This is a genomic window from Bradyrhizobium sp. HKCCYLR20261 (assembly GCF_051168435.1).
In the GTDB taxonomy this organism is placed as follows: domain Bacteria; phylum Pseudomonadota; class Alphaproteobacteria; order Rhizobiales; family Xanthobacteraceae; genus Bradyrhizobium.
Map to the genome: position 1 here is coordinate 566,705 of NZ_JBNPUZ010000002.1, position 56,549 is coordinate 623,253.

General features: G+C 66.7%; 51 protein-coding genes (1 of these 51 cut by a window edge). 28 read left to right on the forward strand and 23 right to left on the reverse strand.

The genetic code is table 11. The features are described 5' to 3' along the window. Positions 1-217: 217 nt before the first annotated feature. Together ACQR1L_RS06255 and ACQR1L_RS06260 are read right to left on the reverse strand one after the other, a co-directional pair. Complete coding sequence (locus ACQR1L_RS06255) at positions 218-1,756, reverse strand: pyrroloquinoline quinone-dependent dehydrogenase (RefSeq protein ID WP_434857055.1); 1,539 nt, start codon at positions 1,754-1,756, stop codon at positions 218-220. Positions 1,757-1,912: 156 nt separating this feature from the next. Then, positions 1,913-2,908, reverse strand: a complete 996-nt coding sequence (locus ACQR1L_RS06260; protein ID WP_434857056.1) for an MBL fold metallo-hydrolase — start codon at positions 2,906-2,908, stop codon at positions 1,913-1,915. 1,158 nt (positions 2,909-4,066) lie between these two features. Here ACQR1L_RS06260 and ACQR1L_RS06265 point away from each other — a divergent pair. Continuing rightward, positions 4,067-4,336, forward strand: a complete 270-nt coding sequence (locus ACQR1L_RS06265) for a DUF2798 domain-containing protein (protein WP_434857057.1) — start codon at positions 4,067-4,069, stop codon at positions 4,334-4,336. A gap of 447 nt (positions 4,337-4,783) precedes the next feature. On the opposite strand, the gene mutY is transcribed toward ACQR1L_RS06265, so the two are convergent. Further along, complete coding sequence (gene mutY, locus ACQR1L_RS06270) at positions 4,784-5,887, reverse strand: A/G-specific adenine glycosylase (protein WP_434857058.1); 1,104 nt, start codon at positions 5,885-5,887, stop codon at positions 4,784-4,786. Positions 5,888-5,996: 109 nt separating this feature from the next. Between mutY and ACQR1L_RS06275 the strand changes: the two genes are divergently transcribed. The 9 genes from ACQR1L_RS06275 to ACQR1L_RS06315 all read left to right on the forward strand — a co-directional run bounded on the left by ACQR1L_RS06275 (position 5,997) and on the right by ACQR1L_RS06315 (position 16,324). Beyond that, positions 5,997-6,476, forward strand: coding sequence for a DUF721 domain-containing protein (locus ACQR1L_RS06275; protein ID WP_008963313.1), 480 nt, complete (start codon positions 5,997-5,999; stop codon positions 6,474-6,476). 118 nt (positions 6,477-6,594) lie between these two features. Beyond that, positions 6,595-7,266, forward strand: coding sequence for a DsbA family protein (locus tag ACQR1L_RS06280; protein WP_434857059.1), 672 nt, complete (start codon positions 6,595-6,597; stop codon positions 7,264-7,266). A gap of 243 nt (positions 7,267-7,509) precedes the next feature. Further along, positions 7,510-10,974, forward strand: coding sequence for a chromosome segregation protein SMC (gene smc / locus ACQR1L_RS06285; protein ID WP_434857060.1), 3,465 nt, complete (start codon positions 7,510-7,512; stop codon positions 10,972-10,974). A gap of 62 nt (positions 10,975-11,036) precedes the next feature. Next, the gene (locus tag ACQR1L_RS06290; protein ID WP_434857061.1) at positions 11,037-12,026 is read left to right on the forward strand and encodes a small ribosomal subunit Rsm22 family protein; all 990 of its coding nucleotides are present in this window, start codon (positions 11,037-11,039) and stop codon (positions 12,024-12,026) included. 144 nt (positions 12,027-12,170) lie between these two features. After that, complete coding sequence (locus ACQR1L_RS06295; protein WP_434857062.1) at positions 12,171-12,611, forward strand: COG4315 family predicted lipoprotein; 441 nt, start codon at positions 12,171-12,173, stop codon at positions 12,609-12,611. Positions 12,612-12,791: 180 nt separating this feature from the next. Then, positions 12,792-13,349: a LemA family protein gene (locus ACQR1L_RS06300; RefSeq protein WP_009028732.1), complete on the forward strand. Its 558-nt coding sequence runs from the start codon at positions 12,792-12,794 to the stop codon at positions 13,347-13,349. Between the two features lie 33 nt (positions 13,350-13,382). After that, on the forward strand, positions 13,383-14,573 hold the full coding sequence (locus ACQR1L_RS06305; protein ID WP_434857063.1) for a M48 family metalloprotease: 1,191 nt from the start codon (positions 13,383-13,385) through the stop codon (positions 14,571-14,573). Between the two features lie 264 nt (positions 14,574-14,837). Continuing rightward, the gene (locus tag ACQR1L_RS06310) at positions 14,838-15,599 is read left to right on the forward strand and encodes a hypothetical protein (RefSeq protein WP_035646707.1); all 762 of its coding nucleotides are present in this window, start codon (positions 14,838-14,840) and stop codon (positions 15,597-15,599) included. A 56-nt stretch (positions 15,600-15,655) separates the two neighbouring features. Beyond that, entirely contained in the window at positions 15,656-16,324 is a 669-nt protein-coding gene (locus ACQR1L_RS06315; RefSeq protein WP_434857064.1) for a hypothetical protein, read from the forward strand. A 10-nt stretch (positions 16,325-16,334) separates the two neighbouring features. Here ACQR1L_RS06315 and ACQR1L_RS06320 read toward each other — a convergent pair whose 3' ends face one another. The 4 genes from ACQR1L_RS06320 to ACQR1L_RS06335 all read right to left on the reverse strand — a co-directional run bounded on the left by ACQR1L_RS06320 (position 16,335) and on the right by ACQR1L_RS06335 (position 21,918). Continuing rightward, the gene (locus ACQR1L_RS06320; protein WP_434857065.1) at positions 16,335-16,874 is read right to left on the reverse strand and encodes an adenine phosphoribosyltransferase; all 540 of its coding nucleotides are present in this window, start codon (positions 16,872-16,874) and stop codon (positions 16,335-16,337) included. A gap of 151 nt (positions 16,875-17,025) precedes the next feature. Beyond that, on the reverse strand, positions 17,026-19,191 hold the full coding sequence (locus tag ACQR1L_RS06325; protein WP_434857066.1) for an anthranilate synthase component I: 2,166 nt from the start codon (positions 19,189-19,191) through the stop codon (positions 17,026-17,028). A 1,279-nt stretch (positions 19,192-20,470) separates the two neighbouring features. Beyond that, the gene (locus ACQR1L_RS06330; protein ID WP_434857067.1) at positions 20,471-20,671 is read right to left on the reverse strand and encodes a hypothetical protein; all 201 of its coding nucleotides are present in this window, start codon (positions 20,669-20,671) and stop codon (positions 20,471-20,473) included. A 197-nt stretch (positions 20,672-20,868) separates the two neighbouring features. After that, positions 20,869-21,918 (reverse strand): hypothetical protein, encoded by a 1,050-nt coding sequence (locus ACQR1L_RS06335; RefSeq protein WP_434857068.1) that lies wholly within the window; start codon positions 21,916-21,918, stop codon positions 20,869-20,871. A 403-nt stretch (positions 21,919-22,321) separates the two neighbouring features. Here ACQR1L_RS06335 and ACQR1L_RS06340 point away from each other — a divergent pair, with 403 nt between their 5' ends. Beyond that, positions 22,322-22,516 (forward strand): hypothetical protein, encoded by a 195-nt coding sequence (locus tag ACQR1L_RS06340; RefSeq protein ID WP_434857069.1) that lies wholly within the window; start codon positions 22,322-22,324, stop codon positions 22,514-22,516. A 37-nt stretch (positions 22,517-22,553) separates the two neighbouring features. Here ACQR1L_RS06340 and ACQR1L_RS06345 read toward each other — a convergent pair whose 3' ends face one another. The 4 genes from ACQR1L_RS06345 to petA form a co-directional block, all read right to left on the reverse strand. Continuing rightward, on the reverse strand, positions 22,554-23,228 hold the full coding sequence (locus ACQR1L_RS06345) for a dienelactone hydrolase family protein (RefSeq protein ID WP_434857070.1): 675 nt from the start codon (positions 23,226-23,228) through the stop codon (positions 22,554-22,556). A gap of 316 nt (positions 23,229-23,544) precedes the next feature. Continuing rightward, positions 23,545-23,877, reverse strand: a complete 333-nt coding sequence (locus ACQR1L_RS06350) for a YnfA family protein (protein WP_434857071.1) — start codon at positions 23,875-23,877, stop codon at positions 23,545-23,547. Positions 23,878-24,280: 403 nt separating this feature from the next. Then, the gene (locus ACQR1L_RS06355) at positions 24,281-26,347 is read right to left on the reverse strand and encodes a cytochrome c1 (protein WP_434857072.1); all 2,067 of its coding nucleotides are present in this window, start codon (positions 26,345-26,347) and stop codon (positions 24,281-24,283) included. Positions 26,348-26,409: 62 nt separating this feature from the next. Continuing rightward, positions 26,410-26,940: a ubiquinol-cytochrome c reductase iron-sulfur subunit gene (gene petA, locus ACQR1L_RS06360; protein WP_434857252.1), complete on the reverse strand. Its 531-nt coding sequence runs from the start codon at positions 26,938-26,940 to the stop codon at positions 26,410-26,412. Between the two features lie 281 nt (positions 26,941-27,221). Here petA and ACQR1L_RS06365 point away from each other — a divergent pair, with 281 nt between their 5' ends. The 6 genes from ACQR1L_RS06365 to ACQR1L_RS06390 all read left to right on the forward strand — a co-directional run bounded on the left by ACQR1L_RS06365 (position 27,222) and on the right by ACQR1L_RS06390 (position 32,630). Next, complete coding sequence (locus ACQR1L_RS06365; RefSeq protein ID WP_434857073.1) at positions 27,222-27,707, forward strand: tRNA (cytidine(34)-2'-O)-methyltransferase; 486 nt, start codon at positions 27,222-27,224, stop codon at positions 27,705-27,707. Next, the gene (gene queE, locus ACQR1L_RS06370; RefSeq protein WP_434857074.1) at positions 27,704-28,336 is read left to right on the forward strand and encodes a 7-carboxy-7-deazaguanine synthase; all 633 of its coding nucleotides are present in this window, start codon (positions 27,704-27,706) and stop codon (positions 28,334-28,336) included. Before ACQR1L_RS06365 ends, queE begins: the two co-directional genes overlap by 4 nt. 17 nt (positions 28,337-28,353) lie before the next feature. Continuing rightward, the gene (locus ACQR1L_RS06375; protein WP_434857075.1) at positions 28,354-28,719 is read left to right on the forward strand and encodes a 6-pyruvoyl trahydropterin synthase family protein; all 366 of its coding nucleotides are present in this window, start codon (positions 28,354-28,356) and stop codon (positions 28,717-28,719) included. A gap of 104 nt (positions 28,720-28,823) precedes the next feature. Beyond that, positions 28,824-29,711, forward strand: coding sequence for an oxygen-dependent coproporphyrinogen oxidase (hemF, locus tag ACQR1L_RS06380; protein ID WP_434857076.1), 888 nt, complete (start codon positions 28,824-28,826; stop codon positions 29,709-29,711). Between the two features lie 31 nt (positions 29,712-29,742). After that, positions 29,743-30,468 (forward strand): HAD family hydrolase, encoded by a 726-nt coding sequence (locus ACQR1L_RS06385; protein ID WP_434857077.1) that lies wholly within the window; start codon positions 29,743-29,745, stop codon positions 30,466-30,468. Positions 30,469-30,689: 221 nt separating this feature from the next. Further along, positions 30,690-32,630: a diguanylate cyclase gene (locus ACQR1L_RS06390; protein ID WP_434857078.1), complete on the forward strand. Its 1,941-nt coding sequence runs from the start codon at positions 30,690-30,692 to the stop codon at positions 32,628-32,630. Between the two features lie 16 nt (positions 32,631-32,646). Here the strand turns inward: ACQR1L_RS06390 and ACQR1L_RS06395 are convergent, their stop codons facing one another. The 4 genes from ACQR1L_RS06395 to ACQR1L_RS06410 all read right to left on the reverse strand — a co-directional run bounded on the left by ACQR1L_RS06395 (position 32,647) and on the right by ACQR1L_RS06410 (position 37,435). Further along, positions 32,647-33,540, reverse strand: a complete 894-nt coding sequence (locus tag ACQR1L_RS06395) for a LysR family transcriptional regulator (protein WP_434857079.1) — start codon at positions 33,538-33,540, stop codon at positions 32,647-32,649. A gap of 127 nt (positions 33,541-33,667) precedes the next feature. Further along, entirely contained in the window at positions 33,668-35,908 is a 2,241-nt protein-coding gene (locus ACQR1L_RS06400) for a molybdopterin cofactor-binding domain-containing protein (RefSeq protein WP_434857080.1), read from the reverse strand. Positions 35,909-35,921: 13 nt separating this feature from the next. Next, positions 35,922-36,368 (reverse strand): (2Fe-2S)-binding protein, encoded by a 447-nt coding sequence (locus ACQR1L_RS06405; protein ID WP_434857081.1) that lies wholly within the window; start codon positions 36,366-36,368, stop codon positions 35,922-35,924. A gap of 173 nt (positions 36,369-36,541) precedes the next feature. Then, entirely contained in the window at positions 36,542-37,435 is an 894-nt protein-coding gene (locus ACQR1L_RS06410) for a LysR family transcriptional regulator (RefSeq protein ID WP_434857082.1), read from the reverse strand. 102 nt (positions 37,436-37,537) lie between these two features. Between ACQR1L_RS06410 and ACQR1L_RS06415 the strand changes: the two genes are divergently transcribed. From ACQR1L_RS06415 to ACQR1L_RS06430, 4 genes are all read left to right on the forward strand, one after another. Beyond that, positions 37,538-38,554: a zinc-dependent alcohol dehydrogenase family protein gene (locus ACQR1L_RS06415; protein WP_434857083.1), complete on the forward strand. Its 1,017-nt coding sequence runs from the start codon at positions 37,538-37,540 to the stop codon at positions 38,552-38,554. Between the two features lie 23 nt (positions 38,555-38,577). Continuing rightward, complete coding sequence (locus ACQR1L_RS06420) at positions 38,578-39,345, forward strand: glucose 1-dehydrogenase (RefSeq protein ID WP_434857084.1); 768 nt, start codon at positions 38,578-38,580, stop codon at positions 39,343-39,345. Then, positions 39,342-39,791, forward strand: a complete 450-nt coding sequence (locus ACQR1L_RS06425; protein ID WP_434857085.1) for a cyclophilin-like fold protein — start codon at positions 39,342-39,344, stop codon at positions 39,789-39,791. The genes ACQR1L_RS06420 and ACQR1L_RS06425 overlap by 4 nt, the downstream gene beginning before the upstream one ends. Positions 39,792-39,907: 116 nt before the next feature. Next, on the forward strand, positions 39,908-40,303 hold the full coding sequence (locus ACQR1L_RS06430) for a (R)-mandelonitrile lyase (protein WP_434857253.1): 396 nt from the start codon (positions 39,908-39,910) through the stop codon (positions 40,301-40,303). A 31-nt stretch (positions 40,304-40,334) separates the two neighbouring features. Here the strand turns inward: ACQR1L_RS06430 and ACQR1L_RS06435 are convergent, their stop codons facing one another. Then, a complete protein-coding gene (locus ACQR1L_RS06435; protein ID WP_434857086.1) occupies positions 40,335-41,111 on the reverse strand; it encodes a TSUP family transporter in 777 nt (258 codons plus the stop codon). A gap of 251 nt (positions 41,112-41,362) precedes the next feature. Further along, positions 41,363-41,554: a hypothetical protein gene (locus ACQR1L_RS06440; protein ID WP_434857087.1), complete on the reverse strand. Its 192-nt coding sequence runs from the start codon at positions 41,552-41,554 to the stop codon at positions 41,363-41,365. Between the two features lie 157 nt (positions 41,555-41,711). Here ACQR1L_RS06440 and ACQR1L_RS06445 point away from each other — a divergent pair, with 157 nt between their 5' ends. Beyond that, positions 41,712-42,698 carry a CobW family GTP-binding protein gene (locus ACQR1L_RS06445; protein ID WP_434857088.1) on the forward strand — a complete coding sequence of 329 codons (987 nt, stop codon included), beginning with the start codon at positions 41,712-41,714 and terminating at the stop codon, positions 42,696-42,698. Positions 42,699-42,720: 22 nt separating this feature from the next. On the opposite strand, the gene ACQR1L_RS06450 is transcribed toward ACQR1L_RS06445, so the two are convergent. Genes ACQR1L_RS06450 through ACQR1L_RS06465 form a run of 4 tightly spaced genes read right to left on the reverse strand, consistent with a single transcriptional unit; the run spans position 42,721 to position 45,498 of the window. Next, complete coding sequence (locus tag ACQR1L_RS06450) at positions 42,721-43,974, reverse strand: CCA tRNA nucleotidyltransferase (protein ID WP_434857089.1); 1,254 nt, start codon at positions 43,972-43,974, stop codon at positions 42,721-42,723. Continuing rightward, positions 43,971-44,234 (reverse strand): DUF6111 family protein, encoded by a 264-nt coding sequence (locus ACQR1L_RS06455; RefSeq protein WP_434857090.1) that lies wholly within the window; start codon positions 44,232-44,234, stop codon positions 43,971-43,973. Before ACQR1L_RS06455 ends, ACQR1L_RS06450 begins: the two co-directional genes overlap by 4 nt. Beyond that, positions 44,231-44,899 (reverse strand): CoA pyrophosphatase, encoded by a 669-nt coding sequence (locus ACQR1L_RS06460; protein WP_434857091.1) that lies wholly within the window; start codon positions 44,897-44,899, stop codon positions 44,231-44,233. Before ACQR1L_RS06460 ends, ACQR1L_RS06455 begins: the two co-directional genes overlap by 4 nt. Beyond that, positions 44,896-45,498, reverse strand: coding sequence for a DUF1285 domain-containing protein (locus tag ACQR1L_RS06465; protein ID WP_434857254.1), 603 nt, complete (start codon positions 45,496-45,498; stop codon positions 44,896-44,898). Before ACQR1L_RS06465 ends, ACQR1L_RS06460 begins: the two co-directional genes overlap by 4 nt. Positions 45,499-45,773: 275 nt before the next feature. Here ACQR1L_RS06465 and ACQR1L_RS06470 point away from each other — a divergent pair, with 275 nt between their 5' ends. The 6 genes from ACQR1L_RS06470 to ACQR1L_RS06495 all read left to right on the forward strand — a co-directional run bounded on the left by ACQR1L_RS06470 (position 45,774) and on the right by ACQR1L_RS06495 (position 55,775). Further along, complete coding sequence (locus tag ACQR1L_RS06470; RefSeq protein ID WP_434857092.1) at positions 45,774-46,772, forward strand: AAA family ATPase; 999 nt, start codon at positions 45,774-45,776, stop codon at positions 46,770-46,772. Next, the gene (locus ACQR1L_RS06475; protein ID WP_434857093.1) at positions 46,772-47,695 is read left to right on the forward strand and encodes a DUF58 domain-containing protein; all 924 of its coding nucleotides are present in this window, start codon (positions 46,772-46,774) and stop codon (positions 47,693-47,695) included. The genes ACQR1L_RS06470 and ACQR1L_RS06475 overlap by 1 nt, the downstream gene beginning before the upstream one ends. After that, a complete protein-coding gene (locus ACQR1L_RS06480; protein WP_434857094.1) occupies positions 47,692-50,514 on the forward strand; it encodes a DUF4159 domain-containing protein in 2,823 nt (940 codons plus the stop codon). Before ACQR1L_RS06475 ends, ACQR1L_RS06480 begins: the two co-directional genes overlap by 4 nt. Before the next feature lie 142 nt (positions 50,515-50,656). After that, the gene (locus tag ACQR1L_RS06485; protein WP_434857095.1) at positions 50,657-52,720 is read left to right on the forward strand and encodes a hypothetical protein; all 2,064 of its coding nucleotides are present in this window, start codon (positions 50,657-50,659) and stop codon (positions 52,718-52,720) included. 196 nt (positions 52,721-52,916) lie between these two features. Beyond that, complete coding sequence (locus tag ACQR1L_RS06490) at positions 52,917-53,285, forward strand: DUF2946 family protein (RefSeq protein ID WP_434857096.1); 369 nt, start codon at positions 52,917-52,919, stop codon at positions 53,283-53,285. 162 nt (positions 53,286-53,447) lie between these two features. Further along, positions 53,448-55,775: a TonB-dependent receptor gene (locus tag ACQR1L_RS06495; RefSeq protein ID WP_434857097.1), complete on the forward strand. Its 2,328-nt coding sequence runs from the start codon at positions 53,448-53,450 to the stop codon at positions 55,773-55,775. Positions 55,776-55,899: 124 nt separating this feature from the next. Here ACQR1L_RS06495 and ACQR1L_RS06500 read toward each other — a convergent pair whose 3' ends face one another. Both ACQR1L_RS06500 and ACQR1L_RS06505 read right to left on the reverse strand, forming a co-directional pair. Next, positions 55,900-56,412 carry a GNAT family N-acetyltransferase gene (locus ACQR1L_RS06500; RefSeq protein ID WP_434857098.1) on the reverse strand — a complete coding sequence of 171 codons (513 nt, stop codon included), beginning with the start codon at positions 56,410-56,412 and terminating at the stop codon, positions 55,900-55,902. Between the two features lie 94 nt (positions 56,413-56,506). Beyond that, positions 56,507-56,549, reverse strand: partial view of a M20 aminoacylase family protein gene (locus ACQR1L_RS06505; RefSeq protein ID WP_434857099.1) — the 3' portion only. The gene runs 1,130 nt beyond the window's last position; the window shows 43 of its 1,173 coding nt (coding positions 1,131-1,173); the start codon falls outside the window, past its right edge — the gene reads right to left on this strand; it ends in the stop codon at positions 56,507-56,509.

The following is a 56,549-nucleotide window of genomic DNA, read 5'->3' on the forward strand; positions in this document are numbered from 1 at the left end:
GATGGTCCAAGTTGTTTCGTCATTCCAGGGCATTCGCGCGCAAAATGGCGAAGCCATTTTGAAACAGCGCGAATGAGCCCGGAATCCATAGCCACGACATCAGCTGTGAGGCGAGATGCCCACCGCGCGCGTGCCCCACACGACATCCTGTGGGTATGGGTTCCGGGCTCGCGCTGCGCGCGCCCCGGAACGACGACAGAGGCGAGAGTGCGCTCACTCAATTCGGCAATCCCAGGATGATCAGCGTCGGGTTGCCGAGTTCGCCGAAGGTGACCCGCGAGACGTTGCCGGAGGTCAGCGCGACGTATTGCCTGCCGCCGGTCTGATAGGTGACGACGCCGCCGGCGATCATGCCCTGCGTCGCCAGTTGATACAGCGGCTTGCCGGTCTGGCTGTCGAGCGCGAAGAAATTGCCGCCGGTGTCGCCGCCGAAGACGAGACCGCCCGATGTCGCCGTGATGCCGCTGACCACCGGCTTGGCCGCCTTGTATTTCCATTTCACCTCGCCGCTGACCGCGTTCAGGCTGGTGACCCAGCCGGCGGCCTGGTCCGGCGGATCGAGCGTCGGCTCGCCGCCGAAGAAGAACTCGCCCGCGACATATTTCGCGTCGCCCTTCTTGAAGGTGCCGCACCAGTCGACCGCGCCAAAATAGATCGAGCCGTTGACCGGGTCATAGCTGCCGCCGTTCCATTCGACGCCGCCGAGCAGGCCCGGACAGACATGGACGCCGGCTTCCGTCGGCCGCGCCGTCACGTTGTCGATGGTCGTGACGGCCGTGCGATAGATCGGCTTGCGCGTGGCGCGGTCGATGGCCGTGACGAAGCCGTCCTTGCCGCCGAACACGACGATGTCCTGGATATCGGGCGAGCGGAACAAGGTCGGCGCGGCGCCGAGATCGTGGTCGATGCCGTCATTGGCCTTGACCTGATGATACCATTTCAACGCGCCGGTGCGGGCATCGAGCACCACGAGCGAGTCCGTATAGAGATTGTCGCCCGGCCGATATTCCGGGAACATGTCCGGCGCGGGATTGCCGACCGGCACGAACAATTCGCCGGTGGTGATGTCGAGCGACAAGGTCGACCACGAGCCGCCGCCACCGGTCAGCGCCGACTTCTTGTTCTGCCAGGTCTCCGCGCCCGGCTGGTCGCCGGTCGGAATGGTGTCGAAGCGCCAGACCTCGCGCCCGGTCAACACGTCGAATGCCATCACGCGGCCGCGCACGCCCCAGTCGGAACCTGCGGTGGCGGTGAAGACGAGGCCGTTCCAGCCGACCGGCGCGCCCGACAGGAACTCGCCGAGCAGGGACTCGCCGACCATGTTCTGCCAGATCAGCGCGCCGCTCTGCGCATCCAGCGCGAGCAGATGGCCGTCGGGCGTGCCGCGAATGACGCGGCCATTGATGACGGCGACGCCCCGATTGACCGGCCAGACATCCTCGCGCGCGGACTCATGTGCGTGCCGCCATTTCTCCTTGCAGGTCGCGGCATCCAGCGCGAAGGTCAGCCGCGCCGTCGTCAGATACATCACGCCGTCGATCACGACCGGGCCGGTCTGGAACGGGCAGCCCTCCTGCAACTGGACGCGGCAGATTTCTTTCAGCTCGGCCACGTTCTTGGTGTTGATTTGCTTGAGCCGCTGATAGCGCTGGCCCATGTAGTCGTTGTTGTAAGCCGGCCAATCGACGCCCGGCCCGGCATGGACCAGCGTAGCTTGCGTGAGCAGGCCTAATCCGGCAAGAGCACCGGCACACAACGGACCCCAGTTCCAAGACCTCCGCCCCACGCGCACTGGCACCTCCTGCTTTGCATCGTTGTTGCCGGCGACCGGCCGCACGCTTGCGCAAGCGCCCGCAAGGCGCGGGCGCACCCCGTCGCGTCAGTAGTGTCCAGAGACCGCCAGGAGCGCCGCTCAGAGCGGCGCCACATCCATTGTATGCACGGCCGTCGGGAAGTAACGGAAGCCGTCGCCGGCCTTGCCGATGTGCCCGATCCCCGGCCATGGGAAGTGATAGCCGAGCGTCCGGATGCGGTTGGTGGCGAGCATGTCGAGCACGCGGACGCGGGTCTTGGCCGCCTGCTTCGGATCGGTATCGTAAGCGAATTCGATCAGCGGCTTTTCGATCAAGAGCACCGGGTGATGCGAGATGTCGCCGATGTAGCAGAGCTGCTCCTTGCCGGACTGGATCAGGAAGATGGTGTGCCCGACCGTGTGCCCCGGCGTGAACATCGCCTGCACGCCCGGCAGGAACTCCTGGCCGTCCTTGACGAAGGTGATGCGGTCCTTGACCGGCACGAGATTTCGCACCGCCTGCTCGTAGAACGCCTTGTAATTCGGGCCGACCTTGGCCTCATCGGTCCAGTAGGTGAAGTCGGCCTCTGAGATGAACAGCTCGGCGTTCGGGAAGCTCGGCTTGCCGTCGGGGCCGATCACGCCGCCGCAATGATCGATATGGGCATGCGTCATCACGAGCGCATCGACATCCTTGGCGTCGATGCCGGCCTGCTTCAAGGTCAGCAGCATCTTGCCGGTGGTGTCGCCGAAAAGTTTCGAGACGCCCATACCGTTGTCGAAGATGATGATCTTGTCGCCGGTGTTGAGCACCAGGATGTTCTGCTCCAGCGTCGCCGCGCCGGTCGGCAGGAAGTTGTTGGTCAGCATCGAATCGAGTTCGCCGGGCGAGATGCCGAGGAACGCGGCATGGGGATCGCCGAGCGGCAGGATGCCGTCCGAGATGATCGTCGCCTCGGCCGTGCCGAGCTTGAAGCGGAAGAACGTCGGCACCTGCGTGTTCAGGAACGGCCCCTTGGCGAGAACGGGAGAGCTGGTCATTCCCGTCAATCCATAGAATCCTGCGGCCGCGCCGGCACCCAGCAGCGAACGACGTGAGACAACAGCATTCGTCATGCGTCCCTCCCCTCATATGATCTTGTTCTGGCGAAGCTCGTGTTGGTCCGAGCCATTGATCGATGACTCTTCCTTGTCCTTGCCCCGCAGCGCTTGTTCGCGCCGCACACAAAAGATGCAAAGCGAAGCAGTACAATCTCAGATTATCTACATCTGCTTTCGCTGGGCAATGAAAAAGATTCAGTGCCGTGGTCACGAAACAGATACGCAGCCATTTGCCTCGCGGGATCGCCCCGACGCCGCGGCTTCATTCTGCTAAAAATAATCTTCTTGCTATTTATCGGAAATCATGATTATCTCCCGTTCGTCCCGCCTCAACGAGAGGGGCGTAGCGCGCGATCGTCACGACACGCGAGGCCGGGATGCGGTGGCCGCGAGAGATCGCAGCGTCTTCGGCAACGAGGGCGCCGACGAACGATGTCTTGCGGACGTGAAGTCGCAGCGTCCTGACACCCCGAAGCTGGTGTCCCCCGCCCGATGCGCAAGCATCGTCGCGGCATGGTGGCCAACAAGCCGGCGCACCAGGGAGACTGCGTATAAGCGTGAGACCATCGCGCGGGGAATGCCGGGTGTTCTCGGCTGAACCTGTGGTGACTGCCGCCTGCTTTTTTGTCTGCAGGCGGGCCATGGGTGCGGCCAGCATCCGGCATTCCCTGCGCCCTCTGCCTGTTTGCGAGGGATGGACTGAGGCCAGCCTCGGGCATGATGTGCCGCGAGAACGCGCAGCCATGTCGCTCCTGATGATTGTCTGCCATGCCCGCTGTTTGAAACGTGAATCGATCTCTCCTTCGTCTGCAAGGATCGTAGGATAGGCAACGCGGCCGCTGGAGGCAGTGGCGTGCCCACCGTCTTGCGGCAGGGTCCCAATCGCGATGGGGGGCACGGCGCGGGAGACAGCCCGGCTGACTCACAGCAGCGTCACACGCCTTTGCCCACCCTGCTCCAGCCAGTCGGCGATTGAGCGCCGCCACAATCTCCAGCAGGGTCGCGCGGATTTTGGACTGGCGCTCGGCTTCTTGTCGCGCTATCAAGTTGCCGCTGCGCTGATGCGCACCGTAAGCGTCTCACGTCAGGCAACGCATTCAACGGATCGGTTCGATCCGGAGGAATGCAGGACGCGTTGCCCGTGATCGACCGACGAATTCTAGAACCGCAATCATGACATCATCTGATCGACCGCGTTCGCGCGGAAAACTGCCGGCGCGCTATGCGGCCGTCGTCATGCCTTTCACTCTTTCGGTGCTGATGACGTTCGTCGTCTCCGCGATCGCGACGCTGAAGAGCCTAGGGCCGACGCCGGCGTTCATCGCGACCTGGCCCGCGGCATGGGCCATCTCCTGGGTCGTCGCGTTCCCCACCCTGCTCGCGGTGCTGCCGCTGGTGCGGCGGATCGTGGCGCTCGTGGTGGAGGCGCCCAGGCCGAACTAAGCAAAGGCAGCGAGGCCGCTGACGTGCGGCCCGCTGTCGGCCTCACGCTCCGATGTAGTTTGACGGGACGACAAGGGTGGCTGCAGCTGCAGCGGCGCCTCATCCTCCGCCGTCGTCCCGGACAAGCCGCGGCGCGCAACAGCGCGTCGTGGCGCTGATCCGGGATCCATACGCCGCAGCCGTCGTGATGGGCAAAAGGCCAATGACCAGCGTGCCTCAAACCGCTCCCTGGGGGTATGGGTCCCGGCTCAAGGCCGGGACGACGGTGGAGGTTGTAGCGCCGTAGGGTGGGCAAAGCGGCCGCCGGAGGCGGCGGCGTGCCCACCATGTTGCGGCGGACTCGCTGATACAATGGTGGGCACGGCACGAGAGGCATCTCGGCCAGCTTAGAAGCTTTCGGGGCGCGCCTTTGCCCACCCGACTACAAACTACACGCGAAGCGCTGCCTCACTCCCCGAGCCCATGCGCGACGACCTTGCGCATCACGTTGGGCAGCGCCTCGCCGTCGAGCGTGGCAATCTTCACCCAGCGCATGCCGTCGGGGGCGCGCGTCCGGGCCGGCACGGTCGCGGTGTAGACCACGAGCTCCAACGGAAAGTGCGTGAAGACGTGGGTGACGACACCGAGCTTGCGATGCCAGCGCTTGACGCTCGCAAGCTGAGGCGCTTGCGCGAGGGCCTCATCGTCCTCCTGGCCGGCCAGCCACTCCGAGCACGGAACCTCGGTCATGCCGCCGAGCAGGCCCTTGGCGGGGCGCGAGCGCACCAGCAGCTCGTCGCCTCTGACAACGACGAAGGCTGCTCCGCGCCGGAGCGTCCCGGTCTTCTTCGCCGCCTTGCGCGGGAACGTCTCCTGGTCGCCGCGCTGGCGCGCCGCGCAGTCCTCGTTCAGCGGGCACAGCACGCAGGCCGGCTTCTTCGGCGTGCAGATGGTGGCGCCGAGGTCCATCAGCGCCTGGGCGCTGTCGCCGGCGCGGGACGGGCCGAGCAGGGTCGCGGCGAGCGCCTGGATCTGCGGCTTGGCCTGCGGCAGCGCCTCCTCGATTCTGAACAGCCGCGTCGTCACGCGCTCGATGTTGCCGTCCACCGGCATCGTCTGGCGGTCGAACGCGATCGCCGCGATCGCGGCCGCCGTGTACGGGCCGATGCCGGGCAGCTTGCGCAGGCCCTCTTCCGTGTTCGGGAACACGCCGCCATGCTCGCGCAGCACTGTCACGGCGCAGGCGTGCAGGTTGCGCGCCCGCGAGTAATAGCCGAGCCCGGCCCACATCCGCAGCACGTCCTCGAGATCGGCGCTGCCGAGCGCCGAGACATCCGGCCAGCGCGCCAGGAATTTCTCGAAATACGGCCCGACCGCCTTCACCGTGGTCTGCTGCAGCATGATCTCCGACAGCCAGACCCGGTACGGGTCGGAGCGCTGCCCGGCCGGCGCGCGCCACGGCAGCCGCCGACGGTGGCGGTCGTACCACGCGAGCAGCTGCGCCGGGCGTTCGGCGTGCCCGTGATTGTCTTGCTGGCTCTTGCGCTTGGCAGGAAGGGCTGATGACACCATTGGCTTAATCTAGTACGTCATGAGCCATCGTCGCCTGCGGAACAGCTGGCTCGTCCACGGCTTTCTTCGCGCCGGGATTGACGACAAGCACCACGAGACCCCGTTCATCATGGCAAAGCCCGGCCGCCTCACCGCAAAGCCTCTCGCGCTAATGATGGGCGACGTGCTGACCGCCGCCTATGCCAAACAGGGTTTTGCCGCGCGTGAACTGGTGACCCGCTGGCCGGAGATTGCCGGCCGCGAGATCGCCGAGCATGCCCAGCCGTTGAAGATGCAATGGCCGCGGCCGGTGGAGGGCCAGCCGCAGGAGCCGGCGACCCTCATCCTGCGCGTCGAGGGGCCGATGGCGCTGGAGATCCAGCATTCGTCTGATGTCATCCTGGAGCGGGTGAACCGCTTCTTCGGCTGGCATGCGGTCGGCAAGCTGGCGCTGCGCCAGGGACCGCTGACCCGGCCGCCGGTGAAGCGCCGCCCGGCGCCGCCCGATCCGAAGAAGGTGGCCAAGGTGGCCTCGACCCTGACCGCGATCGAGGACGACGCGTTGCGCGACGCGCTGGCCCGGCTGGGCGCCGCCATCAAGCGAAATTGACGCTTTCGCGTCGATCCCGCTTTGAGGCCCGGCATTGCCTCAGACTGGGTTTCAAGCTAGCGAAAAGCCACGTTATGAGCGTTTCAGGCGCCTCAGGCGCCCATTTTGGAGCAGAGCCTTGATCATCACCCGCCGCGCCTTCACCGCCGCCCTGTCGTTGACCGGCCTCGCCGCGCTGGCCGGCTTCTCGCCGCTGCGGTTGATCTCGGAGGCCTTGATCCCGGAGGCCTTCGCGCAGACCGCGGCCGACGTCGCCAAGCCGCAGTCGCTGCCGGACATGGGCCTCGGCCCTGCGGACGCCGCCGTGACCATCGTCGAATACGCCTCGATGACCTGCCCGCATTGCGCGGCGTTCAACGCGACCGTGTTCCCGAAGCTGAAGGCCGAATACATCGATACCGGCAAGATCCGCTACATCTTCCGCGAGTTCCCGCTCGACATCAAAGCCGCCGCCGGCTCGATGCTGACGCGCTGCATCGCCAAGGACGACGCGCAGAAGTATTTTGCGGTCACCGACATGCTGTTCCGTTCGCAGAACGACTGGGTGGTCAAGAACACCACGGAGACCCTGACCCGGATCGGCAAGCAGGCCGGGCTCAGCCAGCAGCAGGTCGAAGCCTGCCTCAAGGACCAGGCGCTGCTCGACAAGATCGCCGCCGACCAGAAATACGCCAGCGACATTCTTAAAGTTGATTCGACGCCGACCTTCTTCATCAACGGCGAGAAGATCAAAGGCGAATCCTCGATCGAGGAGTTTCAGAAGCGCATCAACCCGCTTCTGAAGAGCTGATCCGAATCACTGAGTCAAACGAGACACAGTGCGGCCCCTTCGTGGGGCCGCTTCTGTTTGGTGGGCTGATTCGGTCGAGAAAGCCTTGGAAAAGCGGGGCGAGCGGGTTGCCCTCACGGACCGGCGTCGCCATTGTCCCGCCCTCAGAATGGGGCGCAACGGCGACTCAAGTCACTTTGACTCTGCCATTCATGGTATTGTCGGGGCTGTGAGATTCGTTTCCCGCCAACAGAGAATCTGTGCATGAAACTCACGCGTCTTCGTCTTCACGGTTTCAAGACGTTCGTCGAACCGACTGACTTCGTGATCGAACCCGGCCTCACCGGCGTCGTCGGTCCGAACGGCTGCGGCAAGTCGAATCTGGTCGAGGCGCTGCGCTGGGCGATGGGTGAGACCTCGCACAAATCGCTGCGCGCCGCCGACATGGACGCGGTGATCTTCTCCGGCTCGAACACGCGTCCGTCGCGCAACCACGCCGAAGTGGTGATGACGATCGACAACAGCGATCGCACCGCGCCGGCCGCCGTGAACGACCGCGACATTCTCGAAATCTCGCGCCGCATCGAGCGCGAGGCCGGCTCGGTCTATCGCATCAACGGCCGCGACGTGCGCGCCCGCGACGTGCAGATCCTGTTCGCCGACGCCGCCACCGGCGCGCGTTCGCCGGCCCTCGTCCACCAGGGCAAGATCGGCGAGATCATCCAAGCCAAGCCCGAGCAGCGCCGCCGCGTGCTGGAAGACGCCGCCGGCGTCGCCGGCCTGCATGCCCGCCGCCACGAGGCGGAGCTGCGGCTGAAGGCGGCCGAAACGAATCTGCTGCGCGTCGAGGACGTCATCGGCCAGCTCTCCGGCCAGATGGAAGGCCTGCGCAAGCAGGCGCGCCAGGCGATCCGCTACCGCGAGGTCGCCGCCAAGGTGCGCAAGGCGGAAGCCACGCTTTATCATCTGCGCTGGATGGGCGCGCATGCCGATCTCAACGACGCCGCGCATACGCACGACGTCGCCGTGCGCGAGATGGCCGAGCGGACGCGCGAGCAGGCCGAATCGGCCCGCATCCAGGCGATCCGCTCGTCGCATCTGCCGGCGCTGCGCGAGGCCGAGGCCCGTGCGGCCGCGACGATGCAGCGGCTGAAGAATGCCCGCGACCTGCTCGACCGCGAGGAGGTGCGCGCCAAGGAGCGCGCCGGCGAGCTCGACCGCCGCCTGATGCAGCTCACCGCCGACGTCGCGCGCGAGCAGCAGCAGAACCAGGATGCCCAGGTTGCCCTGCAGCGTCTCGAGACCGAAGACGCGGAGCTGAAGGAAGAGATCAAGGCGCGCGTCGAGATGCGCAGCGGCGTCGACGAGCGCGTCGCCGAGGCCGAGGCGCTGCTGACCGAGACCGAGCGCCAGTTCACCGAGCTGACGACGCAGCTCGCCGATCTCACCGCGCGTCGCAACCAGCTCGAGGCCAACGTCCGCAGCCATCGCGACCGCCTCGCCCGCCTCGACCAGGACATCGCCAATGTCCGCGCCGACGAGGAGCGTCTGGCGCAGGAGACCGCCCATCTCGGCGATCTCGATACGCTCGCGGCCGCGCTCGAAGCGGCTGAAGAGGCCGAAGCGCAAGCTGAAGCCGCCGTGCAGACCAACGAGGCCGCGCAGGCCGCCGCGCGCCAGAAGCTCGAAGCCTCGCGGGCGCCGCTGGCGGAAGCCGAGAAGCGCGCGCAGCGGCTGGAAACTGAGGCGCGCACCATCTCCAAGATGGTGAACAGCGAGACCAAGAATCTGTGGCCGCCGATCATCGACGGCGTCACGGTCGCCAAGGGCTATGAGAAGGCGCTCGGCGCCGTGCTCGGAGACGATCTCGACGCGCCCGTCGATGCGTCAGCGCCGATGCATTGGACCGTCGCCGGCGCCGAGGTCACCGATCCCGCGCTGCCGGACGGCGTCGAGCCGTTGGCCGCGTATGTGCAGGCACCGCCGGAGCTGTCGCGCCGTCTGGCGCAAATCGGCGTGGTGTCGCGCGATCGTGGCGCACAACTGGTGTCGCAGCTGCGCACTGGTCAGCGGCTGGTGTCGCCGGAAGGCGACGTCTGGCGCTGGGATGGCTTCATCGCCGCCGCGCATGCGCCGACCGGCGCCGCCCGCCGTCTCGCCGAGCGCGCCCGCCTGATCGACATCGAGGCCGAGCTGGAGCAGGCGCGCATCGATGCTGCCAGCAAGCGCCAGGCGCTGGAAAGCGCCGAGGCCGAGGTGAAGGCCGCGACCGCAGCCGAGAGCGCCGCGCGCGAAGCTTGGCGCGCCGCCCAGCGCGAGGTCAATTCGGCGCGCGAGCGCCACGCCAATGCCGAGCGCGAGATCAACCGCCATTCGGCGCGCAAGTCCGCGCTGGTCGAGGCCTCCACGCGTCTGGCCCATGACCGCGCCGAGATCGCCGAGCTGCATGAGAATGCGCTGGAGGCGATCGAGGGGCTGCCGGCGACCACCGAGGCCGACGGCCGGCTCGCCGCCGTGCGCGCCGAGATCGAGACCAAGCGCCGTGCCGCGGCGCAGGTGCGTGCGGAAGCTCAGGCACTGGCCCGCGAGGCCGAGTTGGCCGACCGCCGCGTGCAGGCGATCATCAACGAGCGCAACGACTGGTTCAACCGCATCCGCGGCGCCGGCTCGCAGATCGCCACCATCGAGGCGCGCATCGCCGAGGTCCGGGACGAGCGCGCCGAGCTCGACAACGCGCCGGAGATCTTTGCCGAGAAGCGCAGCGCGCTGATCGACGAACTCGCGATCGCCGAGGAGGAGCGCCAGGTCGCCGCCGACGCGCTGGCCGAGGCCGAGACCGCGATGGGCGACACCGACCGCGCCGCCAAGGCGTCGCTGGAAGCGCTGTCGAAGTCGCGCGAGGCCGCCGCCCGCGCCGAGGAGCGGCTGGAGAGCGCCAAGCGCCGCGTCGCCGACGTCGAGCGCGAGATCCACGACATGCTCGAATGCGAGCCGAATGCGGTTGCCGCGATGGCCGAGATCGGCCCGGACACGCAGCTGCCGCCGCTGCACGAGATCGAGGACAGCCTGGAGAAGCTGCGTAGGGATCGCGAGCGTCTCGGCGCGGTCAACCTGCGCGCCGAGGAAGAGCTCACCGAAGTCGAGGGCTCGCACACCGCGCTGACAACCGAGCGCGACGACCTGGTCGAGGCCATCAAGCGGCTGCGCCAGGGCATCCAGAGCCTCAACAAGGAGGCGCGCGAGCGCCTGCAGTCCTCGTTCGAGACCGTCAACGACCACTTCAAGCGGCTGTTCACCGAGCTGTTCGGCGGCGGCGAGGCCGCATTGCACCTGATCGAGAGCGACGATCCGCTCGAGGCCGGCCTCGAGATCATCGCCAAGCCGCCGGGCAAGAAGCCGCAGACGTTGTCGCTGCTGTCGGGCGGCGAGCAGGCACTGACGGCGATGGCGCTGATCTTCGCTGTGTTCTTGACCAACCCCTCGCCGATCTGCGTGCTGGACGAGGTCGACGCGCCGCTCGACGACCACAACGTCGAACGCTTCTGCAATCTGCTGCATGAGATGAAGGGCTCGACCGAGACCCGCTTCATCATCATCACCCACAACCCGATCACCATGGCGCGCATGAACCGGCTGTTCGGCGTCACCATGGCCGAGCGCGGCGTGTCGCAGCTGGTCTCGGTCGCGCTCGACGAGGCCGTGAAGATCCTCGACCAGCAGGTGGCGTGACGCTGCTTCGTCCCTCCGGACCGCCGCTCGCGCGGCGCCCGGGATGACGCATGGAGAGGACGATGATCTCTCCCGATCTGCCCGCCGCGCTGAAGGCGAGCCTGGAAGCCAGGCTGCATGGTCTGTCGCGGCAGGATGCAGCAGCCCGCGCTGCGCGTATCTCCGACACCTACCGCAGCGGCGGCAATTCCGGAGCGATCACCACCGACGCCGACGCGATCGCCTATGCCACCGTGCGGATGCCGGCGACGTATGCCGCGGTGGCTGCGAGCCTGAATGCCTTGATGCAGGCGAGCCCGGAGTTCGCTCCATCTTCTCTGCTCGATGTCGGCGCGGGGCCGGGCACAGCCAGCTTCGCGGCCGCCGAAGCGTTCTCCTCGCTGACATCGGTCAACGCCATTGATGCGAATCCTGCCTTGCGCACCCTGGCGCTCTCGTTGGCCGAGGATGGGCTGCGCAGCCGCGATATGACCTACGCGCTGGGCGCTGCACGCGGCCTGCTCGATCGTGCCGAGAGCGCTGATCTCGTGATCGCGAGCTACATGATCAATGAGCTGAGCGACGTGGAGCGTACGGCGGTCATCGACCTGCTGTGGGAAAAGACGAACCAAACGTTGCTCATCGTCGAGCCCGGTACGCCCGCCGGTTATCAGCGCATCATCGCGGCCCGTGACCAGTTGATCGCAACAGGCGCTCATGTGGCGGCCCCCTGCCCGCATGCGGCGGCGTGTCCGCTGATCGCGCCGGACTGGTGCCACTTCGTCCAGCGGCTGGCGCGGTCGCGGGCGCATCGCGAGCTGAAGGGCGCGGATGTGCCGTTCGAGGACGAGAAGTTCAGCTTCATCGCCCTGACACGCCAGCCCGCCACGCACCGCCCGGCCGCGCGCGTCCTGGCACCGCCGATGGTGACGAAGATCGCGACGACGGCCAAGCTGTGCCTGGCCGATGGGACCGCAGCCTCGATCAGCATTCCCCGCCGCGACAAGCCGGCTTTCGCCGCCGCCCGGCGCTGGGACTGGGGCGACGGCGTGGAGCCGCCGCCGCGTCCATAGAGACCCACGCGGCCCGGCATAGTTAACGGCAGGTCGAACTTGCCTCTCATTTTGTCGACTTCGCGAAACCCGAGAGAAATTCGCGTTTGCTACGGTGAGCTGCAACGGGCGCTGAAGGCGCTGCTCACAAGGGAACGCGTGTCGATGTTGAGGACGATAACGATCGCTGCAATTCTGGTGGCTTCGGCGGGGACCGCCTTTGCCGGCGGACATGGCGGAGGCCACGGCTCCGAACCGCCGCCCCCGCCCAAGCAAGAAGCCGGCCCGGCGCCGGCCAAGGCCGTCCTCGGCAAGAACGGCCCGATCCTGACCGACCTCAAGGGCATGACGCTGTACTATACCGAGCGCGACAACACCGGAAACAAGTCGACCTGCGACGGCGAGTGCGCCCAGAAGCGTCCGCCGCTGCCCGCGCCCGACAATGCGGTCGCGACCGGCGATTTCACGGTCATCACCCGCAGCGACGGCAAGAAGATGTGGGCCTACCGCTACCGCCCGCTCTACACCTCGCAAGCCGACACGGCGCCGGGCGACATCAAGGGCAACGATCCCGACCAGAAATGGCGAGTCGCTCGCCCCTATTAAGCCGAAACCGCTGACATCGGGCCGGACGCCTGGACGACAGCCGAACAAGGCACTTGGGCCGGCGCGGCTTGAACGGGCAGCCGCCCTGCCGCGACCAATGCACGCCGGTCCACCCTGGGACCGGCGGCGCCGCCATGTGCCGGCCGCCTCGTCCTCCTGCCCTCTCCCTCGGAGCCCGTCATGTCCGGCTGGATCGTCCTCGGCATCCTCGTCATTCTCGTGCTGTTCGCCTTCGGCGCCTACAACCGGCTGGTGGCCCTCAGCCAGCGCGTCGGCCAGGCCTTTGCCGACATCGACGTCCAGCTCAAGCTGCGCCACGATTTGATCCCGAACTTGGTCGAGACCGTGAAAGGCTACGCCGCGCATGAGCGCGGCACCCTGGACGAGGTGATCAAGGCGCGGAACGCCGCCATTTCGGCTCAGGGCCCGGCCCAGGTCTCCGCCGCCGAGGGCCAGCTGTCCGGCGCGCTCGGCCGGCTGATCGCGCTGTCCGAGGCCTATCCGGACCTCAAGGCCAACGCCAATTTCCAGCAGCTCGCCGGCGAGCTGTCCGACATCGAGAACAAGATCGCCGCCAGCCGCCGCTTCTTCAACAATGCCGTTCAGGAATACAATACCGGCATCCAGCAGCTCCCCGCGGCGCTGTTCGCAGGGACCTTCGGCTTCACCCGCAAGGAATTCTTCGATCTCGGCACCAGCCGCGCCGAGGTCGAGGCCGCGCCGAGCGTCAAGTTCTGAGCCGGCGCCCTCTCCGCTGAAGGGCCCGACATCATGGCCGCCTACGGTCTCTACACCCACATCGCATCGAACAAGACCCGTTCGATGCTGCTGCTCGGCGGCCTGTTCCTGCTGATCTACGTCCTGGTGTTCGCGGGCGCGCTGATCGCGGAGGTCATGATCAACGGCAATGGCAGCGTCGCCTATTACATGAACGCCGCCACACGCGACCTGATCAAGGCGCTGCCCTGGGCCACGATCGGGGCGGCCGCCTGGATCGTGATCGCCTATTTCTTCCACCAGAAGATGATCGATGCGGTGACCGGCGGGAGCTCCGTGACCCGCCAGGAGCAGCCGCGGCTGTACAATCTGCTGGAAAACCTCTGCATCTCGCGCGGCATCACGATGCCGCAGCTGAAGATCATGGACAGCCCGGCGCTGAACGCCTTCGCCACCGGCCTCAACCCGCGGCAATATTCGGTCACGGTCACCACCGGCCTGCTCGCGGCACTCGACGACCAGGAGATCGAGGCGGTGCTGGGTCACGAGCTGACCCATATCCGCAACGGCGACGTCCAGCTGATGGTGGTGGCCGTCATCATCGCCGGCGTGGTCGGCTTCTTCGGCGAATTGTTCTTCCGGTTGTTCACCAATATGAGCTGGGGCGGCGGCTGGGGCCGTTCCTCGTCGTCCTCGTCGTCGTCCGATTCCGACCGCAAGGGCTCCGGCGGCGGCGCCATCGTTGTGGTGCTCATCGCAGTGGTCTTGATCGTGGTGGCCTGGCTGATGTCGCAGGTCGTCAAGCTGGCGCTGTCGCGGACCCGCGAATATCTGGCCGATGCCGGCGCGGTCGAGCTGACCAAGAACCCGGACGCCATGATCAGCGCACTGCGCAAGATCGAAGGCCGCGGCGAGCTGCCTGGCGCAACCTCGGCCGTGATGGAATTGTGTGTCGACAATCCACGCGAGGGCTTCGCCGATCTGTTCGCCACCCACCCCTCGGTCGATGCCCGCGTCCAGGCGCTGATCAAGTTCGCCGGCGGCCACGATCCCGGCCCGCTGGCGCTGCCGTCCGAAACCGCTGAGAACGGAGATGGAACGGCAGATGAGAATGCTCCGCCTCCACTGCCTGCCGCGGACGGGCCCTGGGGTCATGCCGAAGCTCCAAATGCCTCGCCCGCAGCGGCCGATGCGCCGCAGGGCCCGTGGACCACCCCCGCCTCCGGACCCTGGGGCAGGCACTGATCCCTGGGACGAGCCTCGGGTTCGTACGCTGATCGCGCACTGCGTGCAGCGGTCCTGCCACTCCCTCTCAAGTGCATCGAAGCCGCCCGGGCGGATTCGGCGGAAATGCTCCGGATTGCCTCGCCCTGTTGCAGCAAAGGCGCAAATTTCCCCCGTCCCGTGCTGCAATGAATTTGAATTCTTCAGCGTTTCTGCCATGTTCGCGCCCAAAGCAGAATGCAATGCGCCGGCCCACTGGCCGGCCTCAGGGCTGAAGGACTTTCCATGGCGAAACCGGCAGTGGTTGTGGTGGGCGCGGACAAGGGCGGGGTCGGCAAGACCACGGTGTCCCGGACGTTGCTCGATTATTTCAGCGCCAACAACGTCCCCACCCGGGCGTTCGACACCGAGCATCCGCGCGGCACGCTGAAGCGCTTCCATCCGGAGATCACCGAGATCGTCGACATGAACTCGACGCCGGACCAGATGAAGATCTTCGACACCCTGAGCGCCGTGGCCCCGTCGGTGACCGTGATCGACGTCCGCGCCGGCTTGATGTCCCCGACCCTGGCAGCCTTGCGCGACATCGGCTTCCTCGACGCCGCCCGTTCCGGCCAGATCACCTTCGCGGTGTTCCACATCCTGGGCTCCTCGATCGCTTCGCTGGACGAGATCGCCGAGACGGCGAGCTACATGATCGGGGCGAAGTATTTCCTGGTGAAGAACTTCATCAACAACACCAGCTTCTTCGAGTGGGACCAGTCGACCTACAATTCCTACTTCCACCGCATCAAGGATGCGACCGAGCTGACCATCCCGAAGCTGAACGAAATGGCGTTCGAGCAGGTCGAGGTCGCCTCGGTGCCGTTCCTCAAATTCGTCGCCAACAAGGGCCCGCGCGACGAGGCCGCCAACTACTCCTTCGTGCTGCGTGGCTATGTCCGGCATTGGCTCGCCAATGTCTGGAGCGAGTACGACCGGATCAAGCTGACCGACATCGTCGGGTCGAGCAAGCCGGCGGCGCCGCGGCCTGCCGGGGAAAAATAGCAGCTCCGTGAATGATGGGGCTTTATCGCAAGCGCGTTTGACCTGATATAGGTCGGATGCCCGCGACGCCCGTCTACATCGTCTGCTCGCCCCGGCCGCAGTCCGGGAAGACGCTGCTTGCGCGGGTCCTGAGCGAGTTCCTGCTGCTCAAGAACGGCCAGGTGCTCGCCTTCGACGTCACCCTGCGCGAGCCGTCGCTGCTCGACTATCTGCCGCAGATCACGGAAACCGCGACCATCGAGGACACCTACGGCAAGATCCAATTGATGGATCGGGTGATCCTCAACGACGGCATCGCCAAGGTGATCGACCTCGGCTTCTACTCGTTCGACGAGTTCTTCAAAATGTCCGAGGAGATCGGCTTTTTGAAGGAGGCCGCACGGCGGAACGTGGTCCCCATCGTCCTTTATTGTGCGGAAGGCGACCGGGTGTCGATGCGCGCCTATGAAAGCCTGCGGCGACAGATCCCCCGGCCCCAGCTGATCGTGGTCGAGAACGACCACGTGCTGCGCGAGGAGCTGCCCGACCTCTACAGCCGCGGCAAGCACCTGCGCATCGCCGCCCTGCCGGCCTTCCTCAGGACCTATATCGAGCGTTTCTCGTTCTCCTTCACCGGCTATCTGCGCCAGGAGAAGGACGGCTCCACCGAGCTCTATCAATGGATCCGCCGCAACTATTACGCGTTCCGGGAGATCGAGAACGAGCTCCTGATGCAGCGGTCCTGATGCCGCCTCCTCAATGGCCCTCGAACGCGATCAGCGAGCGCACGGGCACGTCGAGCGCACGCAGCTTGGCGGCGCCGCCGAGATCCGGCAGATCGATGATGAAGCAGGCCGCCACCACGGTGGCGCCGATCTGGCGCAGCAGCTTCACCGCGCCCTCCGCCGTGCCGCCCGTGGCGATGAGATCGTCGACCAGGATCACGCGCTCGCCGGGCTGCACCGCGTCGACATGCATCTCCATCTCGTCGGTGCCGTATTCCAGCGCATAGGACATGCTGACGGTCTTGTGCGGCAGCTTGCCCTTCTTGCGGATCGGCACGAAGCCCGCCGAGAGCTGGTGCGCGACCGCGCCGCCGAGGATGAAGCCGCGCGCCTCGATGCCGGCGACCTTGTCCATCTTCGAGCCGGCCCACGGATGCACCAGCTCGTCGACCGCGCGGCGGAACGCGCGCGCGTCCGCCAGCAGGGTCGTGATGTCCCGGAACAGGATGCCGGGCTTGGGATAGTCCGGAATGGTGCGGACCGTGTTCTTGATGTCCAGATCGAACGTCATCGTGCTCTCATCCACTCTATGTGTTGCCGTCATTGCGAGCGAAGCTACATGTCCGCCGAATCCCGTTTGGGCGAAGGCGGAAGCAATCCAGGGACCGCGAGAGAAGAACTGGATTGCTTCGTCGCTGCGCTCCTCGCAATGACGGTGTTGATCAACTCCCCGGCTGATTGAGCCGGAACGCATTCTCCACGATCCTCAAGCCCACGGCATCGCCGAGCGACATCAGCGATTCCGGGTGGAACTGCACGCCGCCGACCGGCAGCGTCTTGTGCTCGATCGCCATCGCCACCCCGTCCTCGGTCGCCGCCGTCACCGTCAGCACCTCCGGCATGCTGTCGCGCTCGACGAACAGGGAATGATAGCGGCCGATGACAATCTCGTTCGGCAGCCCCTGCATCAGCCGTCCGCCGCGCACCTGCACGCGTGAGGGCCGGCCATGCGCGGGCTGCGCGAGCTGGCCGAGCTGGCCGCCGAAATATTCGCCCATCGCCTGCACGCCGAGGCACACGCCGAAGATCGGCAACTTCCTGGCGAGTGCCGCGTCGATGGTCGTCGAGATCTTGAAGTCCTCCGGGCGGCCCGGCCCCGGCGACAGCACGATGAGATCCCAGCTGCGCTCGGCCAGCATGGTCAGCGCATGGATGTAGCGCACCACGGTGACGTTGGCGCCGACCTGGCGGAAGTAGTCAGCCAGCATGTGCACGAACGAATCGTCGTGATCGATCAGCAGCACGTTCTTGCCCGAGCCGGTGGCGTCCGGCGCGGTCGAGGACAGCGGCTTCGGCGGATCGCCGCGCAGCGCCTGGAACAGCGCCGCCGCCTTGACCTGGCACTCCTTGTCCTCGGCCGCCGGGTCGGAATCGAACAGGCAGGTGGCGCCGACGCGCACCTCGGCGAGGCCGTCCTTCATGCGGATGGTGCGGATGGTGAGACCGGTGTTGATCGAGCCGTCGAAATTGACCGCGCCGATCGCGCCGGCGTACCAGCGCCGCGGCGAGCGCTCATTGTCCTCGACGAATTGCATCGCCCACAGCTTTGGCGCGCCGGTCACGGTGACCGCCCAGGCGTGGGTGAGGAACGCATCCAGCGCGTCGAAGCCCGGCCGCAACATGCCCTCGACGTGATCGACGGTGTGGAACAGTTTCGAATAGGTCTCGATCTGGCGGCGCGCCAGCACCTTGATGGTGCCGGGCACGCAGATGCGCGCCTTGTCGTTGCGATCGACGTCGGTGCACATGTTGAGCTCGAACTCGTCCTTTTCCGAGTTCAGGAGCTGGCGGATCTGCTCGGCATCGCCGATGGCGTCGCGGCCGCGCGCGATGGTGCCGGAGATCGGGCAGGTCTCGACACGCCTTCCGTCGGAGCGGACGAACATTTCCGGCGAGGCCGAGACGAGGAATTCGCCGTCGCCGAGATTCATCAGCGCGCCATAGGGCGACGGGTTGATGCGGCAGAGCCGCTGGAACACTTCCGCCGGCGAGCGCTCGCAGGGCTCAGCGAACAGCTGGCCGGGCACCGCCTCGAACAGGTCGCCGCGGGCAAACGCCGCGCGCGCCTTCTCGACCGTCGCCTGGTATTCGCCGGGCGCGTGGTCGGCAAAGCCCTGGCGCGGCTCCTTCAAGTAGATGCTCGCGTCGGTCTCGCGCGGCAGGCCCGATGTCGACTGGCCGTTCCAGGAAAAATCGTAAGACAGAACCACGCCACGGCCAGTGGCGCGGTCATAGGCCAGCAGGCGATCCGGCACGTAGAGCACGATGTCGCGCTGGTCCTTTTCGCGCGGCCGTTTTTGCTCGAGGTCCTCGATCTGGAACACGAGGTCGTAGGCGAAGGCGCCGAACAGGCCGAGCAGCGGATCGTCATTGGCCGACAGTGCGGCGATCATCGCGCGTACCAGCGACATCACGCTGGCGCGCCGGGTGCGCTGGTCCTCCTCGACCGGAGCGGGGCCGCGGACGATGTGGCCGGCCAGTCGCGCCGGCGACGCCGCGGCAATGACCACGCAGGGCTCGCGCAGCGTGTCCTTGAGGAAGGCGATCAGCACCTCGCCGCGGCGGTTCAGCGCCTGCAGAGTGAAATCGGTGCCCTTGGTCTCCAGCACCAGCGGCGGATCGGCGAAACCGAGGTCGAAGCTCTCGTAGCGGCCGGGCACGGTGGTGCCGGAGGACAGCACCACGCCACGGCGGCGGTCGAGCAGGTCGATCAGGTCGTCCAGCCGGCTGGCGCCGCCGGAAAACTGCTCGACGGCGCGCGTGATCGCGAGACCGCCTGACGTGCGGTAGTCGCTGCGGGCCGGAAGGGCGAAAACGGTCCTGTTCATGGGGTCCTCTTGGGCGTCCTCTTACGGAATTTGCCGAGGAAACGCCACACAGGACCAACCGGAAGCCGCCGCTGCGTGGCGGCCCCTCTGCGATCGAATGTCAAATGAATCGCACCGGCCACCTTTTACAAGGTGCGCCACCAGAGACGGGCTGGGCGGACGACGGTGCTCATGGCGGGGAAATGACCACGGGGGACGGCCGGGGTCAAGGGCGGCGGGGACACAGGTGGGGGTGGGAGCCAAGATCGACGTCCCATTTAGCCGCCAAGGCGCTCGAACTCTCGGATGGGCCCAGCTGCCAACTCCCCTCCCCCTTGCGGGGAGGGGTTGGGGGTGGGGGTCCACGAGTCCCGCTCTCTCGATGAGCCAACAAACAACGCCAGCGCCGGCGTCTCCCTGCCGGCGCTCCAGCGTGCAGCCTGATCGACCTGGCTTCATCACTCGCACAAACATGGCTTGAGCTCCCAGAGAGTTCATCGCCCGTGGACCCCCACCCCCAACCCCTCCCCGCAAGGGGGAGGGGAGCCGACCGGCTCCGCCGCGAGACCTTGGGCTCCATCGACCTGCGCGATGTCCTTCTGTCCGCCACAAGCGCGCTAATCCGGGAACGAGCATGCAGGTCCTCGCGACGCATCCCGCGCCCGAGCTATGCTTCAGCATCGCCCTCCCAGTCGAGGGCGCAGGGAAGGCCGGGCATCGGCTGATGCCCATGGCCCGCCTGCAGCAAAAAAGCAGGCGGCAGTCACCACAGGTCAGCCGGACGACCGGCCTTCCCTGCGCGATGGTTGGACGGATTATACGCATTCTCCCCGGGGACCGGGCTGTCTTGCCCCCGTGACCGGCGGATCATCATCACCACCAGCGTAGCCTCAGCGTCGGGAGGCCAGGACCGTGCGACTTCACCGTGCGCGCCCGCCGTTCGTCCGCACGGCCAAGCCATGCTGCGACGTGACCCGCCCACCGCATCTCCACCCCGCGTGTCGTGACGATCGCGATACGCCCCTCGTGCCGGGGTGGGACACGTGCATCAAAGCACGAATTCTGAAAAATAGAAAGAAGATTATTTTTGCAGGAGGAACTGGACAGGCCAAATCAGCTTGGAGCGATTAAGCAATTTGGCTTCCAAACGCACGTTGCGACACATGCAGCGAGAACAACCGCTACCCGCTGCGCCCGGCCATCGCGATTGACTGCGGTGGATGTCGAAGACATCGCCACGAGATTCCAGGTGTCCCGATGCAACAAGCCCGTGCGTTCAGTTGGGGCGAGGCATGCCGCTTCACTCGCGCCTCATCGCCTCGCTAGCTTGCTGAAGCGCACCGATGACCCGATCGAGTTCTGCGGCAGCCATGAAGACCTCTATGTCTCCGTCAGTCCGCGACGAAAGCGCCACCCCGACGCTGGCGCCGACGACGCGAACCAGCACGCACGCCTTGTCACCGGAAGATGCGTCTACGAATGTGATCGGGTCGATGGTCATGCGGGATCCTTGATCGGCTGATAGCTCGCTAGCAATGTCGACACGTCGTGAGAGCCCCCTCGCCGCCAAGATTGACGGTGCGCTCCCCTCCCCGCAAGGGGAAGGGGAGTGAACCGGTGTTGCAGTGCGAGTTCACATCTACTCACAGAGAGTTCAAGTACGAGCCGTTATCCGGCGCATGCCATGCATCATGTCTCTCATGCCGGCTTCACCAACCCGAGCTCTGCGAACTTCAGCTCCGTCGCCACGACCGCGGCCTCATACACCTCGCCGCGCTCCACGAAGTAGTTGAAGTAGCCGGCCGGAGTCTCCGGCTGGATCTCGACCAACTCCACAGGCTTGTATTTCGAGTCGGTGATGACGCCGGCCTCGATCAGGTCGTTGATGCGCTTCAGCGCGTCGACTTCGGCCTTGTAGCCGACCGAGAACCACATCTCGGTGGTCCAGTCCTGCACCTCGAACCAATTGGCGGGAGCGTGGCCCTGCCAGCCCTGAGCGAGCGGGCGAACGGCGAAGATGCGGTCGAAGCGGTGGAGTTCGGAGATGATGCTGGCGCGGTGATAGGCGCCGTCCATCTGTCCCTGGGGCAGCGCCGTGAAGCCGTAGAGCGACAGCCACAGCGCGGCCTTGATCGCCTCCGGCGTGATCGGACGGATGGAGCGCTCGGCGCTGACGTCGGAGGCATAGCGCAGGTCGCGCTTCGCGGCCGAGCGTCGCGCCTTTTCGCCATGGTCGTTGCGGATCGACTTCTGCTGCGGCAGCAGGTCGCGCGCGGCGTCGTTGCCGTAAAGACAGCCGGTGCCGGCCTCGGGGTCGTAGGTGTTGAAGACGACGCCGATCGGCGTCGCGTTCAGCGTCTCCGCGGTGCGGACGAAGTCGGCCTCGCTGCGCACCGGGACGTATTGCTGCGCCGGCAGCAGGCGATCGGCGAGCACGTTGAACGGACCGTCGCGCCAGTCCGGCCAGGAGGCGAAGCGCGCCAGCGCCTCCGCATAGGCGGGGCGGAACACGCCGGGATAGCCGAATATCACCGTGCGCAGTTGCGACGTCGGATCACGTGCGCGGTCCGAGGAGATCAGCTCATCGCGCAGGTCTCGGCCCTGCAGCCAGGCGGCGAGCACCAGGATCTGCCCCGAAGTCACCGTCACGAGATCCGGCGCGACGCCCCAGGCACGGGCGGTATCGAGAAAGCCGGCGCCATGGGCGTTCAAGCCGCCCAGGCCCGCGAGCGCAAAGGCCACACTCAAATGCCGTCTCCCTGAACAGAACAAAGAATTCGGGGATGCTACCTCAGATTGATATCGTCCGACAAACGGCGGCGCGCGCCGGTTCGGATAATGAACGACACGACAGCTGCGCGAACGCAGCTGCCGCGCAAGACCCGCCGGAAATAAAGGTGATTCGCGGGCATAAGAGGCCGGACGCGGGGAGAAAACCTGCATCCACCGGGTGTGACACACATCACAACCTCATGTTGCGCGCGTGTATCACGCCTTATTCACCTACCGGCAGTTGCCGTCAGCCCAAAAAGTTACATAACTTGACCGGGCGTGAAGGCAACACCTGTTGTCTATCTGCAATAGTGTGGCAATGATTGGTTAACCATATTGAATTACCTTGGTTAACATGGCTCGCGGCAAACAGCCTTCCGTGTCGCATGCGCTCCCGAAGCAGCAGACGCTGCTCGATTGCTTCCTCGAAGCGCAGGCGAAGAGGACAAAGCGTCGACGGCGATCCGCCGACGAGGCGGCCAGCGCGGCCTCTCCGGAACCGGTGGACAACGGTTCGATCAGCGACGATGTCGAACCGTTGGCGCCGGGCGCAGCGACCGCCCGCGCGGTCTGACCCGCGCGGATCGATCGGTCGGCGCGACGCGCTCAGCTCATCCGAGATGTTTGTGGAAGAACGCCGTGGCCCGGCCCCAGGCGAGCTCGGCGGCGGCGCGGTCGTGCACCGTCATGCGCTGCTCGTTCACGAAGGCATGCTCGGCGTCGTAGCGATACAGCTCGAGCGATTTGCCGGCGGCCTGCATCGCCTTCTCGAAACCGTCGACCAGCGCCGGCGTGCACCAATCGTCGGTGTTGGCGAAATGCGCCTGCAGCGGGATCTTGACGTCGGCGGGCTTCGCCGCCTGCTCCGGCGGGATGCCGTAGAACACGACACCGGCGGCGAGCTCGTCGATCTTGGTGGCGCCGATGATCGTCACCGCGCCGCCGAGACAGAAGCCGGTGAGGCCGACCTTGGCGCCGTTGCGGGCGAGATATTGCGCGGCGCCGCGCACGGTCTGCGTGGTCGCGTCCATGAAGTCGAGCGAGTTCATCTCGCGCCCCGCCGCGTCCGTGTCGTGATACGGCACCACCGTGCCCTTGTAGAGGTCGGGGGCCAGGGCGTTGAAACCAGCCAGCGCGAAACGATCGGCCATGCCCTTGATCTGGTCCTGCAGGCCCCACCATTCCTGAATGACGACGACGCCCGGCGCATCGGCCTTCGCCGCCTTGGCGAGATAGCCCTTGGCCTCCTGGCCGTCGGGACGCTTGAAGCTGATAAGAGTGCCCATGTGGTCCTCCGTCGTTTCTGTTGACAGTTGGGATTGCGGTTTACCGCAAATCCCGTGACGGTGCGACAACAGGCCGGAGGCTTCGCTCGAACGTGAGAGCAGTGGTCCATCGGTCACCTTGTCGAAAGCGCCTCTCGTCATTCCGGGGCGCCCGAAGGGCGAGCCCGGAATCCATAACCACGACTGAGCGTGAGGAACGGGGATGGCGCGGCTCTGCTCTTCGTCCCAAGCCGGCCTGTGGCTATGGATTCCGGGCTCGCGCTCCGCGCGCCCCGGAATGACGGAGCGAGAAACGTCGAGAACAGGCAGTACAGCGCTACACCGGCATCGCGCGCGGGGCGAACAGGATTATGGCCATGCCGGCGAGGCAGATCAGCGCGCCGGCGATGTCCCAGACATCCGGACGATGGCCTTCGACCAGCCAGCCCCACGACAGCGCCGCGGCGATGTAGATGCCGCCATAGGCGGCATAGGCGCGGCCGGCGAACGGGCTGTCGGCGACGGTGAGCAACGCGGCGAAGCCGGCGAGTGCGGCCATGCCGGGCAACAGCCACAGCGGCGACTGGCCAAGGCGCAACCACGCCCAGAACGCGAAGCAGCCGGCGATCTCGAGCCCGGCCGCGCCGGCGAAGGCGAGGAGTGAAGGCATGGAGTGGCTCCTTGTTCTTGCTGGTGGGGCTAGCAAGCGGCAGCAAACGTTTCACGTCAGCCCCGCTCTCGGCGGCTGGCTGGTGTACCTCGCCCCGCCGGGGCGAAGCGACGCTTCGCTAGGGCGGGGAGAGGTCGGATTGCATCGTCAGATGCAATCCGGGTGAGAGGGTACAGGTCCATCCGCGCACGCTACTCGCGCGTCTGCCCCTGCCTCACAGCTTTCACCACGCTCACCGCCCGTGCGGCTGCCACTCACCCCGACCCGCTCCCCGTGAAGAACGGGGAGAGGGAGCGCACCGGCCGCGCCGCTCCAGCTCTGATCCACATCAGGCTCTGTGGTCGACAACAAAAAAGCCCCCGCAGGGGCTTTTTCAAACTCAGCAGTGATGTCCGCGCGCCGCTCAGTGGGCGGCGGCCCAGACGCGCTTCTTGGTGAAGTACATCAGGCCGGCGAAGATGATCAGGAAGATGAACACCTGATAGCCGAGACGCTTGCGCGCTTCCATGTGCGGCTCGGCGGCCCACATCAGGAAGGTCGTGACGTCGTGGGCATATTGCGCCAGCGTCGTCGGCGAGCCGTCGTCATAGGTCACCTGGCCGTCGGACAGCGGCTTCGGCATCTTGATCGCGTTGCCGGGGAAGTACTTGTTGTAGTACGAGCCGTCCGGGATGGTGACGCCGTGCGGCGGGTTGTCCTCATAGCCCTGCAGCAGCGCGTTGATGTAGTTCGGGCCCTGCTCCTGGAACTGGGTGAACAGGTCGATCAGGAACCAGGGAAAGCCCCGCTTGTAGGAGCGCGCCTTGGCGATCAGCGACAGATCCGGAGGAGCCGCGCCGCCGTTCGCCGCGCGCGCCGCCTGTTCGTTCGGGAACGGCGCCGGGAAGTAGTCGGCCAGGCGGCCCGGACGCTCGAACATGTCGCCGGCGTCGTTCGGACCGTCCTTGATCTTGTACTCGGCCGCGAAGGCCGCCGCCTGTGCCGGCGTATAGCCGGGGCCGCCGGGCTCGGCGAGATTGCGGAATGCCACGAAGTTCAGCGAGTGGCAGGCCGAACAGACTTCCTTGTAGATCTTCAGGCCACGCTGCACGGCGCCACGATCGAACTTGCCGAACGGGCCGGCGAACGACCACGTCGCCGACGGCGGCGTGGCGCTGCCCTCGCTGGCACGGGCCTCGCCCATGCCGACGGAGAGCAGCGAGCCGACGGCGACCAGCGCGATCGCGACGGCGGCCACCGCCTTGCGGCCCGACTTGGCCAGCACGTCGTCGGCGATCGAATTCGGCAGCGGACGCGGCTTTTCGATCACCGACAGCAGCGGCAGCACGATCAGGAAGTAGGCGAAGTACAGCACGGTCAGGATGCGGCCGAGGATGACGTAGATGCCCTCCGGCGGCTGCGCGCCGAGATAGCCGAGGCCGATGCAGACGGCAAAGAATATCCAGAAGAACTGCTTGCCGAGCGGGCGGTACTTGTTCGAGCGGGTCTTGGCCGCGTCGAGCCAGGGCAGGAACACCAGCACGATGATGGCCGCGAACATCGCCACGACGCCAGCCAGCTTGTTCGGGATCGAGCGCAGGATCGCGTAGAACGGCAGATAGTACCATTCGGGGACGATGTGCGCCGGAGTCACCGCCGGGTTGGCCGGGATGTAGTTGTCGGCCTCGCCGAGATAGTTCGGCATGTAGAAGATGAACCAGGAATAAAAGATCAGGAAGCAGGTGACGCCGAAGAAGTCCTTGATGGTCGCGTACGGCGTGAACGGCACCATGTCCTTCTCGGTCTTCGGCTCGACGCCGGCCGGGTTGTTCTGACCGGCGACGTGCAGGGCCCAGACGTGCAGCACGACCACGCCGGCGATCAGGAACGGCAGCAGGTAATGCAGCGCGAAGAAGCGGTTGAGCGTGGGATTACCGACGGAGTAGCCGCCCCACAGCAGGGTCACGATGGCCTCGCCGAAATACGGCACGGCCGAGAACAGATTGGTGATGACGGTGGCGCCCCAGAAGCTCATCTGGCCCCACGGCAGCACGTAGCCCATGAAGCCCGTGGCCATCATCAGGAGGTAGATGATGACGCCGAGGATCCAGAGCACCTCGCGCGGCGCCTTGTACGACCCGTAATAGAGTCCGCGGAACATGTGGATGTAGACGGCGAGGAAGAACATGGATGCGCCGGCCGCATGCATGTTGCGGATCAGCCAGCCGTAATTGACGTCACGGACGATCAGTTCGACCGACTTGAAGGCGAGATCGGCGTGCGGCGTGTAGTGCATCGCCAGGATCACGCCGGTCAGGATCTGCACCCCCAGCATCATCGACAGGATGGCGCCGAAGGTCCACCAGTAGTTCAGGTTCCGCGGCGTCGGATAGGCAACGAAGGACGAGTGGACCAGGCCGATGATGGGGAGTCGCTGCTCGAGCCACTTCAAGGCGGGGTGGCTCGGCTGGTAGTCAGATGGTCCACTCATGATGCGTTCCTGAAAGAATTATCTTGCACGATCGAGCTTGAGCTTGCCGACGTAACGTCGGCTCAGCCGATCTGGATCTTGGTGTCGGAAACGAACTGATAGGGCGGGACGGGCAGGTTCAGCGGCGCGGGTCCCTGGCGGACGCGGCCGGACGCATCGTACTGCGAGCCGTGGCACGGGCAGAAGAAGCCGTCGTAATTGCCCTCATGGGCGATCGGGATACAGCCGAGATGGGTGCAGATGCCGATCACGACGAGCCACTGCTCGTGGCCGTCCTTGGTGCGCGACTGGTCGGTCGCCGGATCGATCAGGCTCGACACCGGAACCGCGCGGACCTCCTCGATCTGCTTCTTGGTGCGGTGGGAGATGTAGATCGGCTTGCCGCGCCAGAACACCTTGATGTCCTGCCCCTCGGCGACCGGGGTGAGGTCGACCTCGATCGGCGCACCCGCCGCGATGGTCGAGGCATCGGGATTCATCTGGGAGATGAAGGGCCACAGGGCGGCCACGCCACCGACCGCTGCGGTCGCGCCCGTGGCGACGAAGAGAAAATCCCGGCGTGTCGGATGATCCGCAGTAGACGCTGTCACGATTCCAACCCTTTCTTTCGTTGCAGCCGGCGCAACGCCCCGCTCGACGTGTCAGATCTCAGCGTTGGAGATCACGTGACCGGGAGATGCCTGCCGGCGCCCGCGTCCCCCGCGGCGGCAGAAAACGGCTCGTGCTACCGCCCCGGTAGGAACAAGCCGTCCAGAATCGTTCTATTGGCACCCTTGCGATACGAGCGCAAGCCCGCTATCGGCCCTGCAGCACGCCATGCACCAATTCCCGCTTCATCAGCGGACATTCCGCCTCATCCTTAAGACCTATTCGCATGCAGATCGCGCTCTATCAGCCCGATATTCCGCAGAACACCGGAACGATTCTGCGCCTGTGCGCATGCCTCGGCCTCGGCGCCCACATCATCGAGCCGGCGGGCTTTCCCGTGTCGGACCGGCAGTTCCGCCGCGCCGGCATGGACTATCTCGATCAGCTGAACTGGCGGCGGCACGATTCCTGGCAGGCGTTCGAGGCGTGGCGGGCCGCGGCCGGTCACCGCCTGCTGCTGCTGACGACCAAGGCCGCGACGTCGTATCTGGATTTCAGCTATCGCAGCGGCGATATCCTGCTGCTCGGACGCGAGAGCGTCGGCGTGCCCGCCACGGTGGCAGAGGCCGCGGATGCACGGCTGCGCATCCCGTTGAAGCCCGGCCTGCGCTCGCTCAACGTCGCCATGGCCGCGGCCATCGCCACGGGCGAGGCGCTGCGCCAGGTTGGACATTTCGTCCAATTGCAGTCTCCAGAGGGACCATCAGTGTGAGCTACGCGGTGAAGGAAATCTTCATGACCCTGCAGGGCGAAGGCACCCAGGCGGGGCGTGCCGCCGTGTTCTGCCGCTTCGCCGGCTGCAATCTGTGGAGCGGCCGCGAGGCCGATCGCACCTCGGCGACCTGCCGGTTCTGCGACACCGATTTCGTCGGCACCGACGGCACGTTGGGCGGGCGGTATGACAGCGCCGCTGCTCTGGCCGCGGCGATCGCGGGACAATGGACAGGCGGCGCGGCCGACCGCTATACGATCCTCACCGGCGGCGAGCCGCTGCTGCAGGTCGATGCGGACCTGATCGCTGTGCTGCATGCCCAGGGATTTGCAGTCGGGATCGAGACCAACGGCACGCTCATTCCGCCTGACGGGATCGACTGGATCTGCGTCAGCCCGAAGGCCGGCGCCGAGCTGAAGCTGCGGCAGGGCCACGAGCTGAAGCTGGTCTATCCGCAAGCGGGCGCCGAGCCCGACAAGTTCGAAGGCCTGGCCTTCGAGCGCTTTTCGCTGCAGCCGATGGACGGGCCTGATGCGGCCGCGAACACGGCGCGCGCCATTGACTATTGCCAGCATCATCCGCAATGGCGGCTCAGCCTGCAGACGCACAAGATGATCGGCATCAGATAGGGATTGTGACTGAACCGATGTGGGAATTGACCAAGTCGTTCACCTTCGAGGCCGCGCATGCGCTGTCGCACACGACGCTCGGCGAGGTGAGTCAGGAAATCCACGGCCACTCCTTCCGCGCCGAGGTCACGGTGCGTGGCACGCCCGACCCCAGGACCGGCATGGTGGTCGATTTCGGCGTGCTGACGCAGCGCCTGGGCGAGATCCAGGCCACGCTCGACCACAAGTTTCTGAACAAGATCGAGGCGATCGGGCTGCCGACGCTGGAGAACCTCTGCCGCTTCATCTACGAGCGCGTCCGCTCGATCGGCCACGTCACCAAGGTCAGCGTCCACCGCGACAGCTGCCGCGAGACCTGCACCTATTTCGGTCCGCAGGACTGACCGATTGTGGTAGGACGTCACCTGCAGCGACAACGATGCTGTCACCTCCCGCTGTCATGGCTTCTTGACAACGAGGTGACCGCCAATGTGCCTGGGGGACGTCCATGACCACTGCCGCCATCGAGGATCGCAAGGCCCGCGCCCGCGCCTGGTTCGAGAGCCTGCGCGACCAGATCTGCGCAGCGTTCGAGCGGCTCGAGGACGAGGCGCCGGCCGAGCTCTATCCGCGCGCGCCCGCCCGCTTCGTGCGCACGCCCTGGGAGCGCACCGACCACAGCGGCGGACATGGCGGTGGCGGCGTGATGAGCATGATGCACGGCCGGCTGTTCGAGAAGGTCGGCGTGCATTGCTCGACCGTGCATGGCGAGTTCGCCCCGGAATTCCGCAGCCAGATCCCCGGTGCCGCGGAGGACCCGCGGTTCTGGGCGTCGGGCATCTCGCTGATCGCGCATCTGTGGTCGCCGCATGTGCCGGCGGTGCACATGAACACCCGCTTCGTCGTCACCACCAAGGCCTGGTTCGGCGGCGGCGCCGACCTCACGCCGGTGCTGGATCGCCGGCGCAATCAGGAAGACCCCGATACTCTCGCCTTCCACGCCGCGATGAAGAGCGCCTGCGATGCGCATGCGACCGTCGCGTCCTACGACAAATACAAGCGCTGGTGCGACGAGTACTTCTATTTGCCCCACCGCAAGGAGCCGCGCGGCATCGGCGGCATCTTCTACGACCACCATGATTCCGGCGACTGGGACGCCGATCTCGCCTTTACCCAGGATGTCGGCCGCGCATTCCTCGAGGTCTATCCGGAGCTGGTGCGGCGCAATTTCGCCGCGCCGTGGACAGAGGCCGAGCGCGAGGAGCAACTGATCCGCCGCGGCCGCTATGTCGAATTCAACCTGCTTTATGACCGCGGCACCACATTTGGGCTGAAAACCGGTGGCAATGTGGAGTCCATATTGTCGTCGATGCCGCCCGAAGTGAAATGGCCCTGAAACCCTCGTTTGATTGAACCGTAAGACTGTTATGACCGCCGCCCTGCCCCGCGCCATGCTGATCGACATGGATGACACCATCCTGTCGGCCTATGGCCGACCCGAGATCGCCTGGAACATCGTCGCCACCGAGTTCGCCGACGAGCTCGCGCCGCATACGCCGCACGCCGTCGCCGCCGCGATCCTGGCCTCCGCTCGCAGCTTCTGGTCGGTCGCCGGCGCGGAATGGCGGATGAAGCTGATCCAGGCGCGGCAGGAGGTGGTGAAAGGCGGCTTCGCGGCGCTGACCAGTGCCGGCCCTGCCCTGCCGGTCGAGCTTGCCATCAGGATCGCCGACCGCTTCACCCGCTATCGCGACGAGCAGATGTTCGTCTTCCCTGGCGCGCACGAGGCGATCGACGAGTTCAAGGCGCGCGGCGTCCGGCTCGCGCTGGTCACCAATGGCGAGGCCGGGCAGCAGCGCGCCAAGATCGAGCGCTTCGCGCTGGCGCACCGCTTCGACCACATCCAGATCGAGGGCGAGCACGGCTTCGGCAAGCCCGAGGAGCGCGCTTATCTTCACGCGATGGAGCGACTCGGCGTCGGCCCGGAAGACACCTGGATGATCGGCGACAATCTGGAATGGGAGATCGTCGCGCCGCAGCGGCTCGGAATCTATTCGATCTGGATCGACGTCCATGGCGACGGCCTGCCGGAAGGCTCGGACGTCAAGCCCGACCGCATCATCCGCTCGCTGACCGAGCTGCTGCCGGGCTGACACCGCGTTAGCCTGACGTTCACCCTTCCGGCACACCCGCATTTAACCAGGTCCGGCATTCGAGGCCGCCCCCGGGGCCCTACGGACTTTCCGTAACCGAATTGCAATTCGGCCAAGGGTCTGATGGCGCGGGGCTTGGAGGGGGAAACGCGGCCTGCCCGTGCGCGCCGCTTCGACCGATCGCAAGCCGTCGGTAGCAGCGTCGGTGTAGCGTCGGTATTATGGCTCTCAATCTGCCACAGATCTCCCTGAGCGTGTCGATCAGGAACTCGCTCCTGACCTCTGTCTTCCTGCTGCTGGCGATCCTCGCCGGCGTGTCGGTGCTCGCCACGATGCGGCTGTCGGCGCTGCAGGACGCGGTCGAGAGCATCAACCGCGACCGGGTGCCGAAGATCCAAGCGCTCGGCGATCTCAACGTCAGCATCGCGCACGCCCATCTCGTCGCGATCCGCGCCGCGTTATCGACCGCACCGGATCCGCGCGCCGAGGCCGAGGGCGAGCTTCGTCGCCGCATCGTCGAGGTGCAGGCCAAGCTCGCGCGCTTCCAGGAGACGATCGGCTCGGATGCGCCGATGAAGATGGCCTTCGATCAGTTGATCAACAAATGGGACCTGTACCTGAAACAGCAGGCGGTGGTGCTCGAGCCCGAGGTCGGCGCCAGCCGAAACCGCCTGGAGCACGAGGTCAACGTCCAGACGCCTCCGATCTTCCAGGCTGTCGTCGATGCGGTCGAGCACGCCATCAAGCTCGCCGATCATCGCGCCGACAGCGCGATCCAGGACGCGACGCTGGATGCGCAGCTGTTTCGCTGGGTGCTGTGGTCGGTCAACGGCGTCAGCGTCATGATCGGGCTGGCAACGCTGTTCTTCGTCATCCACGACGTCTCGATGCCGATCTTCCGCATCACGCGCAGCATGGAGGCGATCGCCAAGGGCGAGCTGCAGACCGAAATTCCCTATGCCGACCATACCAACGAGCTCGGCCTGATGGCGCGGGCGCTGGCCGTGTTCCGCGCGAGCCTGGTCGAGAACGAGCGGCTGAATGCTGCGACGCGTACCTTGTCCGAGCTCAGCGAATGGCTGCAATCGGCGAAGTCGGAATCCGAGCTCTACCAGATGATCTCCAAGGTGCTCGGCGGCCTGATGCCCGAATGCACCGGCACGCTCTACATCTACGCCGACAGCCGCGACGTGCTGGAGGTCGCCGCCGAATGGAATGGCGAGGCGCGCACCCGCTTCCTGCATCCGGACGATTGCTGGAGCCTGCGCCGCGGCCATGTCTACATTCACGGCACCAACGAGGTCGAATTCCGCTGCGACCACGTCCACGACGGCGCCGATGAGAACTATTGCTGCATCCCGATCCTCGCCCATGGCGAAACCGTCGGCCTGTTGCATGTCGAGTACAATTTCAAGGGCGAGGAGACCGCAGCGCAAGCCAAGGCGCGCTTCGCCGACCGCGCCCGGCTCGGGCTCGCCTGCGCCGAGCATCTGTCGATCGCCATCGCCAACATGAAGCTGCGCGAAGGCCTGCGCGACCAGTCGCTGCGGGACGCGCTGACCGGACTGAACAACCGGCGCTGCCTGATCGAGACCGCGCGCCGCGAATTGCTCAGGGCGTCGCGCAACGGGACGCCGGTCAGCCTGGTCACGCTGGACATCGATCACTTCAAGTCGTTCAACGACAATCACGGCCACGAGGCCGGCGACACCGTGCTACGGCACGTCGGCGAAATCCTCAAAGCCGGCTTCACCGACGGCGACCTGCCCTGCCGGCTCGGCGGCGAGGAGTTCGTTGTGCTGCTGCCGAACTGCACGATCGACGAGGCCGCGCTGCGCGCCGAAGAGCTGCGCGCCCGCGTCGAGGCGCTCAATATCAGCTATGGCGACGGCATGTTGCCGCGGGTCACGGTCTCGGTGGGCGTCGCCGCCTATCCCGAGGCCGGCATCGATCTGCCGGAAATCCTGCGCGTCGCCGACGGCGCGCTGTACCGCGCCAAGCACCGCGGGCGCAACCGCGTCGAGCTCGCCAACGGCGGCATGGTGCCGCCGATCGACGAGATGACGAACCGCGCCGTCGCGACGCTCGATGCCATCGTTGCGCGCGCAGAGAGCAGACCGGGCTCAACGGCCGATCAAGACGGCGATCAGCAGGTGGCCTAAACGGCCGCCGACGATGTCAGCGCCGATGGCGCAGCGCGCTGATCAAGAGATCGAACGCGGCCGAGGATTGGCGGCTCGACGGGTAATACAAATGGTAGCCGGTCCAGGGCACGCACCAGCTCTCGAGCAGGCGGGTCATCCTGCCGCTTTCGACATCCGCCAGCACCATATCCTCGGGGACGTAGGCGAGACCGAAACCAGCCAGCGCTGCATCATAGATATCGAAGACGCTGTTGAACACGAGCTGCCCCTCAACCCGCACCTTCAGCTCCTTGCCACGCTTCTCGAACTCCCACGCGTACAGTCCGCCATGCGTCGAAAGCCGCAGATTGATGCAACGGTGACGCAGCAGATCGTCGGGCGTGTCCGGCACGGGCTGGCCGACCAGATAGGATGGCGATCCGACAACCGCGAAGCGGATGTCGGGGCTGATGCGGACCGCAATCATATCCTTCGCAATCTGCTCGCCGAGACGTACGCCGGCGTCCATCCCCTCCTCCACGATGTCGACGAGCCTATAGTCCGACACCAGCTCGACATGGATGTCCGGATGGCTCGCGAGCAGCCCAGCGAGTTTCGGCCACAGAATGGAGCGGATGGCATGATCGCCGGCGGTGATACGGATGGTGCCGGCGGGCTTGTCCTGAAAATCCCGTAGCCCGGCGAGTTCCGCCTCGATCTCGTCGAGCCGCGGCGCCACGGCGTGCAGCAGGCGCTCGCCGGCCTCAGTCGGACTCACGCCACGGGTGTTGCGCGTCAGCAGCCGGACGCCCAGGCGGGTTTCGAGCTCGCGGATGGTGTGGCTGAGCGCGGATTGCGAAACGCCGAGCTTCGCGGCCGCCCGGGTGAAGCTGCGCTCGCGGCCGACCGCCTTGAAAGCTTTGAGGTGATCGAGAGTGCCGCGCTGCATGGATTGCCTCCGCTCGCGTGATGTTGCGCCGATCAGGCAAACGCGACGTGAAGACGCGGGTGGCGCTCCCTCTCCCCGTGTAGGACGGGGAGAGGGAGCGCACCGGCCGCGCCGAGACAACGTGACCTCAGGTCCGTCCCGCCGCCTCGTCGAACTTGACTTTCGACAGCGGCAGGCTGCGGATGCGCTGCCCGGTCAGCGCCGCGACCGCGTTGGCAACGGCCGGCGGCACGCCGGGCAGGCCCGGCTCGCCGATGCCGCCCATCGGCGCGCCGCTCTCGACGATACGGACGTGCACGCGCGGCATGCGGTCCGGCGGCAGGATGGGATAGGCGTCGAAGTTGCGCGCCTGCGGCATGCCGTCTGCGAACACGATCTCCTCCAGCAGCGCCGAAGACAGCCCAAGCGCGACCGCCGAGTTGACCTGCGCTTCGATGATCGCGGGATTGACGATCCGGCCGGGATCGATCGCGACCCAGACGTCGTGCACGCGGACGGCGCCGTCCTTCAGCGACACCTCGGCGATGGTCGCGACCTCGCTGCCGAACGGCGAAGCCATCGCCACGCCGCGGGCGCGCCTGGTGCCGTCGGCGGCCGTGAACGGGCCGCGCTTCCAGCCGCCGGAGAGATCGCCCACGGCCTCCAGCAGCGTCTTGTGGCGCGGCTTGTCCGCCAGCAGGCGCAGCCGCAACTGGTACGGATCCTGGCGGCCGGCATCGGCGAGCTCGTCGAAGAACGTCTCGTAGAAGAAGTCGTTCATCGAATGACCGACCGAGCGCCAGAAGCCGAGCACGATGGGATCCTCGACCAGCACATGCGCGACGCGCCGGTGCGGGATCGCATAGGGCTTGTCGGCGATGCCTTCGACCGCGGAAGAGTCCGCGGTGTCCGGCTTGCGGCCGAACCAGCGGGCCAGCGGTCCGTCGCCGACGGCTTCGGCTTCAATCGCGACGGGGATGCCGTCCTTGTCGAGGCCGCCCTTGAAGCGCGCGAAGCCGAGCGGACGCATGGCGTCGCGCAGGAATTCCTCCTCGCGGCTCCAGATCACCTTCACCGGACGCCTGACGGCTTTGGCGAGCTGAATCACCTCGGGAAACGGATTGGCCGGCGGATAGACGAAGTGACGGCCGAAGAAGCCGCCAAGCGGCGGCGAGTGCAGCTTGACCTTGTCAGGCGCGATGCCCGCGACCTTGGCGGCTGCGGCCTGGAACATCTCCGGCGCCTGGTTGGGCAGCCACAGATCGAGCGTGCCGTCGGCATTCCAGCGCGCGATCGCCGAAGGCGGCTCGAGCTGACCGTGCACCAGATAGGGCGCATCGTAGCTCGCGGTAACCACACGCGCGGCGCCTGCGAGCGCAGCGTTGACGTCACCGGCGGTCTCCGCGTTGAAGCCGGGACCCGGCGTTGCCGCAAGCTGCGCCTTGCGTCCCTCCGAAGAGAAATTCGCGGGCACCACGCCCTGCGCGCCGGCCATGGGCTCGGTCCAAGTCACCTTCAGCGTCTCGACCGCGCGGCGGGCGTACCACCAGCGCTCGGCGACAACCGCAACCGCGCCGGCCAAGCGGTGGATCGAATGCACGCCGGTCATCGCCTTTACCTCTGCCTCATTGGCGAAGGCGCCCGGCTCCAGGCCGCGGCGCGGCGCATGCTGGACGGCAGCCTGCAGCATGCCCTCGACCTTCAGGTCGATGCCGTAGCTCACCTGGCCGGTCGATTTGTCGCGCGCATCGAGCCGCGCGAACGGCTTGCCGATCCAGCGAAAATCCTTCTCCGGTCGCAGCGCGACCGTCTCCGGCACCGGCAGCTTGGCCGCGTCGGCGGCAAGCGCTCCGTAGTCGATGGTGCGGTTCGACACCGGGTGACGCACGCGGCCCGGCTCGGTCGACAGGCTGTCGAACGGCACGCGCCACCGCGCGGCCGCGGCCTGCAGCAGCATCTGGCGCGCCGAGGCACCAACGCGGCGCATGGTCGCGTAGCTCGAGCGGACGGAGAAGCTGCCGCCGGTGAAGCGGGCGCCGTTCACGACCAGATAGTCCGCGCCCGGCGGCGCGCATTCGACGGTAAAGCTCTTGGGATCGGCATCCAGCTCCTCGCCGACGATCTGCGCCAGCGCCGTCGAGATACCCTGCCCGCCTTCGACGAACGGGCTGCGCAGCAGGATGGTGTTGTCGGCACGGATCTCCAGAAACGCCGCGACGTTCGGCGCCTTCGCGGCTGGAGCAGCGGCCTGCGCAGCAACCTTGGTGCCGGGCAGATTGACGCCGAGCACCAGCGCGCCGGCGGCCGCGCCGAGGAAGCCGCGGCGGGAGAGATTCACCGGGCGGGCATCTGACGCGGCGGCGGAGAGATCGCGAAGCATCTCGGTCATGGGTGCGCCTCCCTCAGCCCTGCGAGACCTGCCGCACGGCGGCGGCGATCGCGTTGTAGGTGCCGCAGCGGCACAGGTTGACCATCGCACCCGCGATGTCCTGCTCGCTGGGCCTGGCGTTCTGCTTGATTAGCGCGGTCGCGGCCAGCACCTGGCCGGACTGGCAGTAGCCGCATTGCGGCACCTGGTTCTCGACCCAGGCCTCGACGACGCGACGGCCGACCGCATCCTCGGTGATCGCCTCGATCGTGGTGACCTGCTGCCCCGCGACGCTGCCGACCGGCGTCACGCAGGAGCGTGTCGCCTGGCCGTCGATCAGTACCGTGCACGCGCCGCATTGCGCGATACCGCAACCATATTTGGTACCGGTCATGCCGAGCTCGTCGCGGATCACCCACAACAGCGGCGTGTCCTCCGCCATCGTCACCTGATGGCGCTTGCCGTTGATAGTCACTTCCATGGTGCTGCTCCAAGGGCATGGGCGGCGGCGTACAGCCGACCGCGCGGACGGACGTGGAATGAGGCGCAACATCTATCGTCTGCGTCCGCCTCGCATTAGCCGTCCGGCTTCGCATGCACCTATGAGCTGGTTCGATCAATCGAGACGACATGCCGCAGGTGGTCAGCAAGGTCTCACGCGCGGTGGCGCAACGCCTCGACCAGCAGGGCGAAGGCGGCGGACTGCTGCCGGCGACTCGGAAAATAGAGGTGATAGCCCGAATAGGGCGGACACCAATCCTCCAGCACGCGCTTCAAACGGCCCTTCTTGACGTAGGGCTCCGCCCAGCCCTCCGGCACATAGGCGAGGCCAAGGCCCGCCAGCGCGGCCTTCATGATTTGCGACGTCGCATTATAGGTCACTTGGCCCTCGACGCGGACCCGCAGGTCGCGTCCGGTCTTCTCGAACTCCCAGGCATGCAGGCCGCCATGCGTCGGCAAGCGCAAGGTCAGACAATTGTGGCCGATCAGCTCCTGCGGTCTCTTCGGCACGGGGCGCGTCTTGAAATAAGCGGGCGTGCCGACCACGGCGATGCGCATGTCCGGCGCAATCCGGACCGCGACCATGTCCTTCTCGACCTGCTCGCCGCTGCGGACGCCGGCATCGAAGCCCTTGGCCACGATGTCGGTGAGACCGTAGTCGATGACGATCTCCACCTTGATATCTGGATAGGCCGGCAGCAGCTTGGCCAGCTTTGGCAGGAGCACCGCCTCCGCGGCGTATTCGGTCGCGGTGATGCGGATGGTGCCGGCCGGCTTCTCGCGGAGTTCGCGGATCGCGGCGAGCTCGCCCTCGATCTCTTCCAGCCGCGGCCCCGCGACGGTCAGGAGCCGCAAGCCGGCCGCCGTCGGCGCGACGCTGCGCGTGGTGCGCGTCAACAGCCGAACGCCGAGCCGCGCCTCGAGCTCGCGGATGGTGTAGCTTAGCGCCGATTGCGACACGCCGAGCGTCGCGGCAGCCTTGGTGAAGCTGCGCTCGCGCGCGATCGCCACGAAGGCCAGGAGGTCGTCCAGTCTGCCGCTCTGCATTCATCAACCCTGCTCATAAGTGCATGCCGATCATAGCGGCTAGTCCCGGACGGGGCGCGGACTAAATCGAGCATGGCGGCAAGCCTCAGAGGAGACCCGGCCATGCGCGGTGCTGTTCTTTATGGTCCTCGTGACGTGCGTTTCGAGGACCGCGAGATGCCTGACATCATCGAGCCGACCGACGCAATCATCCGCATCGCCGCGACCTGCGTCTGCGGCTCGGATCTGTGGCCCTATCGCGGCCTGCAGCCGCTCGACGGCCCGACACCGATGGGCCACGAATATTGCGGCGTGGTCGAGGACGTCGGCAGCGCCGTGCGCACGATCAAGCCGGGACAGTTCGTCGTCGGCTCGTTCGCAACGTCGGACAATACCTGCCCGCACTGTAATTTCGGCTATCAATCGTCCTGCGTGAAGCGGGAGTTCATCAGCCGCGCCCAGGCGCCATTCCTGCGCGTGCCGCAGGCCGACGGCACCCTGGTGCCGACGCCGGGCGTCCCTTCGCCCGAGCTGCTGGCGAGCATCCTGACGACCTCGGACGTCCTCGGCACCGGGTGGTTCGCCGCCGATGCGGCCAACGTCAAGCCGGGCGCGACGGTCGCCGTGGTCGGCGACGGCGCGGTCGGCCTGCTCGGTATTCTCTCGGCGCGGCAAATGGGCGCCGCACGCATCATCGCGATGAGCCGGCACGACAGCCGGCAGAAGCTCGCGCTCGCGTTCGGTGCCACCGACATCGTCACCGAGCGCGGCCATGACGGCGTCGCCCGCATCATAGACATGACCAACGGCATCGGCGCCGACTCGGTGCTCGAATGCGTCGGCACGCAGGAGTCGATGATGCAGGCGATCCACGCCGCGCGTCCCGGCGGCTATGTCAGCTATGTCGGCGTTCCCCACGGCGTCGAACTGAATGGCGAGGAGCTGTTCTTCGAGCACGTGCATCTCCATGGCGGCCCGGCGCCGGTGCGGAAATATCTGCCGAAGCTGATCGACCTCGTGATGAGCGGCGCGATCAATCCCGGCAAGGTGTTCGATCTCACTCTGCCGCTGGAACGAGTCGCCGACGCCTATCGCGCCATGGACGAGCGCCGCGCCATCAAGGTGCTGCTGCAGCCGTAGCAATCGAAACAAGGACTCGTGTCATGACCCATCCATTGGACTTCACAGGCAAGGTGGCGCTGGTCACCGGCGCCTCCTCGGGCATGGGCTTGGCGACCGCCCGCGCCTTTGCCGAGGCCGGCGCCGCTGTCGTCCTCGCTGATGTCAGAGAGGACCCGGTCGCCGCAGCCGCCAGGGATCTGGTCGGTTGCGGTCACAACGCGCTCGCTGTCCGCTGCGACGTCAGCGACGATGCCGACGTCGCCGCCTTGGTCGATCGCACCGTCGCCACCTTCGGTCGGCTCGACGCCGCCTTCAACAATGCCGGCGTCATGGCGCGCGTTGCGCCGATCACCGACAGCCCGCGCGAGGATTGGGACCGCGTGATCGGCATCAACCTGCGCGGAGTCTGGAGTTGTATGCAGCATGAGCTCCGGCAAATGCAACGACAAGGCAGCGGCGCGATCGTGAACAACGCCTCGGTCGGGGCGCTGACCGGCAATCCCGGCATCGCCTCCTACATCGCCAGCAAACACGGCGTCGTCGGGCTGACGCGGACGGCGGCGCTCGAAGTCGTCAAGCACGGCATCCGCGTCAATGCGGTCAATCCCGGCCTGATCGACACGAAGATCGCGCGCGACGTCGTCGCCGGCGACGAGACTGCCTATGACGATATAGCCCGGCAAGTGCCTATCGGACGCGCCGGATGGCCGGAGGAGATCGCCTCCGCCGTGCTGTGGTTGTGCAGCCCGGGCGCGAGCTATGTCGTCGGCCACGCGCTGACCGTCGACGGCGGGATGACCGTGGCATGATACGCGCGATCACCTCGCACCTCCTCGCCGCCGCACTCGCACTGACGTTCGCTCCGGCCGCGAGGGCGCAGCCACAATCCGCAGGACAGACCATGAAGCTGCGCCTGACCATCAACGGCAAGGCCGTCTCAGCCACCCTCGTCGACAGCCCGACGACGCGGGACTTCGTTGCGTTGCTGCCGCTGTCGCTCACCATGGAGGACCTGTTCGGGCGCGAAAAGTTCGCGCATTTGCCTCGCGCCCTTGCCGAGGGCGGCGAGCGCCGCCGCGACTATGCGATCGGCGATGTGATCTACTGGTCGCCGGCGCGCGATGTCGCGATCTACTATCGCCATGACGGGCAACCCATTCCCTCGCCCGGCATCATCGTTCTCGGCAGGATCGACGGCAGCGTCGAAGCGCTCGACGTCCCCGGCTCCGTCAAGGTGACGGTCGCGGCGGAGTGAGCCTGGAGGTCGGGCGACGGGAGCTCCTTGCGGCCTTGGTCCTGGCCGTCGCGACAGCCGCGGACAAGGCGGGCGCATTGGCGCGCTCAGCCAAGCACAGGAGTGAAGCCATGGACATCGACATCAAGCGTGCCGGCTCGCGGCCGTCGGCCAAGGGGCCGGAGGAGTGGTTCACCGGCGCTGTACGCATCGATCCGTTGTTTCAGGCGCAAGACCCGGCGCGCGCCAACGGCGCGCATGTCACCTTCGAGCCGGGCGCCCGCACCGCTTGGCACACCCATCCGCTGGGGCAGACGCTGATCGTCACCGCCGGACTCGGCTGGGTGCAGCGCGAGGGCGGTCCGATCGAGGATATCCGCCCGGGCGACGTCGTGTGGTTCCCGCCCGGGCTGAAGCATTGGCACGGCGCTAGCGCGACCACCGCGATGAGTCACATCGCAATTCAGGAATCGCTGAACGGCAGCCCTGTCACCTGGATGGAGCATGTGAGCGAGGATCAGTACCGGCGCTGATCGCCGGCCGCTGCTGCGGCAAGCAGCCGGCCTACGCGGCCGGCAGCAGATGCCGCAACGCTGTCGCGATCATCACGCCGCCGCCGGTGATGACGGCGGCATCGAGGATGGCGGCGTGGATGTGCACCGGCATGCGGGCGACGAAGGCCTTGGCGAGGAAGGCGCCGGGGATGGCGACCGCGCCGATCAGCAGCGCGAAGGCCAGCACCTGCGCGGTGACGACGCCGGCGAGGCCGAACACCGAGATCTTGATGATGCCCGTCGCGACCGAGATCATCGCGTCGGTGGCGATGACGGCCGCGCCTTCGAGGCCTGCGGCCATCAAGAGCGACAGCAGGATCACGCCGGAGCCGGAGGTGCCGCCGACCAGCACGCCATAGCCGACGGCACCGGCGGCGAGCCCGCCATTGCCGATGCGGACGTCGCGCTTGCGCAGGATCCGGCGCAGCGGCACGCTCATGATCAGCATCGTGCCGATCACGAAGGCCGCGCCGGCATTGGTCAGCCGTGTGTAGCCATAGGCGCCGAGCGCCGTCGTGAGCGCCGCCGCGGCGACGACGATGCCGGCGCGCGTGCGATCGGCTTCCTTGATGTAGGCCGCGACGCGGCTGAGATTGGTCAGGATCGCCGAGATCGCGATGATCGGCACCACCGGCTCGGCACCGACCATCGGCACCAGGACGAGCGGCATCAAGGCGCCGGTGCCGTAGCCGGCCAGACCACCGATGATGGAAGCAAAGAGAGCAACGGAGGCGACGAGCAGGAGCTGAAGCAGCGAAATATCGGCGAAGCCTGCCAGAAAATTCATGTCCATCCGTCGCGGTTGACGCGCGCCGCCGCCTGATCGGCGATCGCGGTCAGCGATGATCCGACGCACGCGATATGCGGCGAGCGAGCCATCCTCTGCGAGAGCCAGCTCATGACCGAGATGCGGTTCCTGCGCAACCCCATGCAGGATGGATTCGCGTGCATCTCGCGATCACGTCGGCGCGATGACGCCCTGCTGCGGTCGCGCCGCGCGACGCGTGCATCCGGACGTAGCCACTCGCGACGGGTCGCTCAGCGCTCGGTGTAGTCCTGCGCCGTGTGCTCGCCGGACCAGATCTTGTCGGGATCGTAGATTCGCTCGCGGCGCTTGGGTCTGAAATCGGCCAGGCGAACGACCGCTGCCGACGCTCGGACCGAGGCAACGTCGCGCGACGCGTCGGACGGCCCGACGCGCCGGCTGCGGATGATTTCGACGTTACTCACGCGGATGCTCCTGGTGTCGAATTTTGTTACGTTATAACATAACAAAATTCAAGCCGATGGCGGCTGCGCTCCGCCGACGAGAACGAGCCGAGACCATCTGCCCCGCCGAGCCGTGCCGTGACCCGTGAACCACCTCCAAAGCGCCGAAAGGGACAACATGACCGCCGCAGCCCCACAGACTCCCGTGACCGTTCTCACCGGCTATCTCGGTGCCGGAAAAACCACCCTGCTCAATCGCATTCTCACCGAGACGCACGGCAAGCGCTACGCCGTCATCGTCAACGAGTTCGGTGAGGTCGGCATCGACAATGATCTGGTCGTCAATGCCGAGGAAGAAATCTTCGAGATGAACAACGGCTGCATCTGCTGCACCGTGCGCGGCGACCTCATCAGGATCCTGCAGGGGTTGATGAAGCGGCGCGGCAAGTTCGATGCGATCATCGTCGAGACCACCGGGCTCGCCGATCCCGCGCCGGTGGCGCAGACCTTCCTGGTCGACGACGACGTCCGCCGCAACACCAAGCTGGACGCCATCGTGACCGTGATCGATGCACGGCACCTGCTCGGCGAGATCGACCGCGCCCATGAAGCGCAGGAGCAGATCGCCTTCGCCGACGTGATCCTGCTCAACAAGACCGATCTCGTCTCCGAGACGGAGCTGGCGTCGATCGAGGCGCGCATTCGCGCCATCAATCCCTATGCGGTGATCCATCGCACCGAGCGCTGCGCGCTCGATCTCGACGAGGTTCTCGACCGCAATGCCTTCGATCTCGACCGCATCCTCGCCTTCGAGCCCGATTTTCTCAACGAGGAGCATGAGCACGAGCACGACGCGCACGTCAAAAGCCTGTCGCTGACGACCGAAAATCCGCTCGTGCCCGAAGCGTTCCTTCCCTGGCTGCAGCAGACTGTCCAGCACTTCGGAATGGACATCCTGCGGTTGAAAGGCATCCTCCATTTCCGGGATGATCCGGACCGCTTCGTCGTGCAGGGTGTGCACATGCTTCTCGAAGGCGACCATCAACGTCCCTGGAAGCCCGGCGAGACGAAGCTCAGCCGCCTCGTCTTCATCGGACGCGATCTGCCGGAGGACATCCTGCGCGAAGGCTTCCGGCGCTGTCAGACCGCCGCCGTCCCCACGTGAGGCCCGATCGCGGCGGACGGAGTCAGCTTCGTCCGTCGCGGTTCACGCGCGCGGCCGCCTGGTCGGCGATCGCGTTCAGCGAGGCCTCGTCGAGCGGGAAATCCGCCGCCAGCCAGGCATCCTCGGCGAGCGTCAGCACGTGGCCGAGCAGCGGCCCCTCCGCCACGCCGCGCGCGATGAAATCGGCGGCCTTCAGCGGCAGTTTCGGCGGCGTGAAGCGCTGCGGCAGCAGCGCGCGCTCGCGCCAGCGCGGATCGTCGCGATCCCGGCCGGCGCGCGCCCAGCCGAGCAGCAGGCGATCGCGATAGACGGTCTCGCCGAGACGATACAGCAGCCGCCGCACCCGCGCCTCGTCGGCCGAGGCAAAGCGCCACCAGCGATGGCCCATGCCGTCCAGCGCCTTGGTCTCGGCATTGGAGAGCTTCAGCCTGCTGCCGAGCCGGCGCGCATCCTCGGTGACGGCAACGGCCAGCGCCGCGAGGCGGCGAACCGCACTCGCCGGCAGCGCGAGCTCGCGCTCGATCTCGATCATCGCCGCGAACGGGCCGAGATAGGCGACGCCGCCGAGGATCACCGTCAGCAGGCCGCCATCGGTCATCGCGGTGACCGCGCCGACCGCACCGTCCGTGACCAGGAGCTTCAGCATCTCCATCCGCACACGTTCGGCCGACAAGGTGGCGAGTCCGGCACGGCCGGCGATGCAGGCGAGATAGCCGTCCTGATCCGGCGCACCATGACCGAACGCCGCATGAATGCGGAAGAAGCGCAGGATGCGTAAGTAGTCCTCGGCGATGCGCTGGGCGGGATCGCCGATGAACCGCACGCGGCGCACGGCGATGTCGTCGAGGCCGCCGACATGATCGTGCACGACACCGTCCGGGCCGACCGACAGCGCGTTGATGGTGAAATCGCGCCGATGCGCGTCGCCGACCCAGTCGCGGCCGAATTCGACCTTCGCCTTGCGGCCGAAGGTCTCGGTGTCCTCGCGCAAGGTCGTCACCTCGAACGGATGCGCCTCGAGCACCAGCGTCACGGTGCCGTGGTCGATGCCGGTCGGCACGCTCTTGATCGAGGCGGCCTTGGCGCGCCGGATCACCTCGGCCGGAAGCGCCGTGGTTGCGATGTCGATGTCGCCGATGGGAATGCCGAGCAGCGCATTGCGGACGGCACCGCCGACGACGCGCGCCTCCTCGCCGTCGCAGTTGAGAAGCGCGAGCACCCGCGCGGCCGGACCGGACGACAGCCAGGGCGCATCCAGCACCCGCGCGTCCGTCATTTCTCGACTCCGGGAACGAGCCTGCCGTTCTCGATGTGAGCCGGCACATAGGTCGAGCGCGGCGGCGCGCCGGAGAACTCGACAACCAGGAGCAGACTTGCAATCACCAACACCAGCGCCGCCACCGTCAATTTCGTCACCAAATGAAGCGGCCAGTGAGCGGGCACCAAGAGCCCCGACCTGGTCGCGAGCAAGAACAACACATAAACTGCGAAAGGAATGAGGAAGATTCCGATTTCCGTCAACACGGCTCGGATCATGACAGACAAATCCGTTCGTACAAAACCCTCAAGATGCCCGCCGTAGCGCCCCAAATGTAGCGCTCGGCGAACGGCATCGCGTAATACGAGCGCTCCATGCCGCGAAACTCCTTGGAATGCAGCTGGTGATTGGCGGGATCCATCAGGAACGCCAGCGGCACCTCAAAGGCATCGTCGACCTCGCCTTCGTTGATCCGCAGCGAAAATCCCGGCCGCACCCGCGCCACCGTCGGCAGGATGCGAAAGCCGAACGCCGTGCCGTAGACGTCGAGATAGCCGATCGGGTCGACGAAGCTGCGGTCGAGCCCGACCTCCTCCTCGGCCTCGCGCAACGCCGCGTCCAACGGCGAGGCATCGGTGACGTCGATCTTGCCGCCCGGAAAGGCGATCTGCCCGGCATGGCTGGAGAGATTGGGCGAGCGCTGGGTCAACAGCACCGTCGGCTCGGGATGATCCACCACCGGGATCAGCACCGCGGCCGGGCGGATCGGCTGCTCGCGCGAGATGATCTCGAGCATGCGGTCGGTGCCGGAATCTCCGCTGGCCGGAATGACATCGGGATCGAGCAGCGCCGGCGGCACGTCGAAACCCAGCCGCGCGCGCCCCCGCGCGAAGAATTCCGCCGAATCGAGCGTCGCAGCCACGTTCCTCAGGGGCTGGTTCAAAGCGCCGCCCTCACCTCTTCTGCACTGGCCATGGGGAAGAACGCGCCGCCCGACCCCACGCCGAACATCACCTCGCCATCGATCATCCGCTCCTCCCCCATGTCAACAAGCTCATAGTAGAGGGGGCGCGTCACCTTGGCCCAGAGATCGGCGCGGACATGAAGATAGGGCGTGAGGCCGCCGCTCTCGCCCGGCTCGAACCGCAGCCGGTGCGCGGTGTCGCAGGTCACCCAATCGTCGACATTGGTGCGGAAATGCAGCAGCTCGCCGCTTGCATCGCCTTCCTTCCGCAGTTCTACGGCCATGAAGGGTGCATCATCGACGCGGATGCCGACTTTCTCGACCGGCGTGACCAGGAAATACTTCTCACCTTCACGCTTGAGGATCGTGGAGAACAGGCGCACCAGCGCAGGCCGGCCGATTGGCGTGCCCATGTAGTACCAGCTACCATCATTGGCGATTCGCATGTCGATATCGCCGCAAAAAGGCGGATTCCACAGATGCACCGGCGGCAGCCCTTTGCCGGCTGTGCCGGCCTGTGTCGCAGCCGAAGTGAGCCGGTCGAGTCCCGTGTTGGTGGTCTGCCCTTGCTTCGCCATGGTTTGCCCTGAGTTTGCTTGCGCCTTGGCACGATTGGTGCAGGATTTTATCGCCATCGTCTGTGCAAAAGTTCCTGGCGTCAGTGCACGTGATGTAAGGTCGCCATATCGTGATGCCGTCAATACCCCGGAATGCCGATAATATGGGGATAGTTTAACTCAACGAATACAGCGCCTTCGCATGGATTGGCAGCCGTGTCCCGATAAACTGGAGCGGAACGCCGGTCGACAGGTTGAATCGGCAAGTTGAAGATGCGGGGCAGAAGGAGCGACGAATGGCTGAGAGTGCCGAGAAGCTCGAGGATGCGATCATCCGATCGGCCGAACAGGTCTCCGGGCAGATCCGCGCGGCGAAGGAAGCGATCTCCAACGTGATCTTCGGCCAGGATCGCGTCGTGGAGAACACGCTGGTGACGATCCTGTCCGGCGGACACGCGCTGCTGATCGGCGTCCCCGGTCTCGCCAAGACCAAGCTGGTCGAAACGCTCGGCGTCACGCTCGGCCTCGATGCCAAGCGCTTGCAGTTCACGCCCGACCTGATGCCGTCAGACATTCTCGGCGCCGAGGTGCTCGACGAGAGCACGGTCGGCAAGCGCTCGTTCCGCTTCATCGCCGGACCGGTGTTTGCGCAACTGCTGATGGCCGACGAGATCAACCGCGCCAGCCCGCGCACGCAGTCGGCGCTGCTGCAGGCGATGCAGGAACAGCACATCACCGTCGCAGGCGCGCGGCACGACCTGCCGAAGCCTTTCCACGTGCTCGCCACGCAGAACCCGCTGGAGCAGGAGGGAACCTATCCCCTGCCCGAGGCGCAGCTCGATCGTTTCCTGATGGAGATCGATGTCGACTATCCCGACCGGGACGCCGAGCGCCGCATCCTGTTCGAAACCACTGGCGCCGAGGAGAGCGCCGCCAAGGGCGCGATGACCGCCGACGCGCTGATCGCGGCACAGCGGCTGGTGCGGCGTCTGCCGGTCGGCGATTCCGTCGTCGAGGCGATCCTGTCGCTGGTGCGCTCCGCGCGTCCCGGCCCGGATGCCGGCGATGCCGGCAAGCTGATCGCCTGGGGCCCGGGTCCGCGCGCCAGCCAATCCCTGATGCTCGCGGTGCGCGCCCGCGCGCTGCTCGACGGCCGCCTCGCGCCGTCGATCGATGACGTGCTCGACCTCGCCGAGCCGGTGCTCAAGCACCGCATGGCGCTGACCTTCCCCGCTCGCGCCGAGGGTCGCACCATTCCGGACGTGATCCGGCAACTGAAGAGCCGGATCGGTTGATGGCGACAGCACCTGGGCACGCCGACAAGGAGATTCTCGCGATCCGGCGTGCCGATGGCGAAAGCCGGACGCTGGCGTCCTCGCTGCCGCGTCTCGTGCTCGAAGCCCGGCAGATCGCCGCCAACGTCATCCATGGCCTGCATGGACGGCGGCGGGCCGGCTCCGGTGAGAGCTTCTGGCAATATCGCCGCTTCGTCTCCGGTGAGCCCTCGCAACGCGTCGACTGGCGCCGCTCGGCACGCGACGACCATTTGTATGTCCGCGAGCAGGAATGGGAAGCCGCGCACACCGTGTGGATCTGGCCCGATCGCTCGCCCTCGATGGCGTTCGCGTCAAAAGGCGCGCGCGACAGCAAGCTCGAACGCGCGCTGATCGTGACCTTCGCACTGGCTGAGCTGTTGGTCGCCGGCGGCGAGCGTGTCGGCATTCCCGGCCTGCTGCATCCGACCGCGAGCCGCAACGTCATCGACCGCATCGCTCAGGCGATGCTGCATGACGAAGCTGCACGGCCGAGCCTTCCGCCGTCCTTCGTGCCCTCGGCGCTCGCCGAGATCGTCGTGCTCGCGGACTTCTGGTCGCCGATCTCCGAGATCAGCACCATGCTGGCCGGCCTGTCCGCCTCCGGCGCGCATGGCACGATGGTGCAGGTGGTCGATCCGGCCGAGGAGACCTTCCCCTATTCCGGCCGCGTCGAATTCGTCGAGCCCGAGGGCGGCGAGGTGATCACCGCCGGCCGCGCCGAGAGCTGGGCGCAGGACTACGTCGCCCGCGTCGCGCTGCATCGCGACCAGATCCGCGCCGAGACCGGCAAGCTCGGCTGGCTGTTCACCACGCACACCACCAGCCGTTCGGCGGCGGAGCTGCTGCTGTTTCTCCATGCCGGTATGACGACGAGCAAGGTTGGCGGAGGGCTGCGCGCATGATGGGCCTGCCGCTGTCCTTCGCCGAACCGCTGCTGCTGACCGGACTGATCAGCTTGCCCGTGCTGTGGTGGCTGCTCCGGGTGATGCCGCCGCGGCCGCGCCGCATCGAGTTCCCGCCGACGCGGCTGCTGTTCGACATCACGCCCAAGGAAGAGACGCCGTCGCGATCGCCGTGGTGGCTGACCCTGCTGCGCCTGATCGCGGCCGCGCTGGTGATCTTCGCGGCAGCCGGCCCGATCTGGAACCCGCGCACCGAGGCGGTCGGCAGCAAGGCGCCGCTGGTGCTGCTGCTCGACGACAGCTGGAGCGCGGCGGCGAGCTGGGAGACCCGCATCAAGGCCGCTGACGAGATCATCGCCAATGCCGATGCCGATCGCCGTGGCGTCGCGCTGCTGCCGCTGTCGGAGCCGGCGCGTGATCTCACGCTGATGCCGGCCGGCGCGGCGCGCGTGGCGTTGCGCCAGATCGCGCCGAAGCCGTACACGACCGAGCGCGCCGATGCGCTGCCGCAGCTCGACCGCTTCCTCAAAGCAACCGGCGATGCCGAAATCCTTTGGTTCTCCGACGGCGTCGATCCCGGCCGTGGCAGCGAGTTCGTGACCGGCCTCGCCAAGACCATCGGCGAGCGCAGCCTGACCGTGTTCGAAGGCGGCACCACCTCGACGCTGGCGCTCGCCGGCGCCGAGAACGCCGCCGCCAAGATGACGGTGAAGGTGCTGCGCGCCGATCTCTCGGTGTCCGGCGGCATCGTGCGTGCGCTCGACGCCAAGGGCTCGCCGCTCGGCGAGGCGCCGTTCAGCTTCACCGGCAATGCCCACGATGCCGAGGCGAGCTTCGATCTCCCGGTCGAGCTGCGCAACGACATCACCCGGCTCGAGATCGCGGGCGAGCGCTCGGCGGGCGCCGTGCAGCTGCTCGACAAGCGCTGGCGCCGCCGCGCGGTCGGCATTGTTTCGGGTGCGACCAGCGACACCGCGCAGCCGCTGCTCGCGCCGACGTTCTATCTGACACGCGCACTGTCGCCATTCGCCGACCTCCGGCTCGGCGATCGCGGCGCGCCTCAGCAGGTCATCACGCAGTTCCTCGATCAGAAAGTGCCGATGATCGTGATGGCCGATGTCGGCACCTTGTCGCCGGAACTGCGCGACCGCCTCAACGGCTGGATCGAGAATGGCGGCGTGCTGGTGCGCTTCGCCGGTCCGCGGCTCGCGCAGGGCGACGACGACCTCGTGCCGGTGAAGCTGCGCCGCGGCGGCCGCACGCTCGGCGGCAGCCTGACCTGGGAGAAGCCGCAGCATCTCGCCGCCTTCGCCGCCGACGGCCCGTTCGCCGGCATCAGCGTGCCGAAGGACGTCACCGTCAACCGCCAGGTGCTTGCTGAGCCCGACGCGGTGCTCGCGACCAAGAGCTGGGCCTCGCTCGAGGACGGCACGCCCCTGGTCACCGGCGAGCATCGCGGCAAGGGCCTGATCGCGCTGTTCCATGTCAGCGCCGACATGCGCTGGTCGGACCTGCCGATGTCGGGCGCGATGGTCGAGATGCTTCGCCGCATCGTCGACATGTCCGGCTACACCTCGACGCCGGGCCCTGGCCCTGCGGGCGAGACCGCCAAGGCGACGTTGGCGCCGCTACACATCCTCGACGGCTTCGGCGCCTTCGGACCGCCGCCGTCGACCGCCAAGCCGCTGCCGGCCGATTTCAACGACAGGGCCTCCCTGGATCATCCACCCGGCTTCTATGGCCCTGCCGACGGACCCACCGCCGTGAATACGCTCAGCCCCGCCGATCGCATCCTGCAGCTCGACACCTCGGCGCTGCGCGCCAAGCGCGCCAGCTACACCACCGCCGAGCCACGCGATCTCCGCGGCATCCTGCTGTCGACCGCGCTGCTGCTGTTCCTGATCGATGCCATCATCGTCGCCCTGCTCGGCGGCGCGCTGGCCTCGCTGATCCGGCGCCGCCGCCCGGCTACGGCCGTCATCGCTTTCGCGATGCTTGCGACGGCGGCCGTGCTGGCGATCGCGATGCCGACCAGCGCGCGCGCCGATGCGGCCAGCGATGACTTCGCGATGCGGGCAGTCTCGCAGACGCGGCTTGCTTACGTCGTCACCGGCAACGCCGACGTCGACGCCATCGTCAAGGCGGGCCTGACCGGGCTGACGCTGTTCCTGGCGCAGCGCACCGCGCTCGAAGCCGGCGATCCCGTCGGAATCGATCCTGCCCACGACGAACTGGCGTTCTTTCCGCTGATCTACTGGCCGATCGTGCCGGGCGCGCCGAAGCCGCCACAGGACGCGATCAACAAGATCGACGCCTATATGAAGCAGGGCGGCACCGTGATCTTCGACACCCGCGACGCGGTCGAGGCGCCTCCGGGCGAGAACGGCGCGCAGCAGACCCCGGGCATGCAGTCGCTGCGCGAGATCCTGTCCTCGCTCGACGTGCCGGAGCTCGAGCCGGTGCCGCGCGAGCACGTGCTGACCAAGACGTTCTATCTGCTGCGCGACTTCCCCGGCCGCTTCACCGCAGGACAGACCTGGGTCGAGGCGCTGCCGAAGGACGAGGACGAGGACAGCGCCACGCGTCCCGCACGCGGCGGCGACGGCGTGTCGCCGATCATCATCACCTCCAACGACCTCGCCGGCGCCTGGGCGATCCGCCCCGACGGCCAGGCCATGCTGCCGATGGTCCCGGGCGAACCGCGCCAGCGCGAATTCGCCTTCCGCGCCGGCGTCAACATCGTGATGTACACGCTGACCGGCAACTACAAGGCCGACCAGGTCCACGCACCGGCCCTGATCGAACGGCTCGGGCAGTGATGTCATTTGTGCGCGTAGGTCGCGCCCAACCCACAGCCGTCATGCCCGGGCTTGACCCGGGCATCCACGTCACTCAGCGGACCCTGCTGGACGTGGATGCCCGGGACAAGCCCGGCCATGACGACAACTGCGAGTTTGCCTCATGAACTACGGCATCGCGTTCACGCCTCTCGTCCCGACGATCGTGCTGTGGCTCGCGATCGGCGCGATCGTGGTCATCGCGGCGCTGCTGCTGATCAGCCGCTCCCGCTCCGCCTGGATCCGCGTCACCGCGCTCGCCTTGATCGCGCTCGCGCTCGCCAATCCGCAGTTCACGCGCGAGGACCGCGAGCCGCTGAGTTCGGTTGCCGCCGTCGTCGTCGACAAGAGCCCGAGCCAGAATTTCGGCGACCGCACCCGGCAGACCCAGGCCGCCCAGGAGGCGCTGGTCGACAGCCTGAAGAAGATCAAGGGCCTCGAAGTGCGCGTCGTCGACGCCGGCCAGGCCGACGGCGAGACCGACGGCACGCATCTGTTCAGCGCGCTGACCTCGGCGCTGTCGGACGTGCCGGTTGACCGCGTTGCCGGCGCGTTCCTGATCACCGACGGCCGCGTGCACGACATTCCCGGCAACATGGCCGCGCTGGGCTTCCAGGCGCCGCTGCAGGCGCTGATCACCGGACAGAAAGCCGAGCGCGACCGCCGCGTCGCGATCACCGCAGCTCCTCGCTTCGGCATCGTCGGCCAGCCGCAGACCGTCAGCTTCCGGCTCGACGACCAGGGCGTCGTCGGCGCCAGCGCCAAGGTCGTGATCCGGCGCGACGGCGAGGTCATCAGCGAACGCACCATGACCAGCGGGCAGACGTCGAAAATCGACGTCGACGTCAAGCATGAAGGCCAGAACATCGTCGAGATCGAGGCCTCGCCGCTCGACAATGAGCTGACCCTGGTCAACAACCGCGCGGTCGTCTCGATCGATGGCGTGCGCGACAAGCTGCGCGTGCTCCTGGTGTCGGGCGAGCCGCATTCCGGCGAGCGCACCTGGCGCAACCTCCTGAAGTCGGACGCCAGCATCGACCTCGTCCACTTCACGATCCTGCGGCCGCCGGAGAAGCAGGACGGCACGCCGATCAACGAGCTGTCGCTGATCGCGTTTCCGACCCGCGAGCTGTTCCAGCAGAAGATCAACGAATTCCAGCTGATCATCTTCGATCGCTACGCCCGCCAGGGGGTGCTGCCGATCGCCTATTTCGACAACATCGCACGCTATGTCCGCAATGGAGGCGCGGTGCTGGTCTCGGCCGGGCCGGACTACGCCTCCAACACCAGCATCTGGCGCACGCCGCTGGACTCGGTGCTGCCGGCGGAGCCGGTCGGCGTCACCGAGAAGCCGTTCTACGCGCATCTCTCCGACGCAGGAAAGCGTCATCCCGTGACGCGCGGCCTCGAAGGCTCCGCCTCCGAGCCGCCGCGCTGGAGCCGCTTCTTCCGCACTGTCGAGACGCGCAATGCGGTGAGTCCTCCGGTGATGACCGGCGCCGATGGCAAGCCGCTGCTCTTGCTGTCGCGCTTCGGCGCGGGCCGCGTCGCGCTGCTACTGTCCGATCACATCTGGCTGTGGGCGCGCGGCTATGAAGGCGGCGGCCCGCATCTCGATCTGCTGCGGCGCATGTCGCACTGGCTGATGCAGCAGCCTGATCTGGACGAGGAAGCGCTGCGGCTGCAGATGCAGGGCAAGGATCTCGCGGTCATCCGCCAGACCATGGGCGACACCGTGCCGCCGGTGACCGTGACGTCGCCGTCGGGCCAGACGCGCGAGCTCACCCTGGCGCAGGGCGATCCCGGCGAGTGGAAGGCGACGTTCCCCGCCAACGAGCTCGGCCTGTGGCAGGCTACCGACGGCACGTTGAAGGCGCTGATCAATGTCGGCCCGACCAATCCGAAGGAGTTCTCCGAGGTCACCTCGACCACCGAGACCCTGAAGCCGTTGGCGCAGGCCACTGGCGGCGACGCCCGCCGCATCGCCGACGGCTCCGGCATCGACATGCCGCGCATCGTGCCCGTGAAGTCGTCGACCTTATTCAGCGGCGACGGCTGGATGGGTGTGCGGATGCGCGACGCCAGCGTCGTCAAGGGCGTCGGCGTGCTGCCGATGTTTGCCGGCGTGATCGGCCTGTTGCTGCTGCTCGGCGCGCTCGCCGCGACCTGGGTGCGTGAGGGACGCTAACCCCGGGCTTGCACCCTGAGGTGCAAGCCGCGTGGCGCGAAGGGCACAATGTCTGTGATTCTGTGCGAACGCGACTGCGCCATGATTGACGCCGCGCCACCCCGCTGCGATGTTACATTGTAACAACGGCTGAGCTACTCAGCTGAACGGGGTGGCCAATCGACATGAGCCAGATCGACATGAGCCAGAGCTGGCCATGAGCTGGTTTCGCGCGAACATCAAGGATGGCTCGCGGCTGGCGCTGTTCGCGCTGCTGCTGCAGTTCGCGCTCGCCTTTGGCCACGTTCACTGGATCGCCGGCCAGGCTGGCGATGGCGGCCGGATCACGACGGCGCAGGCTCACACCGGATCCACACCAAGCCAGGATCCCGATCAGCAGCCGTCCGCCGATGGCTGCGCCATCTGCGCTGTCATGGCGATGGCGCAATCTGTCCTGCTGTCGCAGGTCCCCGTTCTGACGCTTCCTGAAGCGGTCGGATTTCGTCTCCCCGAGGCGATTGCCACCGAAGTCGCGGCTGCCATCATTGATGCCGCCTTCCAGCCACGCGCCCCTCCCCTCGCCTGATCTGACACCGGTCGAAACGCCGGCGCGCTGCGCTCATGCGCACCTGTATGGCGTGAAGGAATGGATCCGTCGCAAGCGACGGCAGGCGCATCCCACCCGCAACGAAGGACGTGGGATCGCCTGATCAGGATCAGGAATGGAAGAATGTTGCCGAGAGCTTTGATGTCGGGCTGCAGCGTCGCAGCCATGTTGTGCGCTTTGGGCGCGCCTGCGCGCGCCGATGATCCTGTCAAACCTTCGGCGGAATTGCCCGAGGTCACGGTCACGGCGCCAAGTCCGATCCGCGCCCGCAAGCCGGTGGTGCCGCGGCCCAATCCCACGGCCCGCGTTGCTGGCCGAGGCACGCGGACCCCAGCGCCGTCGCGCGAAGCCCAGGCCGCGCCACCTCCGCCGCAGCAGGGCGTGCTGCCGATCGTGACCGATCAGTTCGCAACCGTGACCGTGGTCCCGAACGAGGAGATCCGCCGCTCCGGCGCGGCCACGCTCGGCGATCTCCTCAACTCGAAGCCCGGCATCACCGGATCGAGCTTCGCGCCGGGCGCCTCCAGCCGGCCGATCATCCGCGGCCTCGACGTCAACCGCGTCGGCATCGTCGAGAACGGCATCGGCGGCGGCGGCGCGTCCGATCTCGGCGAAGACCATTTCGTGCCGATCGATCCGCTCACCAGCGACCAGATCGAAGTGGTGCGCGGCCCGGCCGCGCTACGCTACGGCTCGACCTCGATCGGCGGTGTCGTCAGCGCCACCAACAACCGCATTCCGCAGGCGTTACCGACCTGCTCGACCGCGCCGTTCCAGACCTATGGTCTGCCGGCCAGCGCGCCCGCCGCAAGCAGCGCGCCTTGCGTCACCGCCGAGACGCGCACCTCCGTCAGTTCGGTCGACCGCGGCGTCGAGGGCGGCATCCTGCTCGATGCCGGCGGCGGCAATTTTGCCCTTCACGCCGATGCCTATGGCCGCAAGACCGGCGACTATTCCATTCCGGGCTATCCCTACCTGTTCGATCAGACCCGCCCCGTGAACGGGCGACAGCCGAACTCGGCCGTTCAGAACGAGGGCGCCTCGATCGGCGGCAGCTACTTCTTCACCGGCGGTTTCATCGGCGCGGCGATCACCCAGACCAACGCGCTCTACCACATCCCCGGCATCGACGGCGCCGACAGCCGCACCCGGATCGACGCGCATCAGACCAAGATCACCGCCAAGGGCGAGTACCGGCCGGACTCCGCGGCCATCGACGCCGTCCGTTTCTGGCTTGGCGCGACCGACTATCGGCACAACGAAATCGGCTTGGCCGATACGACCGATCCGACCACCGACGGCGTGCGCCAGACCTTCACCAACCGCGAGCAGGAAGCCCGCGTCGAGATGCAGATGATGCCGGTCAATCTGCGCTTCGCGACGCTGACGACCGCCTATGGCGTGCAGGCCGGTCACCAGGAGCTGAACGCGCCGAGCCCCGACAATCCCGGCTCGGTCTTCAACGGCCTGTTCGGGCCGAACACCAACAACCGCGTCGCCGGCTACGTCTTCAACGAGCTCGCCTTCACACCCTCGACCAAGGCGCAGATCGCCGGCCGTATCGAGCATGTGTCGCTGAACGGCTCGACGCCGAACTTCCCCGGCGACTATCTGCCGGACGGCACGCCGCAGGCCAACATCGCGCGCAACCCGTCCTACACGCCGAAGAGTGCGAGCGTCGGCCTGCTGCAGAACCTGCCCGGTGATCTCGTCGCGAGCGTCACCGCGCAATATGTCGAGCGCGCGCCGAAGGCGGCCGAACTGTTCTCGCGCGGCGGGCATGATGCGACGGCGACGTTCGACATCGGCAATCCGAACCTGACGATCGAGACCGCCAAGACCGTCGAAGTCGGCCTGCGCAAGGCCACCGGCCCGTTCCGCTTCGAGGCCACCGCCTACTACACGCAGTTCAGCAACTTCATCTATCGCCGGCTGACCGGCGTGATGTGCGATGACGATTTCGATTCGTGCGGCACGACCGGCACCGAGCTGAACCAGGCAGTCTACTCGCAGCGCAACGCGTTGTTCCGTGGCGCCGAGTTCCAGAGCCAGTTCGACGTCTCCCAGCTCGGCAGCGGCATCTGGGGAATAGAGAACCAGTTCGACGTCGTCCGCGCTACCTTCCCCGACGGCACCAACGTGCCGCGCATCCCGCCGATGCGGGTCGGCGGCGGCCTGTTCTGGCGCGACGCCAATTGGCTCACCCGCATCAACCTGCTGCACGCCTTCGCGCAGAACGACGTGGCGCAGATCGCGGAGACGCCGACGGCGGGCTACAACCTGTTGAAGGCCGAAGTCAGCTACCGCACCAAGCTCGACCCGAACATGTTCGGCGCGCGCGAGATGCTGGTCGGCATGGTCGGCAACAACCTGCTCAACGAGAAGATCCGCAACTCCGTGTCCTACACCAAGGACGAGGTGCTGCTGCCCGGCATCGGCGTGCGGCTGTTCGCCAATCTGAAGTTCTGACCGACGGCGCGGAGGGGGAGCAGCCTTCCCCTCCGCGTCATTGCGAGGAGCGAAGCGACGAAGCAATCCAGAGCCGTGGACGGGACTCTGGATTGCTTCGCTCGCAATGACGAAGAGACCGAGACTACTTCGCGTAATCCCAATCCGGACGGATCGCGCCTTCGACGCCCTCGAAGGCGCCGTCCACCAGCTCATTCACCAGCAGCCGGTTGTAGTCGACCGGGCCCGGCATCGTCGCCCGGCCCTTCGGCACCGGCTTGAAGCCGACGCGGGTGTAATAGGCGGCGTCGCCGACCAGCAGGATGAAGCGGTGGCCCTGCGTCCGCGCGTCCGCGATCGAGCGTTCCATCAGCATGCGGCCGATGCCGTGCTTGCGGAACGGCGGCTCGACCGTCAGCGGCCCGAGCATCAGGGCCTTGGTGTCGCCGACACAGATCGGCAACTGCCGGACGGAGCCGACCAGCAGGGTGCCGATATGGGCCGTGAACGACAATGCGAGCAGATGGTCGACATGCTCGCGCAGGCGGTAGGCGCTCAGCACGAAGCGGCCGGGGCCGAAGGTACGTTCATGCAGCCGCTCGATGGCTTGCGCATCGCCCGGCTTCTCGGCGGAGATCGTAATGGACAGGTCACTCATGTGGGGTGGCGGGATAGCATCCCCAGGCGGCGCGGTCCATGGCTCCCTCTCCGATCATTGCTCCGGCGATGAGCTCCCGGGTTCCGGCCGAGTCTCACTCCGCCGGCATCGTCTTCTCGACCAGCCGCACCCAATAG

What these genes read in the sequence shown, in the direction of transcription:
- ACQR1L_RS06310 (WP_035646707.1), top strand. Translation starts at nt 14,838, where the DNA reads ATGGCGAAACCGGCAGTGGTTGTGGTGGGCGCGGACAAGGGCGGGGTC.
- ACQR1L_RS06410 (WP_434857082.1), bottom strand. Translation starts at nt 37,435, where the DNA reads ATGCAGAGCGGCAGACTGGACGACCTCCTGGCCTTCGTGGCGATCGCG.
- ACQR1L_RS06260 (WP_434857056.1), bottom strand. Translation starts at nt 2,908, where the DNA reads ATGACGAATGCTGTTGTCTCACGTCGTTCGCTGCTGGGTGCCGGCGCG.
- ACQR1L_RS06490 (WP_434857096.1), top strand. Translation starts at nt 52,917, where the DNA reads ATGAGCTGGTTTCGCGCGAACATCAAGGATGGCTCGCGGCTGGCGCTG.
- ACQR1L_RS06345 (WP_434857070.1), bottom strand. Translation starts at nt 23,228, where the DNA reads ATGGGCACTCTTATCAGCTTCAAGCGTCCCGACGGCCAGGAGGCCAAG.
- ACQR1L_RS06295 (WP_434857062.1), top strand. Translation starts at nt 12,171, where the DNA reads ATGTTGAGGACGATAACGATCGCTGCAATTCTGGTGGCTTCGGCGGGG.
- smc (WP_434857060.1), top strand. Translation starts at nt 7,510, where the DNA reads ATGAAACTCACGCGTCTTCGTCTTCACGGTTTCAAGACGTTCGTCGAA.
- ACQR1L_RS06375 (WP_434857075.1), top strand. Translation starts at nt 28,354, where the DNA reads ATGTGGGAATTGACCAAGTCGTTCACCTTCGAGGCCGCGCATGCGCTG.
- ACQR1L_RS06435 (WP_434857086.1), bottom strand. Translation starts at nt 41,111, where the DNA reads ATGAATTTTCTGGCAGGCTTCGCCGATATTTCGCTGCTTCAGCTCCTG.
- ACQR1L_RS06290 (WP_434857061.1), top strand. Translation starts at nt 11,037, where the DNA reads ATGATCTCTCCCGATCTGCCCGCCGCGCTGAAGGCGAGCCTGGAAGCC.
- ACQR1L_RS06365 (WP_434857073.1), top strand. Translation starts at nt 27,222, where the DNA reads ATGCAGATCGCGCTCTATCAGCCCGATATTCCGCAGAACACCGGAACG.
- ACQR1L_RS06480 (WP_434857094.1), top strand. Translation starts at nt 47,692, where the DNA reads ATGATGGGCCTGCCGCTGTCCTTCGCCGAACCGCTGCTGCTGACCGGA.
- ACQR1L_RS06395 (WP_434857079.1), bottom strand. Translation starts at nt 33,540, where the DNA reads ATGCAGCGCGGCACTCTCGATCACCTCAAAGCTTTCAAGGCGGTCGGC.
- ACQR1L_RS06315 (WP_434857064.1), top strand. Translation starts at nt 15,656, where the DNA reads ATGCCCGCGACGCCCGTCTACATCGTCTGCTCGCCCCGGCCGCAGTCC.
- ACQR1L_RS06445 (WP_434857088.1), top strand. Translation starts at nt 41,712, where the DNA reads ATGACCGCCGCAGCCCCACAGACTCCCGTGACCGTTCTCACCGGCTAT.
- ACQR1L_RS06470 (WP_434857092.1), top strand. Translation starts at nt 45,774, where the DNA reads ATGGCTGAGAGTGCCGAGAAGCTCGAGGATGCGATCATCCGATCGGCC.
- ACQR1L_RS06385 (WP_434857077.1), top strand. Translation starts at nt 29,743, where the DNA reads ATGACCGCCGCCCTGCCCCGCGCCATGCTGATCGACATGGATGACACC.
- ACQR1L_RS06325 (WP_434857066.1), bottom strand. Translation starts at nt 19,191, where the DNA reads ATGAACAGGACCGTTTTCGCCCTTCCGGCCCGCAGCGACTACCGCACG.
- ACQR1L_RS06425 (WP_434857085.1), top strand. Translation starts at nt 39,342, where the DNA reads ATGATACGCGCGATCACCTCGCACCTCCTCGCCGCCGCACTCGCACTG.
- ACQR1L_RS06500 (WP_434857098.1), bottom strand. Translation starts at nt 56,412, where the DNA reads ATGAGTGACCTGTCCATTACGATCTCCGCCGAGAAGCCGGGCGATGCG.
- ACQR1L_RS06450 (WP_434857089.1), bottom strand. Translation starts at nt 43,974, where the DNA reads ATGACGGACGCGCGGGTGCTGGATGCGCCCTGGCTGTCGTCCGGTCCG.
- ACQR1L_RS06305 (WP_434857063.1), top strand. Translation starts at nt 13,383, where the DNA reads ATGGCCGCCTACGGTCTCTACACCCACATCGCATCGAACAAGACCCGT.
- ACQR1L_RS06465 (WP_434857254.1), bottom strand. Translation starts at nt 45,498, where the DNA reads ATGGCGAAGCAAGGGCAGACCACCAACACGGGACTCGACCGGCTCACT.
- ACQR1L_RS06355 (WP_434857072.1), bottom strand. Translation starts at nt 26,347, where the DNA reads ATGAGTGGACCATCTGACTACCAGCCGAGCCACCCCGCCTTGAAGTGG.
- ACQR1L_RS06420 (WP_434857084.1), top strand. Translation starts at nt 38,578, where the DNA reads ATGACCCATCCATTGGACTTCACAGGCAAGGTGGCGCTGGTCACCGGC.
- ACQR1L_RS06405 (WP_434857081.1), bottom strand. Translation starts at nt 36,368, where the DNA reads ATGGAAGTGACTATCAACGGCAAGCGCCATCAGGTGACGATGGCGGAG.
- mutY (WP_434857058.1), bottom strand. Translation starts at nt 5,887, where the DNA reads ATGGTGTCATCAGCCCTTCCTGCCAAGCGCAAGAGCCAGCAAGACAAT.
- ACQR1L_RS06320 (WP_434857065.1), bottom strand. Translation starts at nt 16,874, where the DNA reads ATGACGTTCGATCTGGACATCAAGAACACGGTCCGCACCATTCCGGAC.
- hemF (WP_434857076.1), top strand. Translation starts at nt 28,824, where the DNA reads ATGACCACTGCCGCCATCGAGGATCGCAAGGCCCGCGCCCGCGCCTGG.
- ACQR1L_RS06415 (WP_434857083.1), top strand. Translation starts at nt 37,538, where the DNA reads ATGCGCGGTGCTGTTCTTTATGGTCCTCGTGACGTGCGTTTCGAGGAC.
- ACQR1L_RS06475 (WP_434857093.1), top strand. Translation starts at nt 46,772, where the DNA reads ATGGCGACAGCACCTGGGCACGCCGACAAGGAGATTCTCGCGATCCGG.
- ACQR1L_RS06455 (WP_434857090.1), bottom strand. Translation starts at nt 44,234, where the DNA reads ATGATCCGAGCCGTGTTGACGGAAATCGGAATCTTCCTCATTCCTTTC.
- ACQR1L_RS06350 (WP_434857071.1), bottom strand. Translation starts at nt 23,877, where the DNA reads ATGCCTTCACTCCTCGCCTTCGCCGGCGCGGCCGGGCTCGAGATCGCC.
- ACQR1L_RS06495 (WP_434857097.1), top strand. Translation starts at nt 53,448, where the DNA reads ATGTCGGGCTGCAGCGTCGCAGCCATGTTGTGCGCTTTGGGCGCGCCT.
- ACQR1L_RS06300 (WP_009028732.1), top strand. Translation starts at nt 12,792, where the DNA reads ATGTCCGGCTGGATCGTCCTCGGCATCCTCGTCATTCTCGTGCTGTTC.
- ACQR1L_RS06485 (WP_434857095.1), top strand. Translation starts at nt 50,657, where the DNA reads ATGAACTACGGCATCGCGTTCACGCCTCTCGTCCCGACGATCGTGCTG.
- ACQR1L_RS06390 (WP_434857078.1), top strand. Translation starts at nt 30,690, where the DNA reads ATGGCTCTCAATCTGCCACAGATCTCCCTGAGCGTGTCGATCAGGAAC.
- ACQR1L_RS06400 (WP_434857080.1), bottom strand. Translation starts at nt 35,908, where the DNA reads ATGACCGAGATGCTTCGCGATCTCTCCGCCGCCGCGTCAGATGCCCGC.
- ACQR1L_RS06265 (WP_434857057.1), top strand. Translation starts at nt 4,067, where the DNA reads ATGACATCATCTGATCGACCGCGTTCGCGCGGAAAACTGCCGGCGCGC.
- ACQR1L_RS06330 (WP_434857067.1), bottom strand. Translation starts at nt 20,671, where the DNA reads ATGACCATCGACCCGATCACATTCGTAGACGCATCTTCCGGTGACAAG.
- ACQR1L_RS06275 (WP_008963313.1), top strand. Translation starts at nt 5,997, where the DNA reads ATGGCAAAGCCCGGCCGCCTCACCGCAAAGCCTCTCGCGCTAATGATG.